Source organism: Psychrobacter sp. CX10, assembly GCF_057621575.2.
Genome location: NZ_CM177736.1, coordinates 1,730,146 through 1,787,816 on the forward strand (window position 1 = coordinate 1,730,146; position 57,671 = coordinate 1,787,816).

Sequence of the window (57,671 nt, forward strand, 5' to 3'; positions counted from 1 at the left end):
TCACTATTGGTATCATTGCCATTACGAGTAATAAAATCATCACTACACCCCACACCTGTGAGCCCTAGCAGTCCTATTAACATGGAAGATATGAATAATTGTCGCATAAGTAAATAGCTATGTCATTTTATGATAAGCGATTATCTGGCTAAATATGAGGTCATGTCTTCAACGCCATGAAGCGTCATTGGATACATATGCCCGTCCATAATTTTTTTAATTTCGCCTATAGTGTGCGTATAGGGCCAGTAAGCTTGATCTTCAGGATTAAGCCAAGCGACTTTGTCGAAATGAGCAAGTAGTCTTTTTAGCCATATTGCGCCCGGTTCAGCATTCATATATTCGACACTGCCCCCTACCGAATATAGCTCATAAGGCGACATGGAGGCATCACCAACAAAAATAACGCGATATTCTCTCCCATACTTTTGTAATAGCTCCATTGTCGAGGTACGTTCGGCATGACGACGCTGGTTATTTTTCCACACATAATCGTACAAACAATTATGGAAATAAAAAAATTCAAGCGTCTTAAATTCGTTTTTGGCGGCAGAGAAGAGTCTTTCTAAGGCTTCGATGTGCATATCCATACTCCCCCCAATATCAAACAGCATCAAAACCTTTGCACGATTACGACGTTCAGGCTGCATATAGATATCGAGAATGCCTTTTTTTGCCGTACGCTTGATGGTCTCATTGATATTGAGCTCATCTGCACTGCCTGTTCGTGCAAATTGTCGCAAATTGCGTAAGGCCAGTTGTAGCTGACGTGTGCCAAGCTGCTTATCATCATCCAAATCTTTGTATTTACGCTGCTCCCAAACTTTGACCGCACTACGTTTACGAGACTCGCCCCCTACTCTCACGCCTTCAGGATGGTCTCCATAGGCTCCAAATGGCGACGTGCCTCCGGTTCCAACCCACTTACTGCCACCTTGATGACGCTCTTTTTGTTCTTTTAGACGCTCATCTAACGCTTTCATAAGTTCTTCTAACGAACCGTATTTATTTAATAAGCGGCGCTGCTCTTCCGTTAAGTTTTTCGGATCAAGTTTAAGGTCAAGCCATTCTTGCGGAATGTCAGTTAGTTTTGACATCAATTCGTCTATATCAAGGCTATCAATACCTTCAAAGTAGTCAGCCATCGCTCGGTCAAACTTATCAAAATGTCGCTCGTCCTTGACCATGCATAATCTAATCAAACGGTACATGTCTTCACGGCTTGCAAAATACCAAAGATCTTTGTCTTCTGGATATTGCTTTGACAATTCAGGATGAGGCTGACGCATTAAACCTTTATCAAGCGCGGCATTAAGGTCTAATAACTCACGAGTACTCACCGGCACACCATAAGTACGTAAGGTATAAAAAAGTTTTACAAACATATTAACTTGACCTTTATTGCTTAAAACGTATGACAGGTTGCGTACATTTTAAGTCCTATTCATCATGTGAGGTAATAGATAAGTCAGATATGACTAAGCCACTACTAACACCCACAACTACTAACATCCACCATTACTTATATTAACTACTAGCACTTAATATTATTAAGTATCGTCTCAGCGACTAACGTACTTACCCAATGTACTTATCGGCTCATCATATTTGCAAAACGCTGCAACAGCGTTATATCCGCTTCATTTTTGAGCAGTGCCCCATATAATGGCGGAATAGACTTCTCGCCGCGAAGGTTCTCTTCCAATTCATCTTGAGCCATGTCATCAGCTAATAAAAGCGTTAACCAATCAACTAGTTCTGACGTTGAAGGTGGTTTTTTGAGACCTTGCAGACCGCGTAACTTATAAAAGACATCTAATGCATCATTGACCAGTTTTTCTTGTATGTTAGGAAAATGAACCTCAACAATTTGACGCATCGTGCTTTCATCTGGAAAGTCAATGTAATGGAAGAAGCAGCGGCGTAAAAAGGCGTCTGGCAGCTCTTTTTCATTATTAGAAGTAATAATCACCACAGGTCGCTTATCGGCGGTTATGGTCTCGCCTGTTTCATAAACATAAAAAGACATCTTATCAAGCTCGTGTAGCAGATCATTTGGAAACTCTATATCCGCTTTGTCGATTTCATCAATCAATAGGACACAGCGCTTATCAGCAGTAAAAGCTTCCCACAATTTACCGGGTTTAATATAATTGCCAATATCATATACTTTATCGTCACCCAATTGAGAATCACGTAATCGTGATACGGCATCATACTCGTACAAACCCTGTTCAGCCTTCGTGGTTGATTTAATGTGCCATGTAATCAATGGCATACCCAAGCTTTCGGCAACCTCTTCTGCTAATAGGGTTTTACCAGTCCCGGGCTCACCTTTAATCAATAATGGCTTTTGCAGAGTCATCGCGGCATTCACTGCCAATTGTAAATCTTCAGTAGCAATGTAGCTTTGCGTACCCGTAAATTGGTTTTGGTTCGCATTATTAGATGGCGTCATAATTGATTTCTCACTAAAGTGGATAAAACGGATGTTAAGTAATAGATAAATTGATTGGTGTGTATTATGGCGTTAATTTTTAAGTATTAAAAAAATTAGGAGTGTTGACCAAAAACTTATATCGATAATATTTATTAGTAGTTATTTATGTAGTAGTTATTTAGGGTTTATAACTTCGAGGATTTGGTTTAGTTTGAACTTATGGTTCTAAAAGTGACGATGGCATATATTCTGTTAGATGTAAGCACTTAAATTCAAATAAATCTAAAATGGTTACAAGGCAACCGAATGCAATTACTACTATAGTAAGCTTAAAGGTTAACACCGTAACCGTTTAGTATTTAGCTGACTATATAACCAAATTTTAATGAGCGCTTGTAAATAAACACTTAACTATGTTTTTAATCACTATCATTAGAGACCTTATTAACCCAACCCTTACTATCCCAACCCTTATATTCTAAACCTTGTTATCGTGACCCTTATTATCTTGGACTTTATTAGGGTGACCATTTGTGTCTGGGCTAGGCTTTACATGGTTATTTCGCGTAATCGAGCTATCTTGAACTATAGTAGAGGATGTATTAGGCACAATATCGATGACTTGAGTATCAGGCTTAGGGTCGGTTGAGGGTTTATTATTAACCTCAAGTTTTACAGCTTCTTTATTAACTGGCTCTTTATTATCAGGCTCTTTATTATCAGGCTCGTTATTATCAGGCTCTTTATTTAAATCTTCTTTTTTGATAGCTTTTTGATTGGCATCAGAATCGTAATCAATGTCATCCGCGTGAACCACGTTGGCGTAGTTTGCAGCAGCAAGTTGTACATGATTTTGTTCTTGAATTACGGCGCGTGCTTCTGACTTGTCAGAGCTTCTATCAATAATACTTCTTATCACTTGCCAAATAAACCCAAGTACTAAGCCTGACGCAAATACCACCATTATGGGCAATAGATTTTGAATGGCCACATCAGGTTTGCCCATTATTATCCCGTACACCACACCAATACTAGCCGGTGCAATTTCAGCAGAATCACCAACAGCCGTACTAGGCGTTAGCAAAATCGCAAATATTGCAAGCCAGCTCATACCCCCTAAAGGTGCAGGCAGGACTTTAACGACAAACAGCCATAAAATTAATACTGCAATAGAGAAGCCAACATAAGCATACAAAGGCAGCATATTTGGCGCTACATCTGCAACCATCTGACTCCACCAAAATATGACAGAAGCCAAAGCATCACTGATATTCTCAAGTGGTAATTTAGAAAGTAAACTTTTCAACCAGTCCATGCAGTGCTCAACCTACTTTTTAAAGATAATATTTTTGAATGAAATAATTTAAGGTGTTCAAGCTTTACAAACGACTTAAATCTTTGGGTTGATATTCTACCATGAGTCGTAGAATTTTAAAGCAAACGATATGAGCCTGAACCAAATAAATAGACGAATGAATTAAATATTATAACTTTCAGTGTTACTACCCGTTTCCTCTATTTACTTTTAGCCTTATCAACTACCAGCCATATCAACTACCAGCCATGTAACTACTAATCTTATCAGCTACCAGACGAATCATAAACGATAAGCCGTATCAGTTAATCATAACGTTTATCTTGACCTTCTTTAAGACGTGCGTTAGCTTGAGCCAACAACACATCCGACGGCGGAGTTTGTACAAAATATCCTTGCGATTTTAACTTTTCAATGACTTCATCTTTATCAACTCTGGCAAGCTTTTTAGTGTCTTCTAAATTAAGATGCATTAAGAACTTCCCCTCACCTAAACTTTGACGTAACTCTTTGGGTAATACACCCAACCAATCACGAATCTCATCGGTATCATCTGGATAGTCAGGTCGAGCAATATATACGTACATCTCTGTATGCTTAGGAAATTTATAAATATCACAATGCATTAATAATCACCTTCAATTATTATTTAATTAACTTTATTTAGCTAAATTTTAAGCTAACAAATTGGTTAGCTAATTATTCCTATGATAACTGATTAGTCTGTAAACTCAATGTAACCTTATGTATTGATAATAATGATAGTGGCAAATTATATTGGCTAAATTAATTAATCTATAAGTAAAGTCTGATGAATATAAACCGCTGATTAAGCTGACTAAATAAACACTTAAGTCATTTAAATATTCATCACTTGTAAAATTTGCCACTACCTTTCATAATAAGAGCGTTTCTCAGGAGAGCGCAGTAATATACATGTCGTTAGTTTTTGATAACTTCAACTATAGTAGACTGCCACCGAAGGCGTAAGCACCCTGCCAATCGCTCAGGTAAATGGACTGATTAACTCATTAAACGTTGTGTCGAATACTGGTAAAGATTATTTCTCAATAAGTAATAATTAGACTTTCGTATTCACTTTCGTTGATATTAAACACATATTAGATGGTTTTAACGCTTTAAATAGAAATAATTTAGATACTCGTTATAACCTGCTAATACCTATTAATATATATGACAAATCTGGAGAGTGGTACATAGTCTTAAATGATCCAACGTTATAGTTACGCGATTGTTTAGACATCTACCCACCGAAGGGGAAAAGGTGATTGTTAGCGCTAAACGATAGGAATTTTTCTATTTAGCGGTTCAACTTGGTGTTACATACACACTTCACCGAAAATCTCAGGTAACAGGACAGATGGGGCAAGTAAATTAAAGAGCACTTTTAATTCTATCAAAATGACCTATAGCATTTTGATAGTTTGGGTTAAATATGCTTATTAATTTACTTGCCCTTTTTTTATGAAAGTTTTAATACACAGTTTTTATTAAAAAAATTTCTTATAAAAACCTTTTTAACGACTTTAAGGTCTGTTAATTGCATGCACTAGATAAAAAACTGCTAAATAAACAATTGAAAAATAGACTATTTATAATTAAATAACTGATAAATAAATAAGTGCTGAATATAAAAATTATTGGATGGCTTAACAGACATATATCTGATATTCAATTTAACTATCTACTCCCTTTAACTTGCGTACATATCACAAGGATTTGTCATGACAACTTTAAAACGTACTCCCCTATATCAGTCTCATGTAGACAATAACGGCAAGATAGTTGATTTCTCAGGTTGGGAATTACCTATTCATTATGGTTCACAGATAGATGAACATGAAGCTGTACGTACTGACGCAGGTATGTTTGATGTGTCACATATGATTGTGACTGATATTAAAGGTAATGATGCAAAAGCTTGGTTACAAAAGCTACTAGCAAATGATGTAGCAAAACTTAAAAACGCTGGTAAAGCTTTGTATTCAGGCATGCTTAATGAAAATGGCGGTATTATTGATGACCTCATTGTCTATATGATGAATGAAGATGAAACTCAATACCGTATTGTTTCAAATGCGGCTACTCGAGATAAAGACTTGCAGCAGTTTAATAAACTCGCGCAAGATTTCAAAGTTACTTTGACCGAGCGTCCAGAATTGGCTATGTTAGCTATTCAAGGACCTAATGCTATTTCAAAATTAGCACAAGCTAAGCCACTGTGGGCAGAGACGCTTGAAGGCTTAAAGCCCTTTGTAGGTGCTGATCTATCCTCTATTGAAGGCGATGATTGGTTTGTAGCACGCACAGGCTACACAGGTGAAGATGGCGTCGAAGTCATTATGCCTGGTGACCAAGCACAAGACTTCTTTAGTCTATTGGTGCAAAATGGTGTGAAGCCAGCTGGACTTGGCGCTCGAGATACGCTGCGTATGGAAGCGGGTATGAACCTTTATGGACATGATATGGATGAGTCTATCAGCCCTTACGAATGCAACATGGGCTGGACGCTTGCATTAAAAGATGACCGTGATTTTGTAGGACGTGAAGCTTTAGTTTCAAAACGTAGAGAAGCCAAAGATACCGGTAAAGCGATGAAACAAGTTGGGCTACTGCTCGAAACTCGTGGCGTATTACGTGAAGGAATGACGGTTGTCATCAATCAAGGTACTGCTGATGAAGCCACAGGCGTGGTTACTAGCGGCACCTTCTCACCTACCCTAAAGCAGTCTATAGCCATTGCACGCGTCCCTACTAGTGTGAGTGCTGAAGACGATTTCAAGGTCGATTTGCGCGGTAAGGGTAAGTTTGTTGAGCTACGTCTGGTAAAACTGCCTTTTGTCCGTAATGGCAAAAAGCAATTCGACTAGGACGTGTTTTCAATTGGGTTAAGTGGCAAATATATTAGATAGATTTCCTCAAACAAAGATAATTTCGCAGATAATATAGATATATTAGCTTTAAATTAGACACAGTTTGGAATAATTTTAGCTATCAGCAGTCCTAATATTTGAATGTTCAACAGACCCTAGTAACCTTTATATACGCTAATGTTTACATGTCCAAATAATCCTTTTATACAGTACGATACTTTATATCGTTCAAGAGTTTATGTAGCATAATACATCGATATCGTTTAGATTTATTTGGTATCTGGCCCCTATTAGAAATACATGTTTAAAAATGACGGGTATGATATAAATTTTAGTGAGCCGGATAGATAACGTAGTTTTTAAACCAATTTGTTAAAAGCAGCTTATTTAAAAGCACTTTTTATAAATCAAATTCAGTACCATTACCATTACCATTAGTATCATCAAATGAACCAACCTGTTGTGTAGATTTATTAGTACACAACCTCAATAATAATATTTAAGTGGAGAAAATTATGAGTAACGTTCCATCAGAGTTAAAGTATGTCGCCAGTCATGAATGGCTACGTTTAGAGGACGACGGTTCTATTACCATCGGCATTACAGACCATGCTCAAGAAGCACTTGGTGATATCGTCTATGTTGAGTTGCCTGATATCGGTGATACCGTTGTCGTGGACGATGAAGTCGCTGTTGTCGAATCTGTAAAAGCTGCTTCAGATGTCTACGCTCCACTAACAGGCGAAGTCGTTGCTATTAATGAAGCGCTTGAAGACGATCCTGAAGTCATTAATACCGACCCTTACGGTGATGGATGGATGTACCGCGTTAAGCCAGATAGTATTGATGACTACGAAGCGTTATTGACTGCTGATGAGTATCAAGCAGAGCTATAACTCTTAATTATTGAAGCTTATCTCTACCGTTCAAACCTAGACATTACATAGCTAAGTCTTATAACTATTTTACCAAAGTGTTGTTCCAGCGTTGGGATGACACTTTACAATCAATAAAAAATAAAAGCTTTAAACCTTATTTACGCGCGAAATTATTAATTTTAGGGAAAAATAAATTATGTCAAATAAAGATCATGGAAGTGTCACTGAGGCTCAAGCTGATGTTCAAGACAATACACGAAGTTCGGCACAAAATGAAACACAAGATAATAATGATATTAATAAGGGTCAAACAGATAAAGATTCATTTAAATCTGATAAAAACTTAGCCGCTTTTACAGAAGTTGTAGAATCTCGTCGTTCGGTGCGAAAGTTCACCGACACCCCCATACCAGATGAAGTAATGCGCGACTGTTTGCGTCTGGCGATGTTGGCTCCAAACTCAAGCAATCTCCAGCCGTGGGAATTTTATATTATCGAAACGCCTGCCAAACGCCGTCAAGCGAATAAAATTTGTATGAATCAAAATGCTGCGCGAACTGCCAATAAATTGATTGCTATTGTTGCAAGATCAGATACGTGGCCGGAAATGGCCAAAAAGAATATTGAACAGTTCCCAGATGGTAAGGCACCCAAAAAAGTGCGTGACTACTATGGAAAAGTAGTGCCCCTAGATTTTATAAGAGGCCCTGGAAACGTTATATCTGCAGCCAAATGGGGTTTAACCAAAGCCGTTCGACAATTTAAAGGTCCGGTTAAAACGCCGTATTATACCTTTGATGATGTTAAAAATTGGGCTATGAATAATACCGCACTCGCTGCTGAAAATCTAATGTTAGCACTTCGTGCACATGGTTTTGATAGCTGCCCTATGGGCGGATTTGACGAGCCTGCCTTAAAGCGATTACTAAACTTAAGTGATCATCATCATGTCGTTATGATGATTGGTGCTGGAGAGAGATCAGAAAGAGGTATTTATCATAGTCAGTTTAGATTTGATTACGACCTATTTGTAAAGTCGGTTTAATACGGTAATACGTCTAAAAGAAGGACGTACAATAAACGGCTTTTGACAGCAATACTATTGACAACCAGCTTTTGACAACCAGTTTATAACAACTAGCTTTTGAAAAGAATTACATATCGGCTCTATCGATATTTGTTAGTTACTTTAATGTTTACTTCAAAGTCACCAAGTGTGTACAGCACTTGCGTGACAATAGCTTGAACCCATACTTATTTGATGCAAAGGAAAACCATGACTTCAAAAATTTCGACCAATACCAGTAATGGCTTATCTTTTGATGGGCTTTTTGATGAAGCTCGTTTTGTGGCGAGACACTTAGGTTCAGATGCTCAGCAACAAGCTGAAATGTTAGAAGCGGTTGGCTATAAGGATATGGATAGCTTTATGGCAGACACTGTCCCTGAAGCTGTGCGTATGAATCGTGAACTAGATTTGCCATTAGCCACCAGTGAACATAATGCCCTTGCTAAGCTTCGTACGATGGCAGATGACATTACCGTTAACAAAAGCTATATAGGTCAAGGCTATTCCCCTGTACGTATGCCCGCCGTTATACAGCGCAATGTGCTTGAAAACCCAGGCTGGTATACCGCTTACACCCCTTATCAAGCTGAAATCTCTCAAGGCCGTCTTGAAGCATTATTAAACTTTCAACAAGTTTGTATTGATTTGACTGGTCTTGAATTGGCAGGTGCGTCTTTACTTGATGAAGCCACTGCTGCTGCTGAAGGCATGGCAATGGCCAAGCGAGTCAGCAAAAGTAAATCAAACCAATTCTTTGTTGATGAGCGTGTCTATCCTCAGACATTAGATGTCATAAAAACCCGAGCTGAATATTTCGGATGGGAAGTGGTTGTTGGTGACTTTGAAACTGCTAAGTCTGGTGATTTTTTTGGCGCGTTGTTCCAATACGTTGGACGAGAAGGCGATGTTACCGATCTAACTGAGGTTATTGCTGCTGTAAAAGAGAATAAAACGTATGCGTTAGTTGTTAGCGATATCATGAGTTTAGTTCTACTAAAATCACCTTCTGATATGGGTGCAGATATCGCACTGGGTAGTACTCAGCGTTTTGGCATTCCTATGGGATTTGGCGGGCCGCATGCCGCTTACTTTGCTTTTACTGATAAAGCCAAACGTTCGGCTCCTGGACGTATCATTGGGGTATCTAGGGATGCTCAAGGTAATACAGTGTTACGTATGGCATTACAAACCCGTGAGCAGCACATCCGCCGTGAAAAAGCCAATTCAAATATTTGTACCTCCCAAGTTCTCTTAGCTAATTTGGCTGGCATGTACGCAGTTTATCATGGTCCAGAAGGTCTAAAACGTATTGCTACCCGTATTCATGCAATGGCGACTGCTTTTAGCCAAGTCATTATTGCGGCAAATAAAAATACAGAAAATCAAGACTTAAACATAGTCCACGATCAGTTTTTTGATACGGTTCTAGTAGAGTGTGGGTCTGAAAAGTTGGCCACTCAAATCTTTGAAAATGCAGAAAATGTGGGTTATAACTTATGGCGTGAGGGTGCGACCAAACTGTCTGTCTCATTCTCAGAGATCAGTGATGCGACTGATTTTGAGATTCTTACCCAGTTATTTGTTAATAAAGCTCAGTCTATCCCTAATGATGCCAACATTTCGCTTAATGATGACATATTGCGTAAAGATAAAATCTTAACGCATCCAGTATTTAACTCGCACCATACCGAACATGAAATGCTACGTTATCTTAAAAAGTTAGAAGATAAAGATCTGGCGATGAACCGTAGCATGATCTCGCTTGGCAGTTGTACGATGAAGTTAAACGCCACCAGCGAAATGCTGCCAATTACGTCGAATGAATTTGCAAATGTGCATCCTTTTGCCCCGCATGATCAAGTGACTGGCTATCTTGATATGATTGATAGCCTGCAAGATCAATTAAAAGCGATTACGGGCTTTGATGATATATCAATGCAACCAAATTCGGGGGCATCTGGTGAATACGCTGGTTTATTAGCCATACGCCGCTATCATGAGTCCATTGGTCAGCCTGATCGTCATGTTTGCTTGATACCAAAATCTGCTCACGGTACAAACCCTGCTACTGCTCAAATGATGGGCATGAAGGTTGTCGTCGTTGATACTGATGAAAGTGGTAACGTCGATATTGACGACCTTAAGTCTAAGTGTGAAGAGCATAGCGAAAACCTCGGTGCGTTAATGGTCACTTACCCATCTACTCATGGGGTATTCGAAGCTGGTATTCGTGATATTTGTGATCTTATTCATAAATATGGCGGTCAGGTCTATATGGATGGCGCCAATATGAATGCTCAAGTAGGCATCATGCAGCCTGCTGAAGTTGGCGCAGATGTACTGCATATGAACTTACATAAAACATTCTGTATCCCGCATGGCGGCGGGGGTCCTGGTATGGGCCCAATAGGTATGAAAGCTCATCTTGCGCCATTTAAATCAAGTCACAGTGTTGTACCTGTATTTAATGCCCCTAAAGAGACCTCAGCCGTTTCAGCTGCGCCTTATGGGTCAGCAAGCATTCTACCTATCTCTTGGATGTATATAACGATGATGGGGCGCGATGGTTTGCTAAAAGCGACCAAAGCCGCTTTATTGCATGCTAACTATATCGCAAGCCAGCTAAAAGATGACTATCCTGTTTTATATACTGGTAAAAATGGCCGAGTAGCTCACGAATGTATTATTGATATACGTCCACTTAAAGCTGAAACTGGTATTACCGAAGCTGATATTGCCAAACGCTTAATGGATTATGGATTCCATGCGCCTACCATGAGCTTCCCTGTAGCAGGCACGTTGATGATAGAACCTACTGAGTCTGAAGCTAAGCATGAACTAGACCGTTTTATCGCTGCTTTAAAATCCATCAAACAAGAAGCGATGAAGGTTAAAGATGGTACGGATGGATGGACACTTGAAGACAATCCAGTCGTAAACGCACCGCATACGGCATTTGTCATTACTAAACAAGATTGGTCACATCCTTATAGTCGGGATACTGCTGCATTCCCTCTCGATTATATTCGTGAGCATAAATTCTGGCCATCGGTTGGACGTGTAGATGATGTCTATGGGGATAAAAACCTAATGTGTAGCTGCCCTAGTATTGAAAACTATATGTAAGCTGTTTTAGGCTCGTATATGTTCTAGGTTTATATATGTTCTAGGCTTAAATAATAGTCTATATGACTTATAAGCGCTTTAGTAAACTTATAACTTCAATAGGCCTTTTAATCAAAATAAAGGGCCTATTATTTTAAATAACGGTTAGGGTCAAACAATTACGTCGTCGTTAAAGAATTTAAGCTTAAGTCAACCAATCTAAACTAACGATGTGATTGATTTAAAGGCGATAACAGTTAACGATAGCTTTGATGACTCAAAAAATATTTCACTCATTATAAGTGTCATAAAAGATAGAAGAATATGGATAAACACTCAGACAAACCCTTCGTTGTTCTTATACATGGCTTACATCAAAATGCATGGACGATGTATCCTTTGGCAAAATACTTTAGACAACAAGGTTTTATAACTCATCAACATAATTATCGTAGTTTAAAAGACGATATTGATAAACATAGTGACAGGTTAAATGAATGGTTGAAACGTAATCATCCACCTAAAAAACCCATACATCTTGTGGGTCATAGTTTGGGAGGTTTGGTAATTCGCAACTTTATACACCGCTATCCAAACTGGCAAATCGCTAATTGTGTAACTTTAGGAACGCCTCACTTAGGTAGTATAACGGCAGATTATGGCAAGCGATTAATCGCCCCATTAATTGGCGGTGCATACGACAAAGCGCTGGATGGACACGCCTTACCCCTACAAGAGAATATTAAGTTAGGCGTCATAGCAGGTAATGTGCCACGAGGACTGGGGCAACTAGTACTCAATTATCACAGTAAAAAATCTAAGCACTCTGAATATGAAAGATCACATGATGGTACTGTTTATATTGCTGAGACCAGATTACCTGAAGCGGCTGATCATATCACTATGGCAGTCTCTCATACTGGGTTGTTGGTCAACAAAGAAGTCGCTAAGCAGACACTATATTTTTTAAAGAACGGTAATTTTGATCACGACCAATAGCCATTTAAATCCTTTATTAGCGATTTTATTTGCTATTAGATTTATCCTTAAGTCATATAAAACAAGTTATATAAAATTTATGACGTAAATGTCGTTAATATTCAGCCCTTCTTTTCATCCCGTCTAAAAGGGTTTGCTTATACTTAGTTAATAAAGGTATTAAGGTTTTAATAACCCAGTGGTATCGCCACCCTTTTAAGCCCTCTGGCAAACTCTCAAGCGGTAAATCAAAGGCTACTATTTCATACAAACGTGTGAGCCATTTTTTACGCATGAGCACATTAGCCGGTACACCCGTATTTTCTTCATAGGATTGAATGACTTTTTGAACAGCTTTAGTCACTGTCTTATCTTTTGAACGATAAGGAGGAATTACAAGAGCAGGCTGTTCATCTGTAGTTGAGTTACTAGCGTTATCAATAACATTGAGTAGCTCTTCACCATAGAGGTTCGCAATACTGCGATTTATGGTCGTTTTTTGTGTTAATTGTTTCATGGTTGCAGGCTGTTCTAAAACGATGTCTCTTAAAGCCTGTTTTTTTAGAATAAAAGTTTTGGGTTGATTGGTTGCGCGCGCTAATGCTTCACGCCAGCTTGATACTGCTTGTAATATCGCAAGCTGCTTACCGCTATAGCGAAAATCGGCCATAGCCAAATAGGTAGCATCATCTTCGATGGAGGCGGCTTCATACAGCTCCTTTGCATAAAGTTGACAGTCTTCTATCACCTTATCCATAAGGTGTTGCTGATTGAGCTGATGCTCTAAAATATCATACAAATCTAGTAAATAGCGGACATCATCAATAGCGTAACTCTCTTGATTATCAGTAAGAGGACGCGCCAACCAATCAGACTGACTTTCGCCTTTTTCAACGTGAATATCAAGCTGTGTATTAAGCGCTTGCTGATACCCCATTTGCAGTTGTCCCGTCAGATATGACAATGCAATCTGCGTATCAAAAACATTGGTTAGCGCAGGACTTTCAGATAATAAGTAAAAAATACCTAAATCTTCACCGCACGCATGCCATATCATTAAAGGCAAATCCTCGAGGACTACCCACAACTGAGATAAGTCAAGTTTGGGTGCATCTATTAAATATATGGTGTTACCTGTGTTGATCTGCACTAATGATAATATGGGAAAATAGGTATTACGTTTAATAAACTCAGTGTCTAAAGCAACGCGCTGACAGGTTTCTAAATCATCAAGACAACTTTCAAGTTCATCGAAAGTTCTCACCCACACCACACGAAGCTGCTCAGATTTTTTTATTTTAGAATCAATATTGCTGCTCAAGGTATTGGGTTCAGAATTAGGAATACTAGTATTAGGCTGAGTCATTAAAGGCTTCTTAATATTTTAATTAATTGGTGCTACTTTATAATGATTCTTAAAATTAACATATCAACGAAAACAAGTGCAAGCGTTACAATTAGTTGGTTTAGCGTTTTAACAAAGATAGGTTGTTTTTAAGATATGGTACTGAGACTTTGATTGGTATCTACTTAGGTTATCTATGAGCGGTTACGCAGTGCTTGAGATAACGTCATACTGTCTAAGTACTCAAGCTCTCCACCCATGGGTATGCCTTGCGCAATTTGAGTGACTCTACCCACATGTCGTCGTATCGATTCACTTATAAAGTGAGCAGTCGTCTGACCTTCGACAGTCGTACTTGTCGCTAATATAAGCTCATCCACAGGGTCTTTTTTTAAACGATTAACAAGTTGATCAATATTAAGATCATCGGCATTAATACCATCAAGAGGCGACAGATGCCCGCCAAGTACAAAATATCGACCTCGATAACCTGCTGTTTGTTCTATTGCCATCACATCTGCTGCGGTTTCAACCACACACAATACAGAATCGTCTCGTCTAGGATCTATGCATATAGGACATACTTCATCATCACTATACGAATGACATACGCGGCATTCTATTATCTCGTGCATGGCGATATCAAGTGCTTGCGCCAATGCAACACCTTGGGGTCTTTTACCATTTAACAAATGCAGAGCCATACGCTGAGCAGTCTTTTGACCTACCCCGGGCAATACTCGCAATAGTTTTACTAAATTTTCAAACTTTTCAGTTAGCAATGAATCACCTATGTTTAATAAATAATAGCTAAGTTAAGGTCTATTTAATATTTGAACATTAAATCATTATATAAAGCTTTTTATATAAGATTCTAAATAAAAAACAATAAATATGTATGGTAAATATATGATACCAATTTGATGATTTTTAAATGTATATATAAGAAAAAAGGGGGTAACATTTATATTACCCCCTTTCATCTCAATAACCATAATCATCGTAAATTACTTTTCAAACCTATTAAACTTATCAAGTTAACAGTGGCTTGATAAGAATAAAGCGAACTTTTGGACCAGTAATACAATAGCCCATAGAAGTCACTACTTAACCGAATAAACCTTGCATACCTGGTGGTAACCCCATACCACTTGTTGCATTGGTTAAAGTTGCATCAGATAATTCATCTGCTTGACGTACCGCGTCATTGATAGCAGCAGCAATCAAATCTTCGATTAAATCAGGCTCGTCTTCAAGTAGGCTTGGATCAATTGTTAGACGCTTTACAACGTGACGTCCAGTCATAGTGACTTTAACCAAACCGTTACCCGCTTCAGCTTGAACTTCTTTATCAGCAAGCTCTTTCTTAGCTTTTTCGACATTTGCTTCTACTTGCTTTTGCATAGACTGTGCTTGCTGCATTAATGCTTGAATATTCATATCTACCTCTTATATGTTTATCAATTTATGTATGACTTAAAAATTTAATGTAATAGCTATTTAATACAATCTATTTAATAAAGTCGATTGGTTATTAAAAACATAACGGTTTTGTTTAACGTCACTATTTAACATCATTATTTAAAGTCGATATTTAACGTCATTATTTAAATTTAGAACTTATTGTTAATTATACTGATAACTTCACGTTTTATCTAATCTTACTATCGCAGATACCGTCTAAGTATGTTTTGTGGTTTGATTGCTAAAGACTTATATTTTAGTTAAAGACTTATAGTTTAGTTAAAGAATTTTAATTTACGCATAAGATTATTTGGTGCTTTAATAGAGGTCATAGAAGTTATATGAGCGTCTAACCTATTTACACCTAAATATCTTATATTAATTTAAATCTCTTATTGATTAAGTTATGTACTTTTAACTCAAAACATTGTATCCAGTAGATAGGTATGAGTTCTAAATTATAAGCATATATAATTAGTTTAAACTATCTAGCCCTCTTGCCAAGTCTTTGATGATGTCATCAACATCTTCTAATCCCACAGAAAGTCTAACCAAAGCATCCGTGACACCTGCCTCAGCTCGGGCTTCCTCTGAAATCCTAAAATGAGTGGTGGTTGCAGGATGGGTGACAGTCGTTTTAGCATCACCAAGATTATTAGTAATAGACACCATTCGGGTGCTATCTATAACGTGCCAAGCAGCAGATTGATCCGTATGATCGTCCATCGCTTTTACCTCAAAACCCATAATCGCGCCAAAGCAATTATTGCGATGGTGCTGTCTTGAGGCTAACTCATGCCGCGGATGACTTTTAAGTCCTGAAAAATGTACTTTCGCTACATTTGGATGATCATTTAAGAAGCTTGCCACTTTGTTGGCATTATCACAGTGTGCCTGCATACGTAAATTTAAGGTTTCAAGCCCTTTGGTGAAAACCCAAGCATTAAATGGACTCATACTAATTCCGCACGAGCGCACAACAACAAAAGCTTGCTGCATCAACGCGTCATTTCCAACAAGCGCTCCACCTAATACCCGTCCTTGCCCATCAAGATACTTGGTAGCAGAATGAATGATAATATCGGCACCAAAATCAAACGGACGTTGTATGGCTGGTGTGGCGAAGCAATTATCGACTACAAACAAAGCGCCGTGTTGATGCGCAATATCAGCGATGGCTTGCAAATCAGCTATTTCGCCCAGTGGATTACTCGGTGTCTCACAAAATAACAAGCGTGTATTTGATTGAATACTTGCTGCCCAAGCCTCGTTGTCAAAACAATCGACATAGCTAACTTCAACACCAAACTTACCCATAAAATTATTAAACAACCCAACCGATGAGCCAAATAATTGCTTGGCCGCCAAAATATGGTCGCCTTGTTTAAGATAAGCCATACACATGGTCAAAATAGCGCCCATACCTGAGGCTGTAGCTACCGCACGCTCACCACCTTCCAACGCCGCTAAGCGACGCTCAAAGGTGCGAACGCTAGGATTGGTATGTCTTGAATAGACGTTTCCTGTTTTGGAGCCATTAAAATGAGCAGCGGCATCAGCAGCAGATTGATAGACATATGAGCTTGTTGTGAAGATAGGCTCATTATGTTCGCCTTCATTAGTACGATATTGTCCGGCTCGCACTGCCATAGTTTGCATGCTATAGTCTTGAGTCAAATCAAGCGCATCATTACGCCAGTTACTATCGAGCCCACTCTCAGTGTTCAAACCTTGCTGTGTATTTTCACTACTAACTGTGGGGTTAGCATCAGTGGTAGAATCGGTATTATTTGCATTACTTGAAGCGCTAGCCTTAAGTTCATTTTTATTTGGTACGTTATCAGTCATAGTATTATCAGCACATTGAAAATTAATCTTAAAAAATCGACTTGTATTTTAACAAGTTATTGGGAGATTGTTTGCATTTTTAATGTCGCAAACTGCTATTAACTATAATTACCGTTTACACGTTTTCTTTATTACTAAAAACTTAAAATTTTTATCATACATTATCTAACGCACATAGTTATTGTATGATCAACATGACATGCATAAATAGTTTTAAAACACGGAGCTAAAAATGAGTACAGAACCTAAAACAGTCAGTTTTATTGGACTAGGCGCGATGGGATATCAAATGGCAAAGCATTTGGTCACAAGCTTTGATAATGTTCTAGTTTGGAATAGATCTTCAGACAAGGCTGATGCTCATGCAAAAGAATTTGGTACGCGATCTGTAAACTTATTAGAAGCCGTAAATGCAGACATTATATTTTCATGCTTACCCACGAGTGATGTGGTAGATGAGGTGATTGAAACAGCGTATGACCATATTAAATCCGGTAGTATTTGGGTAGATTGTACCAGCGGGGTTCCTGAACACGCTAAAGCCAGTCAAAAAAAATTAGAGCAAATAGGCTGTCAGTTTTTGGATGCGCCTGTTTCAGGTCAAACCACTGGTGCAGATGAGGGCATATTAACAGTGATGGTAGGGGGAAATTCAGAAGCATTATCTTCTGCTACCAAAGCTATAGACTGCTTTGCAGGGTTGATTGTTCATGTGGGTCCTAGTGGCGCAGGATTTGCAGTTAAAGCGGTCAACAATACGTTATTTGCTATTAATGCCTGGGCAGCAGCTGAAGGGCTATCTGTATTAAAAGCACACGGCGTTAACCCATCGGATGCATTGGCCTGTATCAATAAAGCGAGTGGTCAAAGCTTTGCTACCACCGCAACTTTTCCGCAGCGAATTGTCAATCGTGAATTCCCTAAAACCTTCACCATTGACTTAATGGCAAAGGACTGTGGTATCGCTATTGACTTACAATCTCAGGAGCAAGTACCTGCACCAGTTATGGCACAAGTTGCCAGCTTAATCCGTAGTGCCAGTAATCAGCATGAACCAGGGTCGGCAGACTTTTCAGAATTTGCTAAGTTTTATGAATCTTTGTCAACGATGACAATTGAGGATGAATAAATCAGTAATTTGGTATGTCGGTATGTTGGTATGTTGGTATGTCAGTAGTTTAGTAGGTTAGATAGGCATAAGCGTCTTACGCAATGTTAACATTTATCATCAAATTGATTTTTTAATTACAATTATACTTAAGAGTTAGATTGGTTTGATTCATTTGGATAGTATGATTTGCTGTTTTTGATTTGATTAAAATTTCTATTAAACGTTTTCTTAAAGTTAAGTTTTCATGATTTAAACTGTTTTTTTCATCTTAGCTAATTTTACGTTAAGTTTGCTTATAGCATTAGCATTTATTTAAATCATTTTATTTCCTAAACCTCAGTTCGAGCGCCCTATGCCCTTCTCTACTTTTAATGCCATTACTTTTGGTTATATCGTCAGACTTAGTCTAATATCAATCATGTGTTTTGGTATCTCTGCTTGTAATAGCTTACCGAAAAACCCTCATATTGAAAGTAGTCTACAGTTATCGAAAAGCTTAGAGGCGCGTTACAGTGACAGTACACCTTATACGGTTGAAGATGCCAAGTTTTCAGAAGCCATTACTGAACAAAATATCCTTCACCCTGAGCAGTCAGGTTACTTACCTATCATTACTGGCACTGAAGCATTTGCCACTCGAAGCATATTAAGTGATATGGCTAATAATAGTATTGATGTGCAGTATTATATTTGGCACAACGATCAAGCAGGTCAGCTATTACTAAAAAAGCTTTGGATGGCAGCTGAACGTGGCGTTATTGTTAGATTTCTACTAGATGATTTTAATAATAACGCTGAACTAGATAAGCAGCTGCGTCGTTTAGCCAGCCACCCTAATATCAGTGTCCGTCTTGTCAACCCAATGTCACATCGCCAATTACAAATACTTAATTACGTGACGGACTTAAAACGTATTAATCATCGTATGCACAATAAAAGTATGACATTTGACCGTCAGTTAAGCATTATTGGTGGGCGTAATGTCGGCGATGAATATTTAAGTAATAGTGAAAACAGTCAATTTGCTGATCTTGATGTCTTATTGGTAGGTGATGTGGTCAGCGATATCACTGAAAGCTTTGAAAGCTATTGGCACGCTACAATATCTTATGATATTGAAACATTAGTCGACAATAAATATGCGATTGATCCTACCAAATCTGAGCGTACAGAGATGTTCATTTCCTATTTAAATGAAATTAATCCCGATAAACTTGCGAAGAACGATACTGAGCTATCCGTTTATGATAAAGCCTTACAAAGTAATAATATTGGTATAGATTTACTAAATAAAGAAGTGCCTTTTATCTGGACAGATATGACTTTTTTGAGCGATGAGGTCGAAAAGCTAATTGCAAATGCCAACCCTGACAACCATCTGGTATACCAGTTAAGGCGTTTGCTAGGTAAGCCTACGCAGCAGCTTTCAATTGTATCTTCTTATTTTGTACCTACAAAACAGGGTGTGGATACATTAATCAAACTTTCTAAACAAGGCGTTCGGGTTAAGATACTCACCAATTCATTCAGTGCGACCGATGTTTCTGCTGTCCATTCTGGATACGCACAGTGGCGTTCTGCGCTTCTAAAGGCTGGCATTGCTATTTATGAGCTAAAACCTATCGCATCAGAAGAAGAGCGTGAGAATAAATTATGGCGCGCCCGATCGCAGTCCTCAACAAGTTTGCATGCTAAAACATTCGCGGTGGATGATGAAAATGTATTTATAGGCTCATACAATGTCGATCCACGCTCTGCAAATATCAATACAGAGATAGGTGTGGTGATACGAGATGACAAATTAGCAACACAGCTACATGATGCTATCGAAGATGATTTGTTGACCAGTGCCTATAAAGTTATTTTGACAAACGATGGACGCCTTCAATGGCAAACCATAGAAAACGATGCGCTTGTGACATATGACAAGGAACCAAATGTAGATCTAATAGATTCATTTTGGTTGAAAATAATGTCGTCGCTACCCATTGATTGGTTGCTATAAACAAAATCAAAGTAAAAATAATTGACTGGTTCATTTTCATTTATAAGCTTTAAGATTATAAATTTATAGCTTATGCATAAAATGCGCTCAATGCGCTAATGTTTGTTTATCCGTATTAAAATAATTAGTTTATTAGCAAACCCTATTTACCCTTTGTAATTTCCATCAATTAAAGTAAGAATTATGCCATTCACTCTAACTGACAATAAACACGGTTTTTCAACTAGACAATTGCTGGTTATTTGCTTTGGTAATGCGGTAGCTTACTTTGATTTTCTTATTTATTTATTTTTTGCGGACATCATCAGTTCAGCTTTTTTCCCAGCCTCTGATCCTCTACTCTCAAAACTGCAACTGCTAGGTATATTCGTCGCAGGATATTTGTCACGGCCAATTGGCGGCGTTATTCTTGGACGTTATGCAGATCTCTACGGCCGTAAACCTGCTTTATTAGTCAGCCTAATGGCAATCTCTATTACCACCCTGGTTATTGCTTGCCTGCCAACATATGCACAAATAGGTGTGTTCGCACCCATGTTGCTACTTTTATTAAGACTGATACAAGGTATGGCAATTGGCGCTCATACGCCTCTAGGATGGGTATTTGTCTCTGAGTATGTACCTAAAAGAAACTTGTCCACATATTTAGCCCTGGTCACAGCAAGCTATTTTGTGGGCATTATCGCTGTCAATATTCTTTATAGCTTACTAACGACCACTTACACACAAATTGAGTTGATAGATTCTGGATGGCGAATTCCGTATATTTGGGGCGCTGCCTTGAGTTTTGTTAGCCTAATGTTATGGCATATATTACAGGAAACCCCTGCTTTTTTGAAAGCAAAAAATCGACCTGAAGATGAACAAAATAAATATGAAAATGTTACCCCCTTCAACCGCTTTAATGCAATATTTATTGCCGTAGTGACGACCTTTATTATATCAAGCTTGACCATAACGATTCCTATACTGCTACCAGATTTAATCATATTAAAGTTTAGCATTGATGATTCTATACTAAACCTATCACATATCTTAAGCCTGATTTTTCTTATATTAGGCTGTATCTTTTTTGGATTACTTGCAGACAGAAGTAGTGTGGGAAGAGCATTGATGTTTGGTTCATTAGTTTTAATCGTTCAAGCATTGGCATTTTTCTACCACTTAAGCAATGCAGGCGGCATTCTTATACTATTTATGTATTCTATATTAGGATTTTGTGCTGGTATCATAAGTTTAGGTGCGGTGCTATTGGTACAAATATTCCCTACTGAATATCGAGTGACTGCTGTCTCAATCATTTACAATATAGTATACGCTGTTGTTGGGGTTACTATTCCGTTTGGCTTAAGCTATGCAACCAATATTGTAAGTTTCACGCCAGCGTTATATTTAACTTTTGTTGGTATTGTTGCGTTTATTATCGGGCTATATATGTACCGTTCTCCAAAACTCGATACCACCACTATTATTGATTAGTGTTAGCAATTAATTTGAATCGATAGATAGTACCCCCATAATTTTAGTCTAAAGTTTTTATAATATTTCAAATAAATATACTATAGTCAAAGAACTTTAAAGTAGTCACAAGGCAACCGAGTGCAAGTACTACTGCAGTAGGCTTAGCGAGGTTAACACCGTGACTCTTTATAAGTTCGCCGACTAAATTTAACGTTGTTTATCTTAACGTTGTTCATCGTTGTTAAATAGGAACGTTGTTTTTAAAACAACGTCATATCCAAATCCTTCTCACATCCACCTATACTCTCATTCTGGTACTAGATCTTTTAGAATTCGTATAAATTAAGGCATATACGTCATGCTATAATAGTCGGTTTTTTATACCCTGATAGTTTTGAATGAATATTCATCTATATATACGATACAACATCAAAAATAAACTTTTACTTAAACACCAAAATCTTCGATGAGTAAGTAAGAACAAATAACTCTATTATTACTGAATAAAATTATTTTAAACCTATGAGCTTATGAATTAACGTACTTTGTTATTAACGTACTTTCTTATTAAAGTACTTTGTTATTAACGTACTTTCTTATTACGAACTTATGAATCAATCTAATAATGTGAGTCACATGAATAACGCTGCTATGACCGAAACCACCTCCCAATATAACAATATAATGCATAATAAACGCTTATCTGTCGCCCCCATGATCGATTGGACCACAACAGACTATCGGTTTTTTGCTCGGTTATTTAACCCTTATGTTTATTTGTATACTGAAATGATCTCAACAAGCGCCATTATTCATGGCAATACGGATCGTTTGCTACGTTATGACGACAGTGAACATCCTCTTGTGCTTCAGCTAGGCGGTGCAGATATAAGTGAAATGACTCAATGTGCCATCGAGGCTCAAAACAGAGGGTATGACGAAGTCAACATTAACGTAGGTTGCCCATCTGATAGAGTTCAGCATAATAAAATTGGTGCTTGCTTAATGGCTGAGCCAAATACGGTCGCAGCCCTTGTGCATAATATGCAGGCAGCAGTGGACATTCCTATCACGGTTAAACATCGGATTGGTATCGACCTTTACGACAGTTATCAATTCATGAAAGACTTTGTGAGTGCCAGTGCTGAACAAGGCTGTCAGCGCTTTATTGTACACGCGCGTATTGCTTGGTTAAACGGTCTGAGTCCCAAAGAGAACCGAGAAGTCCCTCCGCTTAGATATGAAGATGTTTATCGTCTCAAACAGGACTTCCCTGAGCTTGATATCGAAATAAATGGTGGGATTACTAATATTGAGCAAATTATAGAACATCTTCAATATGTTGACGGTGTTATGTTAGGCAGAGCAGCCTATCAAAACCCTTATATCCTAGCTGAATCGATGCAGTTATGGGATGCCCCAGTACCGAGCCAAGCCGATATTTTACTCCGACTGTACCCCTATCTTGAAGAACAAGTGGCCAAAGGTGAACCTTTACCTTCAATAGCACGGCACTTTTTGGGATTATTTCAAGGACTACCTGGGGCTCGTAAATGGCGCCAAGCGTTAAGCGGTAAAAAGCAGTTAACAGTTGCTGAAATTCAAGAGGCAGCAAACCGTACTATTCAAATTATTTACGATAGTAAAGAAGCCATTAATAAACAAACTTAAGAACAAGTTCATATAAAATTGGATTTGGGCCTAATTAAGTATGAGAATAATTTAGTATCTGCTTAGGCTATTTTCTATTATATTAAAGTTACTAATTTAAAGTTACTGATTCATGGATTAAAGCTACTGATTACAGGAAAGCTACTGAGCAATTAAGTAAAAAAACATTGCCAGTCCATTATTTAAAATATGAATTATAATAGGCAACCAAAGCGATCCAGACTTCGCTCTGGCGTAACTAAGAATCAACGCTAAGGCAAACACAACACTCATTTCATAAAGCTCATACTGCAAATGAATAATAGCAAACAGTATACTTGTCACCATACCAGCTAAGATGTTGCCTGCCCTACCATTCATTTGCTCTCGTACTGCCTGCCATATAACACCCCTAAACATAAACTCCTCATAAATTGGTGCTATCAAAACCATGACAACTATGAGCAGCCACTTAGGGTCGGCCGTAAAATATAGCTCGTCAACAAACGCTGTCGGATTTTTGTCTAAGGTATAGGTTAAAGCTTCACTGCCTATGATAAATAGAATCCATAATAGTAAAACAATCAATCCAATTTTGATTGGAAACCGCTTTAGTCCAAGATAAGTTGAAGCAGTTACCTGATTGTCAATATTAGCACTCGAGGTGGGTGAGTCAGCAGTGCATACGTTCGCTAAATCAGAAGTGCTATGTTTGGCATTTTGTCTTAGTCGTAGACTGACTATGCAATATATAAACAGCAACATAACCACGAATGTGAATAACATGGCGTAACTGGTGACTGTACCATCATAACTGCCCATTACAAATCTTTGAGCCGTACTTAACTGTTGTTCAGCAAATACGATGGGTGCAAATATATAGACACCTAGCAACTGCGCAATTAAAAAAACCCCAATAGTGAAAATGGTCAACACGAATACACCAGGTTTACTAAATAATTTGGGCAAGGATTGCATTGTTGATTCTTTATCAGCAGTTTTAGTAGTTAATGCCATTACTTCATCTGTTCTGCTATCGTGGTTACTATGAGCGCTACCACTGACTCAGGATATTCAAGAGGAAACATATGACCACCCGTGTGTAGTTTAAAAGGTATTGATAACCTTTTTTTAATCTTATGAGGGAATTTGCGTTCATAAAACTTACTGTCTTTACCAATCAAAAGGGTGACAGGCTTTTTAGGAGGTCTATTAGGCTTTAACCAGTACCACGAAGGATTGGTTCTAAATACGGCTACCTCAACGCTCTTAGGTATTCTTAGCGCTACTTTATCATCACTGCCACTTTGTGCACGTAAGCCATATTTAATATAATCAGTAAAAGTACGCTCATCAAAATTTTTAAAAAAAGTTTTAGGTCGTAACAACTTTCTAGCCTGTTCTCGGCTATCCCAAACATCTCTACGGTATTTTGAAATGCCTGCCGGTGATAATTTATCCGCGATTCGCTGAGACAAAAGCTTACTCATATGCCATACAAAATTGTCTTTGCCATAAATTATTGGTGGATCCATCAGTACAGATTGAGCAAACAATGCAGGTTTTTTATACATAGCCTGTAACGTACACAATGCACCTAATGAATGACCTAAACCGATGATTTGGATACCATGTTTGGTCTGAGCTTTTCCAACACTGTCAATCACCTGTTCAGTTAGGCTATGCCAATGGTTATCGATGGGATATTTATTAGACTGCTTATTGCTAAAATCTGTGCTATCTATATCTGTACTTTTATGATTTTTATCAAAGGTCTCTACATGGTCAATACCGAGTACAGGTATATACTCAATAGTAAAACGCTGAGACAATATTTCAAATAGCGTCGTATAGACCTCACTAGGCATACCGTTTGCGTGTGCAAAATGTAATACTGGCTTGCCTGTAATCTTTGACACAGGCAAACCAGACAAATCTACAGTTAATATATCGAACTTATCTATTGGTGCATTAACATAAGTATTACCATTGACATCGGCCATTTATCTCATCTCACCAGAAGCTGAATCGTTAGGTAATAACTTCATATCAATAGTAGTACCAATGCCTGCACCAAGTTTGACTGCAAAGCTTTCAAAGAACTGCTGTACAGGATCCATAGGCGTGTAATCAATAATATCGTCGATTTCTATGTCTTTTTCGGCTTCGACATCTTTTTCAATAGTCATTAAACCGCCAACTTTATCAGCAAGACCCAGCTCAATTGATTGCTCGCCAGTCCAGAACAAGCCCGAGAATAGATTATTCTCTTCAGGGTTTTTAAGCTTTTTGGCTCTACCTTCTTTGACCGCGTTAATAAAGTGTTTGTGCGTATTATCTAAGACATCCTTAACATGCTGTTCTTCAAAAGGTGTCAATGAGCGGCTCATACTTAATATGTCTTTATACTCGCCAGCTGTTAAGGTATTGTCTTTGATACCTGCTTTATCTAACAGTCCCTCTATATTATATCCAGGCATAATCACGCCGATAGAACCTACCAAACTTGAACGGTTTACATATATCTCATCGGCAGCTGAAGCAATATAATAGGCTCCAGAAGCCCCAATATCTCCAATAGCTGCATACAATTTCTTTTCAGGATATTCTTCCCGTAAGTCCATCATTGTCTGCCAAATTTCATCTGACTGAACCGGTGAGCCCCCAGGTGAATTAATATTTAAAACGACGGCTTGAGACCCTTCTGCTTCAAAAGCTTCTGTTAAAGCCTGACTAATATCTAACGAATTGGCGATATCTGTTGGGCTGATGACGCCCTGAACGTCTACAACTGCAATATGCGGTTTATTAATATCGACTGCATTGATACTTTCTGTTGGCGTACAGCCACGACTCATCAAAAAGAACAATAGTAAAAAAAAGCCTAGCGTCAATAATTTAGAAATAATACTCCAGCGACGAGCACGCCGTTGTTCTTCTATACTCGCCAATAACGTCTTTTCTAATAAGTGCCACTCTCGGCCTCCTGAATAAGACGGTGTCGTATGTGGCGGTATATTCGATGGGTTTGGACTTTGGTTATTGTTAGGTACTTTATCGGGATTGGGTGGCCAATTTGACATAAAAAATGTGAATCCTACTGTTCTTAAATAATAACGTGATATCGTATCGTTAAATATAAACAATTCATAGTATAAATTAATATTAATTTATCAATAAGCTGGCTATGACTTGCCTTAAATTCATGATATTAAATTGTAAACTAGCTTATAAGCAGTTTATAAATAACACAATCATAATATGATTATTTCAACAAACTATATGATTCTACTTAATATGTCAGTGTCATTCTGTAAAACTTCATCACTATCGCGTTACTTACACTTGTAAATTGACATAAAGTTCTAATTCTCCAAAGATTTAGAGCGTTGCCAATTCATGAAATTCTCTGATAGTTGTTGGCTGGCTGTCATACCTTTACTTTTAAGTATATACCAGGATTTAGGCGTCATATTATCGATAAGTTTTTGGTCTACAGTCGCTTTAGACGTTGTTAACCAGTGTTTATTCTTAGGACTTAAGATAGAAGCATTCCTGTCAGAATTAGGCGAACACATTAATTGCCATAACGATGCCATCCTAGGCTGCGCGCTGGTATATACAACAATAGAATTTAAATCAATAGATTCATTTCCTAATCGGTTTGTTTTTGAGTGATCTAGATATATTTGATCTGAATCTAAATACTGTAAATGCTGAATACTGCCATCTTGTTGAGTAAGGATGACAGGGGCATTCGTATTTATTTGAATGGTACAGTCTGAAACATCTTGACTCATCGTCCATCCTGTTATTGCTTTTATACTGACTTTATTATTGATAAGGACTGAATCATGATTTAAATGAGTGTTGATCGAGTCTACTTTCCCTGAATCGTTATTATTTGATGATCCACCCTCAGACCATACCTTACCTACTAAACAGTTTTGAGCAGTTAGTCTGCTCGTTCCCATATTTTGTTTAACTTGCTTATCAATATGAGTTAGTCCGGTTTGCCAGTAGTAATAAATAGGCATCCTCTGACGTAATCCAGCAACAGTTTGCGCCATATTAGGGCTAGCAGTTTGAACGACAATCCCAGTTAAAACATCTATATTTAGAGTATCAAGCTGTTTATACAGACTGTCTGTAAGTGACTGCATTTTATCGTTAATTTGTTTTATAGATTGTTGGTTATATGGACTTGGATATTCAGACAGTAACAACCAGCTGCTGTCTTTATTGGTTAATAAGACTGCAGAAAAATGTGCACTAGACGTATGTAAAGATTTGATGTGTAATGCTGATTGCTTATTAAGCGAGCTGACTTTAGATTGATCTGCAAAACCCTCATTCGTCATATCGTTATTTGTAACTATTAGTATAATAAACAGCATTGTAGCGGGTAGAGATAGCAAGCGGCTTAATGTGCCTTTGGGGAGTATCCAAGGTAATACGATTAACAATAGGATAAACATGACGGATACTGTCATATGACTACGTAACCATCCCGTGTATTTGGCCTGCATATGTAGCCATAATAGAAACTGATGAAAGTAGGTTAAGACGTCAATTAAAAACAACCAAATATGATCAGCTAACTTAGGTGCTACGGTATTTAATACTCCTGCAAGTAAGTTCATAGGTACAATAACCCATCCAAATAGTCCTATGGCAAAGATATTGACGATAAATCCCCATAAAGATACCTCTCCAAATAACCACAGACTTAATGGAAGTAAAGCTAGTGTCACCCAAAGTTGTAGCTTGATAAGCTCCAAAACTAGGGATTTTAAATCAATAATAAAGCCTGTGAGCTTATCAAATAATGAAGATTTGCCTATAGACGCTGTTGGCGAATTAGTAACTTGGCCAAATCGTTGACTGTAAACATACAATATGGCTACCGCAATGAAAGACAACCAGAAACCTGCTTGCCATAACACATAGATATCTATCCAAGCCATAATTAAGGCAAGCCCCAATAGGACTTTATAGATAGATGGTCTGATTAGAAAATATCGTAAAAGCCCCACAACCATTAACATCATGGCCGTACGCGCTGCTGGCACATCAAAGCCTGCAAATAATGCATATAAAAAAGCCACGCTCACAGCAATACTAAATGCCAATTGCCACCTTGGTACACGCCTATAAACACTAGGTGCCAAACGCGTAATTAATCTCGTTGCCAGTGCAGCACTTAACATAGCCAAAAATAAAACATGTGTGCCCGATATGGCAAGCAAATGTGATATGCCTGCAAACCGATATAGCGCTGTTAGATCTTGGCTTATTAAGCTTCTATCACCAGTTAACAAACTTAGTGTTACTGCGGCGCTATCTTTATAAGACGCGTGATTTGAAGTTTCATTTAAAACGCCATTATGCGCGCTATTGTTTATTAAGACGTTATCATTTAATGCGTCGGCAGTGTTTAGATTGATTTTAGTATGATTGACATACTGATTCTGGATAAGTGTTAAAAAATGCTGACGTAGAGTGAATCGATAAAGATTTATTGTTTGTATCAAGCTTAAATCTTCACTTTCCATTATTTCACTTGTATTGAGCTGTTCAGACTTTGGATTAATAATTGATGCAGTAGCTACTACGTGGCGACTTCTTAGCCAGCGGTATTCATTAAATTCATTTGATTTTGTAGCATGTACGTACTCTAAAGGTTGTAGCTTTAATTGTAGAGATACGCTTTTGTTGGGTGACAAGTCATTTAGCCATACTAAATCTTGTTCATGAACACTCATTAGTACCGTCATATCTTTAGGCAGTGGTTTACCATGCTGTCCGCCCAGGGTAGGTTTAGGCTGTGTATCTTGAGCGTTATAAAAAGGATTGGTAACGTCTTCATAATGATATGAATCATCTTGTGAGATAGATCTAGAATTAACCTTACGTGGTTCGTTTTGGGATTGTACATTTTCATAATAACTAATCTGGGTCAACCTAACCAGCTGCCGATAGCTTTGATCTGCAACCGTGCGTGAAGGCTTTGAATTTTTAGTAACGTCAGTATAATTTTTAAGATCGGTACCTTTTGATATAGAGTCCAATTCTAAACGTCTGTCGCTTAAACCTATCGGTGTGACCATCGCGGTTATATTCAGTGAATAATTTGGCGAGTTTTCAATCATCTTAATACGTTGGTACAGGCTTTGACTGGCCACAGCTAAGATGAGAAAACAAGCGCCTATCAGGGTGATAACAAACTTAAAATAAAAGAATGATCTAAGGGGATTTATAAGGCGTTTTAAGGTTGATAAATGATGTTTTAAATCATTGCGTAGGCTTGTAGAATTTTCTTTTATACCAGATAGTGTTTCATTAATATTTTGTGAATTTTTACGTGAGGTAGGACAAGAAGCATGAACTGAGTTATAAAATACAGGACAAACTTGGAAATCGTTTGATCGTTTTGGATTAGGCAAAAAATACCGTATAAGATTTAAAACAACGGCTATCAATAGCGATATAACAGCTAACTGCTGCCATGTTTCAGAAGTAACCGCTTGATTAATTTGTTGAAGCTTCGCCGGATCAATCGATAAAATTGCGACCATCAAGCATAGGGAAACTACGCCAGTTAACCACTGCACGATGACAACTCAGCAATTTTAAAATTGAATAATCGTTTGATCAGATACTGTATTAGATCGATATATTCAAAGAAATTTAAAATGGTTTTCAGGCAACCGAGTGCAAGTATTTCTATAGTAGTGCGAGCGGGGTTAGCTCCATAACCATTTAGTATTTCGCTGACTATAGGTAAAATATGAGGTTTGATAACTGATAATCTTATAGCTGTATATACGACGTCATAAATAACGCTATATAATATGATTGAATTGAAGGGACTACTATTTCTCTTAACTATTTATGGTCAAAGTTTTTAATTCTCAAAGTCAGCCCAAGTACCGTTTTTGAGTCGCATTTGTCTATCAGCCATTGCAGCAAGATTTCTATCATGCGTTACCATCAGCAGAGCCGTCTGCATTGTATCTTGTAATTCAGCCAATAATCCAAACACACTCTGGGCATTATCATAATCTAAATTACCTGTCGGTTCATCTGCCAATACAAGAGCAGGCTTTGTAACTAAAGCACGGGCTATGGCCACACGCTGACGCTCACCTCCGGATAGCTCGCCGGGACGATGATCGAGACGATGCCCCAGACCCACACGATCCAATAACTCTATCGCTTGATGACGCGCATCTTTAATGGGCACCTCTTTACGAAGTAATAAAGGCATCGCTACATTTTCAACGGCTGTAAATTCTGGTAGCAAATGATGAAACTGGTATATAAATCCTAAATGCTCATTACGCATATGACCGCGCTGAGTTTCATTCATCTTATTCAAACATTTATCTTTGAGCCACACCTCACCAGATGTAGGTATGTCTAACCCGCCTAGCAGATGCAACAACGTGCTTTTACCTGACCCACTCGTTCCTACAATGGCTATTCTCTCGCCAGCCCTAACCGTCAAATCAAGTCCTGTTAAGACTTGCGTACGGATACTACCTTCGTCGTAAATCTTGCTAATATTTTTGGCGACTAAAATCTCAGACATATACATTACTCTTTATCTATATCACTCTTGCTAAATATCACATGTTAACAATTACATTTTTTTCAATATCACTGAACTTAATTCAACGACTAGTCATTTCTAAAAACTTAACACTTTATTTAAGACTCAGCGCATTCAATATCTTTAAATCTATAAATAGTTCGGTCATAAAGACGCTCAGTCATCATTCGTATCTTAAAGTTTGGGCAGGTTGAATACTTGCTGCACGGCGAGCGGGATATATTGTCATTAAGAAACTTAGTAAGAATGACGTTGATGAAATGATCAATACATCGGTAAACTTAACGTACGACGGCAAGAAATTGACTGGATAAACGTCAGGTAGATTGATGTTGAATACCTGAATCATATATCCAACTATATCGCTAATAGAGAAGGCCAAAGCCAGTCCGATGACGGTTCCTAGTACCGTTCCTATAATACCTATAAACATACCTTGTACCATAAACACTTGCATAATAAGCTTCGGTGTGGCGCCGAATGTCTTAAGAATGGCTATATCAGATTTTTTGTCCGTGACGACCATAATCAAACTTGATACGATGTTAAATGCAGCGACAATGACTATTAGAAATAATAGCAGCCCAATCATGGCTTTTTCCATTTGAATGGCATTAAATAGATTACCATGCGTTTGCGTCCAATCACTTGGATATAGATATTCTGGATCAATTGCAGCTGCACGTCGGGCCACTTCTGGTGCAGCAAAAATATCATCAAGACGCATACGAATCCCTTGGGCACCGCTAGGTAGCCTCAATAGTTTGGCAGCGTCATCCATGGGCACATAGGCAATTATATTATTAATCTCTCGACTGATATCATATGTTCCGACCAGCGTAAAGCGCTTAAATCTAGGTATGATACCTGCAGGAGAGGGAGAGGCTTCGGGTAATACCAATGTAACCTTATCACCTACCATAACGCCTAGCGATTGCGCTAAATCTATGCCCATGACAATATTAAATTCGCCAGCAGCCAAACTATCAATTGACCCCTCCTCCATATGCTCGCCAATGATAGAGACTTGCTTTTCATATTCAGGTACTACCCCATTTATCATCACGCCTGCAACTTGACCATTAGCAGTAAGCATGCCCTGTAGCGTTATAAAAGGTGCGGCCTCTGTAACTTTAGGATCTTGTTTGACTTCTTCTAACAAAGGTTCCCAATCTGTAATTATTTGACCCGAAGAGATCGTCGCTTGAGGTACCATGCCTAAAATACGACCTTTAATTTCTCTATCAAAACCATTCATCACCGACAATACAGTAATCAATACCGCAACGCCTAATGTAAGACCAACGATAGATATAAGAGAAATAAATGATATGAAGCGATTACTGCGTTCGGCACGGGTATAACGCAATCCTAGAAATAAGGCTAACGGACGAAACATAAATAAGGCTCTTAACCAGTTAGGTAATGGTAAATAAATTAGTTGTAAAAAGTTAGTTTGCTGCTAGATATTAGTTATTTAAATAGATGTTAGTTAATTAATAGATAGTAATTCGTTAATATTAAGTCATTAGCTCATAAAAGGCTGTATAGAATTCAATTTTAAATAATGAAATGTGCATAGTTTGACACAACGCTCAAGATTTGGCTATCTATGATTAATGAATTAGTTTTTTAACCTAGTGAGGTATTTTAATATGAGCTTGCATACAATTTAAGGTTGCATTCGTATAACTTGCCCCTATTTATATAACTAACAAAGCTTACTTTAACCTCTTTTATTATTTCTTAAACCTCTCTAATTATAAGTAACTTAAATATGACTACGCACACTTATAAATACACGCAAAACCCCGACCAACAACCGACCACCCTCTCTTTAACTGAAGAACAAACTGCTGGCCATGGTGATCATTGGCAAATATTAACGAATGACATATCAAACGTAGTTCCAGATTGGCTTCAGCAGTCTATTGATACGGCTACGATTGCTACAGGCTTGGATGCCTCATTAACTAAAGATAATGCTAAACAACTGCTGATATCTTCAAATGAGATGTGTCATATCAATCAAGTTTTAGCCATGGATAATGGCAAACCTCAGAACTTTATTAATGCTTATCCTTGTGTAAACAGCCCATATGGATTAACTTGCAAAGTCGATAGAATCATTGCTAATAATAATACGAATGATGCGGTTTTGCGTTTGGTCAGCGAAGATGGGAGCATCATCTACGCATTTGATCAGTTTTATGCTGCCAATCATGATATGTACCGTAAATCGGACGAATATTTTGTAAACTTTAGTGGTTGGGCATACTCTATCGAACCCAGTGATAAAGATGAGATAATCGTGGTAGAAGATCCTGAAGCAATTCGTTATCACAGAGCTTACAATGATATTGTAGCTAATAATAATGGGGTTGTACCAGATAATTTAGAGGCGCTTATTGATGAGTGGCAACCTGATACGGATGAACCTTTAGCCCCTATTGAAATCAATCTTGGCAATATGTGTGCATACTTATTCGGTGAGACGTTGGGCCAAGAAGATGAGGCATGGTGTCAAGGTCAGGTATTAGGCATTCAGCATCAACGCTTTTTTGATATAGACCTGACTTTATTTGATGTCGCTATATTACGCGAACCTGAAGCGTCGCCTTTTGTAGTTAGAATTGCTGCCAAAACGACCGATGATACTTCAACGATACAAGTCAATGACTATATTCAAGCTAATATTTGGCTACAAGCAGCTATTTATCATGAGAATCAATCAAACTAAATAGTAACTATAACAACGTTGTCTTGATTAAATTACAAAAGCCAATCTTAATGATTGGCTTTTGTAATTTTTTATTTAAACTAATTAATACTCTTAAATTGATTGACTTTTGGTAAATTAGTTATTTACAACTTGTATATATTAAGGTTAAGATGTTACAAACCCCTGTAAATATAGAATTTATGATATTTTCTTAAGTTTTTATAAAGCAATTTATAGGTATTTGGTAACTACTGTTTAATATATTTTTAATTTTAAACATAATTCATATATTGTGTTGAAGTGTTATGACTACAAAATCGCAGATTTCTCACTTAACTTATCATACCTATGATGGTACCCGTAACGCTGCAAATAATGTTTCGGTAAATAAGATTTTGCTTAATAAGGTTTATGCCAATAAGAGTGCTGATAATAAATACTTATTTACATCTGCTCATTTACATCTTCATAAGCTCAATAACATCTTAGATGGTCATAAATCAAACTTAATACGAGTCGGTAGTGACTCAAGTAGTCCATCATTGCTGATGAAAAATATAAATAACAATCTATTATATGACACCTCTTCAATCAAAGAGTCGAATGACATGCCTATAAAGACTCATCCTATAAATAATAATAAATCAGCGAACAAATTAAAACCGATGTTAGATGATACTAAATTAACATTTACTTCAAATACTCATAGCACGCTACCCTCTACTCGTACTGCTTTGACTCTATTGATTGATGAAACTTCTGAACTAGTTCGAGTCTATACTCATTATATTTTATCACTTTGCTTTTTTCTTTCTGGTAGTTTGTTCATGTTCTATCTATTGAATATGAATTAGAATTGAATCATTAGATTTATATCTTAACTCCTCGCTATTGATATTTTACCCATCTCCTTGAACTGATATCTTTTGACTAATGAGCTAAAGCAAGAAGAGCGCCACTTTTGGCGCTCTTCTTTTTAAAATAAGCTTAAGCAAAAACACGTTACTGAGTGCTTTATAAAAAAATTATAAATTAAGCTTTATCAGTTGCAGCATAAATTTTCTTAAATAACTCTTTTTGCTCTGCGCTCGGTTTTGCGCTTTGTAGTGTCATGACCTGACTCATGTCACCTTCGATACGTAACTTACCTGACATAAAGGCTTGCATAGCCTGATTGGCATCGCCACCCATTATAATCTCTTTGATTGTGGCCTCATCAGTTTTAATAGTAGTCGGCGCATCCGTCTCACCTTTTTTTAATACGCCATCTGCTAAATGTGCTTGGATATCACCATTTGCAGTATCACTGACATCAAGGTTCACTTTAACGTCAGAAAATGCTGGGGGCAAATTTAAATCACCCGCTTCTTGAGTTAAACGATCTACTTCTGAAAACCATTCATCTGATAAAAAAACAGCCATAAGACATTCCTTGTTGAATTATAAATAGAGTTAAATTGAAAATAGAGTTAAAATACTACCTGTATAAGTTTGTGATGTCTATAGCTTATCATTGCAAAATGAATCGCGAATTAAAAAAAGACATTAAATCGGTAGATTCAAAGCTTACTATATATCAATGTATAAAGAATTTATTTCTTTGCACCCGTAAGCGACAAATTAACATGAACTTATTGATTTAGCATTGATTGTACAAATAATTTTAAGGTTTCGCGAATATTTGACTCTACAAGTCATTTTTATTTTATTTAGGAGTTATTATCGCTAGCCCTATAAGACGTTATGCTAGGCTATACAAAAAATTCTTATCCACAAAATTTTTACGGATATTTTATTATTTGACTGTTTCGTCAGATGATATTTTGTAGGCTATGCGTTACAATAGTTACATATTTAGATAACATCAGGTTTAACAGCCAAACGAAAGTGGTTTTATATTATAAGTAATTATGTTTAACCAGTTCAGTTAGCCATTTTATTGACTAAAGAATGTGTTTTTAATTACACTTAAATTAAGAACATAATCTCTTAATACTCAGATTTAGGGCTACTTTTGTTTGGTAAACACCTTTGCTACTTAAGGCTGTATAGGAAGTATTCCAATGAGTATAAATAACACAGCAGTCTCTCCTGTTGATCGTGATTATGAAATAACCATTGTTAGGTTTTTCACCATCATGGCTATCGTTTGGGGAGTTATAGGCATGGCAGTGGGAGTATTTATCGCCTCTCAATTAGCTTGGCCTGCTTTAAATTTTGACATTCCCTGGCTAACATTTAGTCGTTTAAGACCGCTTCATACTAACGCGGTTATTTTTGCGTTTGGTGGTTGTGCCCTGTTTGCAACCTCTTATTACATTGTACAACGTACTTGTAAAACCAGACTGTTCGCTCCTTACTTAGCTTGGTTTACCTTTTGGGGGTGGCAAGCAGTTATTGTTTCAGCTGTCATTACTTTACCGCTAGGTATTACTAGCGCTAAAGAATATGCGGAACTTGAATGGCCAATTGATATTTTAATTGCCGTTGTTTGGGTTTCTTATGCAATAGTATTCTTTGGCACGCTAATCAAGCGTAAAACATCTCATATTTATGTGGCTAACTGGTTCTTCGCCGCTTTCATCATTACGATTGCTTTACTTCATATCGTTAATAGTATGGCCATTCCAGTAGGATTATTTAAGTCTTACTCATTATTTGGTGGCGCTACTGATGCAATGGTTCAGTGGTGGTACGGTCATAACGCGGTTGGTTTTTATCTGACAGCAGCTTTCTTAGGTATGATGTATTACTTTGTACCCGTTCAAATTGGTCGTCCTATTTATTCGTACCGTTTATCTATTGTGCATTTCTGGGCTTTAATAGCATCTTATATGTGGGCTGGTGGACACCATCTTCACTATTCTGCACTTCCTGACTGGACTCAGTCTTTGGCCATGGTTTTCTCAATCATCTTATTCGCGCCTTCTTGGGGTGGTATGATTAACGGGGTATTAACCCTATCAGGTAGTTGGGACAAACTTCGTACCGATCCCATTATTCGCTTCTTGATCGTTTCATTGTCATTTTATGCAATGTCAACGTTTGAAGGTCCTATGATGTCTATTAAAACAGTCAATGCTTTATCGCATAATACTGACTGGACGGTAGGTCACGTACACTCTGGTGCATTGGGCTGGGTTGGTTTGATTACTATGGGTTCGTTATATGTATTGATCCCACGTATTTACAACAAACCGAAAATGTATTCAATTAGCTTGATTAATACGCATTTCTGGTTGGCGACTGCTGGTACAATTTTTTATATCGTATCTATGTGGATTTCAGGTATTGGCCAAGGTATGATGTGGCGTCAAACGAATCCAGATGGAACGCTTGCTTACAACTTTATTGAGACCGTAACGTTCTCGCATTATCCATATATTGGTCGTGCATTTGGTGGTTTTCTATATGTAGGTGGTATGGTAGTTATGGCATATAATGCATATAAAACGATTAAGATGCCAAGCGCTCGTCCTGTTGACGAAGCTGATCCAACCAATCACTCACCTATCATCGATGATGATAAAGACACTCAGTCTGTTAATGTATAAACCAGCAATCGCTTAAGGAGATATCATGGCGGGTACACCTCATGAAATAATTGAAAAGAATACGGGCTTGCTGGTCATCTTTATTGTTATTGCAATTAGCTTTGCAACATTAGTAGAGATTGTTCCATTAATTTTTGACTATAAGTCGCCCGAAGAAGGTGGTGTGAACAAACCACTGCCTACTATGCAACCTTGGACACCTTTAGAGTTTGAAGGTCGAGATATTTATATTCGCGAAGGATGCCACGTTTGTCACACTCAGATGGTTCGTCCACTACGTGCTGAAGTTGAGCGTTATGGACCCTACTCGCGCGCTGCAGAATCTGTATGGGACCACCCATTCTTATGGGGTTCGAAACGTACAGGTCCTGATTTAGCACGCGTAGGTGGTCGTTATTCTGATGATTGGCAAAAGAAGCATCTAATCAATCCTCAATCTTTAGTACCTGAATCTGTTATGCCAGGTTTCCCATGGTTAGCCGAACGTGAAGTAGACGGTACTAAAGTTCAAGAAAAAATGCGTTTGTTCCGCGATCGTTTCGGTGTTCCTTATACTGAATCAGATATTGCGAAAGCACCCGACGAGGTTTTAGGTGCTACAGAGCTTGATGCTTTAGTCGCTTATCTTCAGCAATTAGGTATTGCGATGGAGGGTCAGAGATAATGAGCATGAGCGACTTACAAATATTTGCGACTGTCGGGGCTTTTATAGCTTTTATAGGCATCGCATGGTGGGCGTATTCCCCTAAAAATAAGAAGCGCTTTGAACAAGATGCACAACTAGCATTAGACGATGACTTAAATGCGTCCTCTGCTACCTCACGCAATAAGGATAAAAGATGAGTATATTTTGGAGTTCATGGATCACCATCTTAACTCTAGCCTGTTGGCTAGGTATTCTTGGCGTGTTACTTTTTGTATTGCGTAACAAACCAGATTTAGCAGAAGATGGTACAACTGGTCATACTTATGATGACGTTATTCAAGAGTATGATAAACCTCTACCTAAATGGTGGTTAGTTATCTTCTTTGGCTCAATTGTTTGGGCACTACTTTACTTCTTATTATTCCCAGCTATTTTTCCAAGTCACTTCAAAGGTATTACTACGGTTGAAGTAAATGGCGAAACGGTCCCTTGGACTCAAGAAAACGAGTTATATAGTAATCTTGAGAAGAATGATAAAATTTTCAAAACGTCGTTTTATAATTCGTTTCTTCAAAATCCGAATGCTGAAGAACAATTAGCAAAGCTTGCCACTCTTCAAGCTCAAGAACCGATCAAGTCTGAGCGTAGTAAAGAGTTAGAAGATGAGATCAACGCAGAATTAGATACGTTGGCACCCTTTGTATTGGAACTCACTGAAAATCAGCGCGCTTTAATGGCTGGTGAACGTTTATTTTTGCAAAACTGTTCAGTATGTCATGGATCAACTGCACAAGGTGCGCCTGGTTATCCTAATCTAACGGATGATGCTTGGTTACACGGTGGTGAGCCTGAAAATATCTTATTTACGCTTCATAATGGTTGGCATTTAAATTTAGATCCAGATGCTCTACCTATGCCTGCACAACGAGATGATATCGGAGAACAAGGGGTTCGTGCAGCCGCAGAATATGTCTTATCTATCTCAGATAATCAAGAGCCTACGGAACTAGATCCTTCATTGATAGCTGAAGGTAAAGAGATATATGACACTAAATGTTTCATATGCCATGGTGAAGATGCTACTGGTGATATTAATATCGGTGCACCTAACTTAACTGATGGTGCCTGGGTATTCGGTGGGGATCGTGAGACCATTCGTGATACACTTCGTTATGGCCGTGCTGGTGTTATGCCAGAATGGGAAACTAAGTTAGGTAATGAGCGTATTATGCTTCTTGCTGCTTATGTTTATTCATTATCTAATAACGCCGTGATTACTTCTGAGTCATCACAAGAAGTCGCTGCTGAATAATTTTTTAGATGATGATATAAAGCTTTAAAATTATGTAATATTTAATTAAATTGTAGAAGAGGGACTGTTAAACAGTCCCTCTTTTATTTTTGCTCATTCGTCTCCATTATGTAATATATAATTGTGTATCTTGAAACTTCTTTTTGTATTAGATTATAGATATTTTTTAGAGTATAGATGTTTTTGAAATTATATATTATTGAATTACATGTAGATTTTATATAGGTATAGCAGCATTCCTCTTTACGCACACCCCCATTTTTAGACGGTTAAGTGTTAAAATATGACAATCAGATATTTATACGGTTAAGACTATAGATATCTAATAGCCAGCATAATAGATTTAATCCTTAGAGGTAACTTTATGTCAGCCCCCTCCCCCCAAATGATTCCAGTACATGTTGTTGATGCCACAAAAAAACGTATTCATCCGAAGTTCACAGATGGCTTTTATCAGCGCATACGTTTATTTAGTATGTACTTTTTACTGGCACTATTTTTAATCTTACCTTGGATTAAATATGAGGGTCGCCAAGCAATTTGGTTTGACGTACCTAGTCAACATTACTATATATTTGGTCTCACCTTATTCCCTCAAGATTTCTTTTTTGTTGCAGCATTTTTTATTATTGCCGCTTTTACACTATTTATGGTTACTGTATATGCTGGACGTGTGTGGTGTGGGTACGCGTGCCCTCAAACAATTTGGGTTCATTTGTTTCAGCATGTTGAAAAATGGGTGATTGGCGATCGTAACAAACGCATTAAATTTGATAAACAGCCAAATTCTGCCAGTAAAATATCGAAAAAATTATTGATCTATTTTATTTGGTTTGTTATGGCGCTCATTACCGCAGCAACCTTTGTCAGTTATGTAGCGGGTACAGATTTTTTATATGGTAGCTGGCAATTTATAGGGGGTATACCATTTCCAGATTGGCCCACATGGGTTTGGGTCTCTATGTTTATCTTCACGTTCGCAACGTATGCCAATGCGGCATACATGCGCGAATTTATGTGCATACACATTTGCCCATATGGACGCTTCCAGAGTGTGATGTTTGATAAAGACACGCTTATTGTCTCCTACGATTATAATCGAGGTGAGCCTAGAGGACCTCGTAAAAAAGGCACCCATCCCGAAGATCTAGGAGATTGTATTTCTTGTACCATGTGTGTTCAAGTATGTCCTACGGGTATTGATATTCGTGATGGACTTCAAGTTGAATGTATACAGTGTGCTGCCTGTATCGACGCTTGTAATGATATAATGGACAAGGTTGGATATCCACGTGGCTTGATACGTTACACCACGGAAAGGCAATTGGTAGAGAATGAGCAAAGTCGTTACCTAAGACCAAGACTGTTTGCTTATCTATTATTATTGTTAGTATTTATAGGCGTTATGACCTATGCCTTAGTAGATAGAGTACCGTTGCAAATTGATGTCCGTGGTGACCGTAATTCTTTATCTTCAGTCACATCAGAGGGTAAAGTTTCTAATAGTTATATTATTAAAATTACCAACAAAACTCAAAAGCCGCATGACTATGTACTATCAATATCTGCACCAGAAGGATTTAGTTTAATTACGCGTTTTGAAAGTGTATTTTTGAATGCCGGTGAAAGTTATGACATGCCAGTTAGCGTGACCGCAGATCCAAATACTATTGAACACACTGAAATACCAATAACATTCAATGTAGATAGTAAAGATGGGGCATATCATGCTGAAAGAACAAATGTATTTACATCTCAAAAATAGTTATTTTATAGGTTTTACATGAATAAAATGAATCAAACAAACAGCTTTGGCCATCGTGATACTCAGCCTTGGTATAAAAATTACATGGTATTAATTTTCGTCATCGGTCTGCCTTTGTTTGTGGTTGTGGCTTGCATTTGGTTTGTTTTTTATTCGGTACAAATTAAAGATACTGTTGTTCGAGACGATTGGTATATGGATGGAAAAACTCTATACCAAGATGTGTCACGCGATAAGCTGGCGCATGATTTAGGTTTAAATGGTGACATGACTTTCTCGCAAAACGGTGACATTGTTTTTATCCTTAATTATCCAGAAATAAGCTTGCAATCTGGTAATCTTAAAGACGGGACGCCAATTTATTACCCTGATGAATTGAAATTATCCATTTCACACGCGACTGATATTAATAAAGATAGAGACACGGTGCTGACTCATCAAAATAAAAACATTTATTCTGCTAATGTTGAACTTGACGAATTGGCATCTAAGTACTATGTTCAGGTCAGTAGCGAAGACGATTTAAACTGGCGCCTAACCAGTGTGGGTCAGTTACCTCAGGATAGAATTGAATTCAAACCTCTAAAGTCGTTTGATAAATAACGTTAAGAGAGACTATAGCCCTTTATTTAATCAGCAAACTATAGTCAGCGAACTACTAAACAGTTACGGCATTAACTTCGCTGAGCCTACATGTGTAGTACTTGCACTCGGTGCCTTATAACCATTTTAGATTTATTTGATTATGGTTATTGATTATGGTTAAAACTAAAAACCTATAAAAAAGAAGAACCATTATGGTTCTTCTTTTTTTTGTTTAATATTTTAAGTTATATTTTATAGTATAGGATTAATAGTGGGTATCTTGCTTCGACGTTTGTCTTGATGACTATCACTATGGGCTTTAAAATCACTACTGGTACCAAAAGGCTTAACATCTGGCTGCGTTGGCAGACCTATGTCAGAAAGTTCAGACTCAACCCCCACTTGAATATTTATGCCTTCAAATGGACGTTCGTTATCATCTCTATCTAATTCTAAACTTTCAAAATCAAATAGATCTCTATCAGCTAGTTGTGATGGTGCAACATTTTGCATCGCTTTAAATATGGAAGCCAAACGTTGAGGGTGAGCATCGTCCCATTCGCGCAGCATGTCATTAATCATAGCGCGTTGTAGGTTTTCCTGTGTTCCACATAGGTTGCATGGAATGATAGGAAATTCTTTGTAGCGCGCATATTTAATAATGTCTTTTTCTTCGACATAAGCTAATGGGCGAATTAAAATGTTTTGTTTATCATCGCTTAACAGCTTTGGCGGCATGGCTTTTAAACTACCACCATGAAACAAGTTTAAGAAAAATGTTGCTAATATATCATCGCGATGATGACCTAATGCAACTTTGGTAGCGCCAATTTGTTTCGCAAATCCATATAGTGAACCACGGCGTAGGCGCGAACACGCTGAACAGTAGGTCTTACCTTCTGGTACCACACTTTTGACCACACTATAGGTATCTTTTTCTAAAATGTAGTGCGGTATACCCTGTTCTTTTAAATAATTTGGCAATATATCTTCAGGATAATCTGGCTGTTTTTGATCTAAGTTTACTGCCACGACTTCAAAATTAATAGGCGCAATTCGTTTTAGAAACAATAGAATGTCTAGTAGCGTATAACTGTCTTTACCGCCAGATACGCATACCATAATCACATCGCCCTCTTCGATCATATTAAAATCACGAATGGCATGCGATACTTGCTTACGCAGCTTTTTTTGGAGCTTTTTAAAGCGAGCTGATTTGGTACCTTTATGCTCAATTAGGTGTTCGCTTGAATGCTTGATTTGAGATTTGACTAAATGATCGCCTTTATTTGCATCTATAATATCTATTTGGTTAGCATTAAAAGTTGTAAACTCTATATCAGTACTCGTATGATTATGAGCTTCATCACTATTAGGTTGTTGATAATCACCATCATATTGATTGGTTCGAATATGATTATTCAAGGGATTAAAGGTTTGAGGATTTGAGATTTTGTACGGCATAATACAATACTAATTTGTTAAATTATATAAGAGTGGATTATATCAAATTGCTTTTTTAATTTCTTGTACATTATGATAAATAATAAAACCCCCTCGTTGCGAGAGTATAGTCCTTGGTGAATATTTATTAAACACCTGTAAAACATTAATACGTAACTGAATATTAAAGAGTGAACAATATTAGGGGCTGTATAGAATTGAAATTTTTGAAATAAATCTGATTAAATCAAAAAATTTAAAAAAATCTTAAATCTTAATCCATCTAATTTTAGAAACAACTTGCCAACATTAATAAGCCTAAAAACTAAGCTGATTTTTCTATTAAATCAGGAATTTATGTATTTTGAACATTAAAATGAAGTTTTAGGACTTTGCTAAGATATGTTCAAAATTAAGCCGATGAAAATATTTCAAAATTTTTATATTTGAAAAGAGAATTACTATTTAGGATTAATACTAAGCTTAAATGCATTACTAGAATAGAGTTTTATATAAAGAAAGGATTTGCAATAAGTTATGGGTATACTATTAAAAAGACATATAAACAGCTAACAATCGCAAATGTTGATAAGTATTCAACAAAGATAACTACTGAATCGAAAATGTGTATTAAAACCAAGTGAATTAACTTATGTTAAAAAAATGGCTTCCAGCAATCATATTCGCAATAACTTTGCATATAGTTTTAATTGTAGGCTTTGTCCTCAATCAAAATAAAGAAACCGGATCGAGCGCTGACATATCAAATAACTTCGAAACAGGAGTGAATACTGAGCAGCCCATTAAAACTGGTAGCGAAGTAGAAATAGATCAGAATGGTGTATCTACCTCTACTAAAATAAACCATCAAGAGGTTACAGAATTATTAAATGATCAAGTGCCTAATTCTGAAGCTACTCAGTCATCTGTAAATAGTGAAAATGCAGAAACTGTTATAAAAACAGATAACTTATCTAAAAAAGGGATTGCACCTAAAACACCTGCTATTAATTCCAATGATTTAAATGTTAGAGCCAATACCTCTCAACAAGAAAAAGCATCTCAATTAAACAATGCATCTGTTTCAAATCAGCAACCTAATACTGCACAAAGTTTGATTGTGAATAGACGTCAAAACACTAATCCAAACGAAAGATTACTACTTGATAGAGACTTACCCAGTCGGGATTCAACTGACATCACTATAGATGAGGAATATGAGAAAACAGCAAAAGAGGTAGAAGATATAAATAATAAAATTAGTGAGGGTATCGCTCAAGTAAAAGATGAGAAGATGAATAAAATAAAAGCTGAAAGAGAAACGGCACGATTGCAATATTTAAGACAAAAAAGATTAGAAAGTAGTGGCTCAACAAACAATTCAATCGACAGCTCTATCCATGATTCTATCAACAATTCTTACAATACTGAATTAAACAAAGGTGAATTAAATGATGACCAATCTCCTACAAATCAATCATCAGTATCTAAGTCGAAATCAGTTAATAATACCGTTGATAAGTCAAGCGAAGTAGTTAAGCCTAGCGAATCAGCTAAGCCAAGCGAAGTAGCTGCTAAATAAAACGAATCACATAATTCGAACTCAATAACGAATACGAAAATAACAATCGATGGTGAAAACGATTTGCAAGGGGCAAATTAATTAAAGGTCAATTAACTAAACACCATATAAGTGAAAGGCCGCATAATCACAAACATATAAGTAAGAGATAGAATAAATGAATGGCTATACGACTAGGGTTCAAATAGTCTATGGACGCCCAGCATGTAATGCTGCACTACCTGAATCAATCAATTGATTGACAGACTCCAGACGTTCCTCAGTACCTACATCTATCCAATTCGCGTCCAAGAGCTGGGCTGTCACTTGCATTTTCAACATTGATTTTTTAAGCAAAGGTGCTAATGGTGCTGCTTGACCCTCAGCAATACCCTCGACTAAATCTGGTGATATCACGCTGATACCAGCAAACGTATATTTAGGACTATTGGCAACCGCTATTTCACTGGCCAATCCATTATTGATCGCAAAATCACCCTTCTTGTTGTGAGGGGGATTAATAGTCATTATTAGATGAGCCTTTTGATCTGCATTCATTTTATAAGACGTTAATACAGAAAAGTCAAAATCAGTCCAAACATCACCGTTAATGAGTATAAATGGCTCAAGACTTAATTTGTGAGTGCGTAGCGCTTTTGCAATACCTCCCGCTGTTTCTAAAGGTTCATCATCTTCAATAGACCAACTTATCTCAACACCGTACTTGCTTCCATCACCTATCGCTTTCATTAATTTTTCCGAAAGCCAAGAGGTATTAATCACAATTTTGGTAATGCCTATAGCTTTTAAAGCTTTAATATGCCAAACAATTAGCGGCTGGCCACCTACTTGTATCAAAGGTTTTGGCGTATCTAACGTCAACGGTCTAAGTCTCGTTCCTTTACCTGCAGCCAATATCATCGCTTGATTGATACGCTGTGAAGCTTTAGGTGTTGAAGCTGATGAATTTTTAGAAGTCATATTTAACCTTAATTAGGGTGTGTTCCTAGTTTTATTAAAAATATTGTTATTACAAACCTATCAAATATCATTGGATAAGGGTTTTTAGATCTTTTACTTAAGCTTAGAAAACTTGTTATCAAAATTAGTCTCAACTTGTTCATTTAACCACGTATAAATTGGATTGATATATGACTTGATATCTTCATTCGCACGTTCATTCAACCATCTTAATTCAAGCATAAGATCGCGCCAAACCTTAGGTATGTCTGCTAAATATCGAGACTTGCCATCACGTTCAGATAATCTTATAAAGATCCCTAATACTTTTAAATGACGCTGAATACCAACGAGATTTAAATCCGTCATTAAAGTTTCTAAAGTTATGTTATCCATGAAATCAAGGTGAGTTGATTCATTTTGATTAGTAGCGGTTTGATTATGAGCGGTTTGATTAAGAGCGGTTTGATTAGGATCAGGTTGATCAGAATTTAACTGCTTAGCTTGTCGCCAATAATACTCAACCCAGCTATCAATTTGCATCTCAGGCCAATCAACATAGGCATCACGAACTAAGGATACTAAATCGTATACATAACTACCGATAAGTGCATCCTGAAAATCAATAACGCCCAACGCCTCGTGGTGATACTGATCAAGCATAAGATTACGACTGTGATAATCCCGATGTACAACGACAGTAGGCTGCTTCAAAATATCTTCAATCAAATGCGTATTAAATAATGCTAATTTTGAGTTAATATCATCAGTTAGTTCAATACCAATATAGGGTAAAAACCATTCAGTAAATAAGTCTATCTCTCGTTGTAAAGTTGACTTATCATAATCTTGTACTCCAAATTTCTTTTTAGCATACTGAGTATCAATACCTTGCAAATCAATTAAACAATCAATCGCCCAGCGATACAATTCATCAATTTTTGTATGCTCCTGCTTCACCTTAGCATCCGCGACAAGATGAGCAAATTCAGTATTACCAAAATCTTGTAATATCAAAAACCCATTTTCTAAGTCATTTTTTAGCAATGTGGGTACATTAATCTTATCATTCATTAGCTTTGCAATTCTTACAAAACTTTCAATTGATTCTAATTGAGGCGGCGCATCCATAACGATATAGCTTGGGTCTAAAAGGCTACTTGATTCGGTACTAGAATCAACATTTAAACTAATTCGATCAGAAATAGTACGATTAGACTGATTAGTAGTGGTTGGATTGGTATCATTTTTAGCTAAACTATCGCTAAATTCATCTTCATTTAAATAAACACGATGATACCGACGAAAGCTTGCATCACCAGGCAGACTTTTAATTTTGATATGAAGATTAGAAAAAGCAGCTTGCACAAACCTTTCTAATTTTTCAAACCGTTCTTGAGTATGATAAGTGCTAATATTGTTTTGAGTATTTGATGTCATGTTATCCGGCGTTTTAGTAGTTGTAGTCATAACCTAAGGCTTTTGAGAATATTAACCTTCATAAATTTTTAAGATTTAAATTATAATAAAAGCTATAAATTTTGTTTCTTTATTTAAACCTCTCATGCAAATCAATCTAATTAACAATTTGGCAAAGAAGGCGTAAAATGAAACGATTATAGTGTAGCTGATATATTTTTTTTTGACTATGATACGATATTGCTCAAAACTTTTATATGAGCGTTTCATAGTATTAATATAATAAAATTGCCAATAATGCATTTAATTGGGATTTGATGATAAAAATTGGTTATATAATATAAGCGTATCTTTTTAAAACATGGATGTAGCATGTACAGATGTATTCCACCCAAATATATTGCATAAATAATCAGCAAAATTTAAAAAGATGATATACATATACATTTTTTATACTCATAATCTACAATAATTATAGACTACATATTTAGATGACTCTTTAGATTTATTGAGTCTGTTTTTATTTTAATTGAAGATTCAATAAGGTAACTCTTTGTTTTACTCATTGCTTTATCAAAGTATACGGCGTATTTGCTACGATACTGTTTTTCATTCGTATTCTAAAACTTCGCTCGTATTAAGCTTACCTATACTTATTAGTGTGCCTAGTGCGTACGGCGCCATTATAAGTCCTGTAAATGGTTTGGAAAAAAATCAACATACTCATCCAACTTCAATTAATAGACCTATAGAGACTCAATCCTTAGCTGATAGACAGTTATATGAGCCAAATACAGATGAAAGTAGTCTGTCTCAACAAACTGGTTTAGATTCAGATAATCCAAATGACTCAGATTACCTAAATGACTCGGATACTAAATCATTTAGTAATAAACTCGATAATGCCAAACAACTCTCAACAACTTTAAATCAAGATAAAGTTCAGAAGAGTCTTGAACGCTTATCACAATTTTATCAGCAGCAGGCGGATGAATTAAGAGAACGTACTCCTAACACTACTCATGGTTACAGGATTAATGATGTCGAGGCTGACACCATTATTGATGCCAATGAAGTTTCACCTGTAGCGGATATCAATGTTTTTGATTTCATAGATCAAGGTACATCGTCCTATCGCTGTGAGGGCGTATGGATTAGCCCTGCGGACGCAAACTACAAGTCAAATGGCAATGCATCTAATAATAATACATCACGTGGCGAAGCATCAATTAACTCTGATTATTATGCAGCCATTAAGCGCGCCAAACGTAATGATGGCCTATCTACAGACGAAGGATTGCCTTTATATGCTCAAGCCGATTACGCATACTATGACAATGAATCCTATGTAGAACTGGCTGGTAATGTTGAAGTCATACAAGAGGGTCAACTGATAGTTGCAGATGCGCTCAACCTCGATCTTAACAGTGGTGTTGCAGGTGCTAAAGGTCAAGTACTACTTGCCGGTGTGGGTTCTAATTCCGATAAAGCTGATGATTTAAATAACTTAAATGGTGAGCATAATGGAAATGATAGTGAGCGCGTTGGGTCACATACTAAGACAAATAATTCAGGTCTTATAACTGTCGCTGATGAACTAGCGTTTAGTACTAAAGACAATCGAGCAACTGCTTATGATGTCGCTTTTGCTAGTATTGGCATGCAGGCTCATGGTTATGCACAGCAATTAAACAAACCTAACGATAGTTTGTACGAGCTTGATAAAGTCATGTTTTCAACTTGCCCGCCTAATGATAGGAAGTGGCAGTTAGAAGCTCAGCAAATTGATTTAAATACCGATACCGGCCGCGGTGAAGCCTATGATACAACCTTTAGATTAGGTTCTGTTCCTGTATTGTATTTACCTTATTTCAACTTCCCTATTGATGACAGACGCAGTAGCGGTATATTAACCCCAAGCCTTAGGATTGATAGTGATACAGGGGTTAGGCTTGGCGTACCATACTACCTGAATCTAGCGCCAAATTATGATGCGACATTAACGACTGACATCTATACCAGTCGTAATCCCATGTTAACTGGAGAGATGCGTTATCTGACGGAGCATTATGGTCAAGGGACATTGACAGCCGCCTATCTACCGAATGATAAGGAATATGAGGATAAAGACCGTAAAGGCGTATTTTATACTCATGACTGGGCATCTGATAGTATTCCAAGACTAACTGCTAATGCAGTCTATAGTTATGTATCAGACCCTGATTACTTAAATGATTTTGATGATTTTGGCGTGGTCGATAATCAGTTAAACTTACCGAGACGCGCTCAGGTTAACTATATCAATGAATATATTGACACTCAGTTAAAAGTCGAAACTTTCCAGACTTTGGATGCAAAAGATGCGCAAGGCAATGTCATTGAAGATAAAGATAAGCCTTATTCACGTTTACCACAGTTCACTGTAGATTACCGTATTCCTACTTTTGAAGGGCCATTTAATAATGTAGTCATTGAAGGCACGAATGACTCTGCTTACTTTAAAAAATCTATTAACGATGGATCAGAGAGTGAGAAAAGCGGCTTTAGGCTATACAATGACATTAGTTTTAGTTACCCCTTTGATAAAAGCTGGGGCTATGTTATCCCTAAAGTAAGTTTGCGAAGTTTATATACCGCTTATGATGAAGAGAGCCGCATCGATCAAAATATTGCTAAAGAAGATAGGGATCAAGCCGTTTTTGTTCCTCAAGTTAGTTTGGACTCGGGGTTGGATTTTTATAAGGCCGGCTCACCTTTTGGTTGGTTTGACCGAACACTGGGTGGGTACCGCTTACTTAGCCCGCGTCTTAAGTATACCTATGCACCCTACAAAGACCAATCAACTCTTCCAAACTTTGATACTAGGGTGGCATCATATGGTTATGATCAACTATTTTCTGACAGTTGGTTTTTGGGTCATGATCGGTTGAATGATAGTAACTCTCTTGCAGTTGGCTTCAATTATCGTTATGTTGATGCCGTAGGTGTGACTCGATTTGATGGTAGTATTGGTGATCAGTTTTTTATAAAATCGCCTAAAGTTAAACTAGAACCAAACGACGATACCTTCGATGCAGACTCAACTGGTGTTGCTTGGCGCAGTAGTGTTCAGCCATATCGCAATATATGGTTTGATTTTAATGGTGCGCTAAACTCTGATAATGATCTCAACTACATCACCAGTCAGCTAAGATATCGGCCTACCCCTAATAGTTTGTTTAATGTTGGTATTATTGAACGTAAAGAAGACAAAGTAACTGATCAAGATGAATTATCAGCGTTAACTGCATCTGCGGTAATACCTATTAATAGTAATTGGCGAGTAATGGGTCAAACCCAGTTCGATAGTAGAAATGATAAGTTTATCGACAGCACGCTTGGTATTGATTATGAAGATTGCTGTTATGGGTTCTCAGTCTATGGTCGCAGCTACTATAATGACTTAAACCTTAAAGACGAACCGACGCGAGCCATTATGGGCGAATTTAGAATTAATGGATTGGGGAGTAGAAATAGTCGTTTGAGCAGGCACTTAGATGATAAGATACTAGGATTTGAACCTGTTGATAGCCTTTGGGTTAAATAAACCTTTGGGTTAAATAGCCCTTTATCTTAATTAACTCTTCATAGTTTTTGAACTTAAAACTGACTGCAAATACCCCTACTAAATATTAAACTTAACGAATAAAATACAGGCAAATTATGACAATGCTAAATCAGACGACATATGGTGCAAAGCACCCTCAAAAATATAAAATTAAGACTGCCTCAAAATATTTTAAAACCTCTATTTTAGCAAGTGCTTTATTAGGTTTACTAATAGCGCCTACGCATGCCGTAACCTCCAACGCACAAACATCAAATGTACAGCAAGACGGTTCAAATATAAGTAGTTCAACGGAGCAGCAGCGCTCTAACGCGTTATCAGTTCGACGCAGTAAAGATGGTATAGTCGCTTTAGTCAACGACACCCCAATTCTGAAAAGCGATTTAAAAGACGCGTTAGAATTAACTAAAGCTAGGCTCAATGCTGCAGGTCAGCCCATGCCGAGTACAGCTCAAATTCAAAATGATGTCTTAAACTCGTTAATTATACGAACCTTACAGCTAGATTTGGTACAGCGTGCTGGTATAAGACCTGATTCTGAAACAGTTAATCAAGCGCTAGCTAGAATTGCTCAATCACAAGGGTTTAACTCTTTATCTGGATTTCAGCAAAATTTAGATTCTAGCAAGCCTGGTAGTTATGCCCAGTTGCGTGCCGAAATTATTGAAGAAGAATCACTAAGAACATTGCAACAGAGTCAAATTGCTAATCGTGTGCGTATTAGTGAACAAGATGTCGATGCTTTACTTGCATCTCCAGAAGGACAACGTTTACAAAACACCGAATACCGTACGGTTCATATCAGAGTTCCTTTTAGCGATGATTATAGCCGCATTAGTGATGATGAAAAAGCACAAGCGATGAAAATCGCTCAAAACATCCAACAACAACTAAAATCTACTGATAATGTACAAAGTGTCCTCGATGCTGTGTCTGCAGGTATTGCCAAAAATTACGCCGCTTTAATCCAAGGTGGCGATATGGGTTATCATCCTGCCGCTGGACTACCAGAAGATATGGCGACGCGTATCACCAATTTATCAGAAGGCGAGGTAACACAGCCTCAAATCACGCCACAAGGTATCGATATAATCAAACTGGTAGACAAGCGTGGTAATGACAGTATGCTCGTGCCGCAGTGGAAAGTACGTCATATTCTAATAAAGCCTGATGATATTACTGGCGGTACGATTGCTGAACAAAAAATAAATGATTTATATGAACAACTCCGCCGTGATGCAGACTTTGCATCATTGGCTGCGACATACTCAGATGATCCAGGATCGGCTGGTCGTGGTGGTGATTTAGATTGGGTAAGCGAGGGTCATATGGTACCTGCATTTGAAGCTATGATGCTACGTACCCCAAAAGGTGACTACTCTACCCCCTTTAAATCGCAGTTTGGCTGGCACATATTAAAAGTTGAAGATACACGTCAAAAGGACATGACCAATGAATTGACGCGTCAAATGGCTAGAGATACGCTTTATAAACGTCTAGCAGTACAAGCACAAGAAGACTGGTTGCAAGAACTTCGTGCTAACGCATTTATCCGTATTTATAACTAGGGTCTGTTATTTTAATTTTTTGCGTTTAGTGCGTTAAAAAAGAAGGCTTCGCAAATTGCGAAGCCTTCTTTTTAGTATTTATGCATCGTAGTAACTGTACTTCTAGAAATTTAAGACGGCTTTAGGGTCAATTGGTTTGCCGTTTTCTCTAATCTGAAATTGCAATGCCACTTGATTGGTTTGTCCAGAACTGCCCATCGTAGCAATACGTTGCCCTTTTTGGACACGATCCCCTTCTTTAACTAACATTTGATTGTTATGTGCATATACTGTAACGTAGCGATCGTCATGACGTATCATAATGAGATTGCCATATTCTGGAAGTCCATTACCAGCATACATAACCGTACCTGCGTTACTCGCAACAATAGGATCTCCAACACGCCCACCAAACCACATGCCCATGTCGCCAGCATTGGCATTATAGTTTTTGATGACCGAATTGGTACTAGGATAAATATAGCCTTGATTCAATGGCTGCGAAGGTGTTGGCTGAGGTACAGGCGCGGGTGTTACAGGTCTAGTCTGAGGTGGTGTATAGGTGGGGCGACGCGTAGGTGGATTGTTCTGAGCGGTGCGATTACCATCATCCCACAAACTTAACCATTGTCCAGTATAAATGGTGTAGCGACTATCTAAACGATTTAATGCACCGATCTGTCTATAGTTTAAACCATATCTGGCGGCAATATCACTAACCGTATCCCCTCGTTTCACTTTATACATATTAGGAATGCCTTGAGCATTCACTTGAACCTTGGGTCCAGTACTATTATATGTAGGCTTAGTCGCACAGCCGGCTAGCAGTATCGTTGACCCGAGCAATGATGCTGCTAAAGCTTTAAATATAAATGAAGGGGTGTTGTCTAAATTAATTAGCTTAGACATGGAGATCTCCTATAGGAACAATATTTTTAATGGCCTATCATACCATTGTCACTCATAGTATTATAATTAATATGGATAAAATTTCTATCTACCCTAGTAAATTAAGCGTAACATTACTAAAATTTTATATTCTAGACATATGATTTACGCATTTAAAAAAGATAAGTCACAGTTGCTAAACATCCCGTACACAAAACGATGTCATAATAATTGAAAACCTATTTATGAAAATTAAATAATCGTTAAAAGTAATCAAATTAAAACCATGTTCAATTAATATAAAATACAATTATATTAAATTGTATTAATATTGAGGACGACCTAATATCAATCACTAAATAAAGAATAATAACGATAGACTGGCTAACTTTTAAATTTCTTTTTTTAAATTCTTCAAAACATCATGACATACTGACGTATTTTAATCATATAAATATTATAATCTTTCATAACCGATTATAATTTTTCATAACCAGTAACTTTATGAATAGATTAGAATATAAGTATGGTTCAAACTTAAGCGAAAACAGTGGATACTATGAAAAATTCTATAACTCATTCATTCAAAAATATGACACATAAAATGGTTTCTAAAGTCAAATTTGGTGCCGCTTTTGGCGCTATAGCTCTTTGTGCTTCCATGTCTGCTCAAGCTGCCAATCAGACTACTATTCCTCTAGATCTTGCTGGAGCCAATGCGACCAAACACGAAATTGCTGTTTTGCAAGTATTATCAGAAGTATGCCCTTCGATGTTAACGCCTGCTCAGAGTGTTAACTTTCGCCGTACCTATAATGCAGAGTTAAAAAAAATGTTGCCTGCGTCCATTAATAATCCAGCCGCTGCAATAAATTATTTGTCTACTCAGCAAGACTATAAAATGGTATTAAGCAGTATGCGAGATTGGACAATGGGCTTTTCACATGAAGAAAATTTGGCCTTATGTACAGATCTTGCTAATGCTAAACTACAATAGAGTTCTCAACAGCGTTTTATTTAACATGTCTTTGATGAACAAAACATTGACGAGCCTAATGTAATAAATCAAGCATCAGGATCAGTTATAGAGTAGCTGATCCTTTTTTATTAGATATTCATAACCAGTCTCCATTTGATAACCAGTCTCTATGTTTAATCAGTCTCTAAATAGGCTGGCTAAAAAGACAACATTTTATAAAGCACTCTTAATATTATCAATACTATCAAAACTTTTTAAATTTCTGTTTTACCCACTAAGGCAATTTGTTAATATATTGTCTCGTTCAGGCAGCATTATTTGATCAAATCTTAAAGAAAATAACTGTGCTCTAAATTATATATCCCTAACTATGGTGTCTTAGATATGACCATGCTTTCACAAAAGCCAATTTCTCCCAATACCCTCCTTAAAAGAACCCTCTTAACTGTAAAAACCTCATTAATCGGTTCAGTCGTTGGTTTAGCTTCTATCACCTCTATGGCTGCAATAGACCCACCTGAGATGGACAATACCGCCTATGTATTAATGGATTACGATACTGGGGTTATCTTAGCTGAAAAGAATGCAGACCAACCTCTACCGCCAGCTTCATTAACTAAAATGATGACCAGCCATATTATTGAAAAAAAGCTGCAATCTGGCGATTTAAAAGAAGATGATATGGTGCTAATGAGCGAAAATGCATGGTGCCGTGGTAGTAGCAATCAATCTTGTATGTATGTTCCAGTTAATACAAAGGCCTCGGTTATAGATATGCTGCGTGGCATTATTATTCAATCGGGTAATGATGCATCAAAAGCAATGGCGGAACACATTGCTGGTAGTGAACAAGCATTTTCACAACTAATGAACGAAGAAGCTAAGCGTATCGGTATGACGAATACCACGTTTAAAAACGCGACTGGCATGCCTGCAGAAGGACATGAAGCTTCCGCGCGTGATTTAGCGTTATTAGCACGCGCTATCATTAAAGAAGGCGGTGAATACTACGATATTTATGCTGAAAAAGAATTCACCTTCAATGATATCACCCAAGGTAATCGAAACGCCCTACTTCGTACAGACTCTACTGTAGATGGTTTGAAAACCGGACACACCAATGCAGCAGGTTACTGCTTGGTGGCTTCTAGCAAACGTGGTGATATGCGCCTGATATCAGTCATTATGGGTGCAGACAGTATGCAAGATCGTGCTGACCAGTCGCGTGAACTACTAGGTTGGGGATATGGTCACTTTGATACCGTGATTGTTGCCCCTGAAAATCAATTTGTAGACAACATGCCTGTATATTTTGGTGAAAAAAACTCAGTAAAAGCAGCTACTGGTGAGGCGCTCAAAGTCTTAACTACCAAAACTCAAAAAGACAAACTTACTACCGTTATTAATATGTCAGATGAAATAAAAGCACCATTGACACAAGGTCAAGAAATTGGTCGTATGATGGCGGTTCTTGATGGCAAAACAGTCGCTTCTGTGCCTGTTGTAGCTACTGAAGATGTTGCTGAATCAGGTATCTTCAAACGCGCTTGGCAACACATTGCTAAATGGTTTGGTGATCTTTTCTAATTAATTGATTAATATTAAACACAGTCGTTACTGTAAATAAAAAAGAGGCGCTGAAATATCAGCGCCTCTTTTTATACTTTATTTTTAGTCTTTTCATTCAACAGATTTAGAATGTTATGTTTAGAATGTATGGGTATTTTAGTTTAAGACTATTTTTTATGTGAACCTTTTTTATACTTCATTTTACGGCGTTTCTTACGGGCTTCTGACACCCCTTTTCTCTCACTAGTAGCGCTGGTAGTCTTCTTGCCTGCATAGGGATTGGTATTGAGTTTGAATTCTACTTTAAGAGGCGTGCCTTCTAATTTAAATACTTTACGAAATTCATTCTCAAGATACCGCTGATAGCTTTTTGGTAGCGAGCCAGTTTGATTACCATGAATCACAATAATAGGAGGATTGTGTCCTCCTAAATGGGCATATCTAAGTTTAATACGGCGACCACCAGACATAGGTGGGGGATTAGCAGCAACAGCATCTTCTAAAATTTGGGTTAGACGACTTGTTGAAACTTTAAACATTGAAGAGGCATAAGCTTTGTGAATCGAGGGGTATAAATTCCCCACATTTGTCCCATGTAGGGCGGATATAAAATGAACTTTGACGTACGGTATAAAACTAAACCGGCGCTCAAGCTCAGAATGAATCATGTCTTTTTTATCCTCTGACAGGCCATCCCATTTGTTGATAGCCACTACAATGGCACGCCCTGCATCAAGCGCATAACCGAGCATATGCAAATCTTGATCTACAATGCCTTCTTGAGCATCGATAACAGCTATCACCACATTTGAATCTTTGATGGCTTGTAGGGTCTTGATGACCGAGAACTTCTCAACTTTTTCACCAATACGGCCTCGGCGCCTTACACCTGCTGTATCGATTAATACGTAACTTTTGCCATTGCGCTCAAAGGGAATATAAACACTATCACGAGTCGTGCCTGGCATGTCATATACGACGACCCTATCTTCCCCTAACATACGATTAACTAGCGTCGATTTACCAACATTTGGGCGGCCAATAATGGCAAGTTTAAGCCCTTGTTCTGGATCTTCTTCGACATCTTCTGGCATGTCTTTTGTTAAGTCATCTAATAAATTTGATATCCCACGGCCGTGACTTGCTGTGGTTGGATAAGGCTCACCAAGTCCTAACGCATAAAACTCAGCTGGCGCAGCATCATGTACGCCATCTATTTTGTTAGCGACTAAAAATACAGGCTTGCCGAGGGTATGAAGCATTTTACCTATGTCAGCATCAGCGCCTACCATGCCCGCGCGCGCATCAACCACAAATACAATCATATCTGCTTCGTGTATTGCCGTGTGTGATTGAGCCGACATATAATCATCAATACTACCTTGTCCATCGTCAGCTTCGCCGATACCACCAGTGTCAATGACAATAAATGACTTATTGTCGTAAGTGGCGTCGCCATATTGTCTATCACGTGTTAAACCAGATAGATCAGCGACTAGGGCTTGACGGGATTTTGTTAATTGGTTAAATATTGTCGATTTACCCACATTAGGGCGGCCAATTAAGGCGACGACAGGTTTCATGGACATTTTTTATCTCTCTTGGTTTTACATTGTTTCTAAACTTAAATGCTTAACGACGTTTATAAATATTCGTAACGTTTTTTTAATAGCTGTTATCCATAAGACTTTACTGTAAGGCTTATACAGAGCGTAGGTTCAGAGTTTGTTAACATAGCTTATATAAGGGTATGCTCAGCCTATGAATAAAAGATGGAGTTTTGATTAAGGAGTAGTAAGGTATACGTACAAATTGCCCGATTGTCTAACTCATAATCTGTTAAAATATTATCAATCTAAACATGGTCAGACAAAAAATAAAAAGCTAAAAATGATAGCAAATTTAAGTATATACAACCCCTATTAAAATTTAATAG

Annotated in this window: 43 protein-coding genes and 2 riboswitches (1 of these 45 running past the window's edge); of the genes, 22 read left to right on the forward strand and 21 right to left on the reverse strand. The window is 37.5% G+C overall.

From position 1 onward, the window contains the following. The 5 genes from AC21OH_RS07035 to AC21OH_RS07055 all read right to left on the reverse strand — a co-directional run. Positions 1 to 107, reverse strand: partial view of a septum formation family protein gene (locus tag AC21OH_RS07035; RefSeq protein WP_487370216.1) — the 5' portion only. Its footprint begins 424 nt before the window's first position; 107 of the gene's 531 nt are visible here — the first part of the coding sequence; the start codon lies at positions 105 to 107; the stop codon falls past the left edge of the window. A gap of 33 nt (positions 108 to 140) precedes the next feature. Continuing rightward, complete coding sequence (locus tag AC21OH_RS07040; RefSeq protein ID WP_487370215.1) at positions 141 to 1,385, reverse strand: vWA domain-containing protein; 1,245 nt, start codon at positions 1,383 to 1,385, stop codon at positions 141 to 143. A gap of 206 nt (positions 1,386 to 1,591) precedes the next feature. Beyond that, positions 1,592 to 2,458: an AAA family ATPase gene (locus tag AC21OH_RS07045; protein WP_487370214.1), complete on the reverse strand. Its 867-nt coding sequence runs from the start codon at positions 2,456 to 2,458 to the stop codon at positions 1,592 to 1,594. Positions 2,459 to 2,918: 460 nt separating this feature from the next. Beyond that, positions 2,919 to 3,755, reverse strand: coding sequence for a DMT family transporter (locus AC21OH_RS07050; protein ID WP_487370213.1), 837 nt, complete (start codon positions 3,753 to 3,755; stop codon positions 2,919 to 2,921). A 305-nt stretch (positions 3,756 to 4,060) separates the two neighbouring features. Beyond that, the gene (locus AC21OH_RS07055) at positions 4,061 to 4,381 is read right to left on the reverse strand and encodes a YcgL domain-containing protein (RefSeq protein WP_487370212.1); all 321 of its coding nucleotides are present in this window, start codon (positions 4,379 to 4,381) and stop codon (positions 4,061 to 4,063) included. A 279-nt stretch (positions 4,382 to 4,660) separates the two neighbouring features. Further along, a riboswitch (glycine riboswitch) is annotated at positions 4,661 to 4,787 on the forward strand. Positions 4,788 to 4,948: 161 nt separating this feature from the next. After that, positions 4,949 to 5,146: riboswitch (glycine riboswitch) on the forward strand. A gap of 354 nt (positions 5,147 to 5,500) precedes the next feature. On the opposite strand from AC21OH_RS07055, the gene gcvT reads away from it, so the two are divergent. From gcvT to AC21OH_RS07080, 5 genes are all read left to right on the forward strand, one after another. Further along, positions 5,501 to 6,646, forward strand: a complete 1,146-nt coding sequence (gene gcvT / locus AC21OH_RS07060) for a glycine cleavage system aminomethyltransferase GcvT (RefSeq protein WP_487370211.1) — start codon at positions 5,501 to 5,503, stop codon at positions 6,644 to 6,646. A 518-nt stretch (positions 6,647 to 7,164) separates the two neighbouring features. Beyond that, positions 7,165 to 7,545 carry a glycine cleavage system protein GcvH gene (gcvH, locus tag AC21OH_RS07065; protein WP_486534851.1) on the forward strand — a complete coding sequence of 127 codons (381 nt, stop codon included), beginning with the start codon at positions 7,165 to 7,167 and terminating at the stop codon, positions 7,543 to 7,545. 178 nt (positions 7,546 to 7,723) lie between these two features. Further along, a complete protein-coding gene (locus AC21OH_RS07070; protein ID WP_487370210.1) occupies positions 7,724 to 8,572 on the forward strand; it encodes a nitroreductase family protein in 849 nt (282 codons plus the stop codon). 231 nt (positions 8,573 to 8,803) lie between these two features. Further along, positions 8,804 to 11,722, forward strand: a complete 2,919-nt coding sequence (gcvP, locus tag AC21OH_RS07075) for an aminomethyl-transferring glycine dehydrogenase (RefSeq protein ID WP_487370209.1) — start codon at positions 8,804 to 8,806, stop codon at positions 11,720 to 11,722. A 303-nt stretch (positions 11,723 to 12,025) separates the two neighbouring features. Beyond that, on the forward strand, positions 12,026 to 12,700 hold the full coding sequence (locus AC21OH_RS07080) for an alpha/beta fold hydrolase (RefSeq protein ID WP_487370208.1): 675 nt from the start codon (positions 12,026 to 12,028) through the stop codon (positions 12,698 to 12,700). A 94-nt stretch (positions 12,701 to 12,794) separates the two neighbouring features. Here the strand turns inward: AC21OH_RS07080 and AC21OH_RS07085 are convergent, their stop codons facing one another. From AC21OH_RS07085 to AC21OH_RS07100, 4 genes are all read right to left on the reverse strand, one after another. Then, positions 12,795 to 14,045, reverse strand: coding sequence for a ribonuclease D (locus tag AC21OH_RS07085; protein ID WP_487370207.1), 1,251 nt, complete (start codon positions 14,043 to 14,045; stop codon positions 12,795 to 12,797). A 173-nt stretch (positions 14,046 to 14,218) separates the two neighbouring features. Beyond that, a complete protein-coding gene (gene recR / locus AC21OH_RS07090) occupies positions 14,219 to 14,806 on the reverse strand; it encodes a recombination mediator RecR (RefSeq protein WP_487370206.1) in 588 nt (195 codons plus the stop codon). A 325-nt stretch (positions 14,807 to 15,131) separates the two neighbouring features. After that, the gene (locus tag AC21OH_RS07095; RefSeq protein WP_486534845.1) at positions 15,132 to 15,464 is read right to left on the reverse strand and encodes a YbaB/EbfC family nucleoid-associated protein; all 333 of its coding nucleotides are present in this window, start codon (positions 15,462 to 15,464) and stop codon (positions 15,132 to 15,134) included. Positions 15,465 to 15,962: 498 nt separating this feature from the next. After that, complete coding sequence (locus AC21OH_RS07100; RefSeq protein ID WP_491140416.1) at positions 15,963 to 17,147, reverse strand: O-succinylhomoserine sulfhydrylase; 1,185 nt, start codon at positions 17,145 to 17,147, stop codon at positions 15,963 to 15,965. 421 nt (positions 17,148 to 17,568) lie between these two features. Here AC21OH_RS07100 and AC21OH_RS07105 point away from each other — a divergent pair, with 421 nt between their 5' ends. The 4 genes from AC21OH_RS07105 to dusA all read left to right on the forward strand — a co-directional run bounded on the left by AC21OH_RS07105 (position 17,569) and on the right by dusA (position 23,584). After that, positions 17,569 to 18,465 (forward strand): NAD(P)-dependent oxidoreductase, encoded by an 897-nt coding sequence (locus AC21OH_RS07105; protein ID WP_487370204.1) that lies wholly within the window; start codon positions 17,569 to 17,571, stop codon positions 18,463 to 18,465. Between the two features lie 334 nt (positions 18,466 to 18,799). Beyond that, positions 18,800 to 20,452, forward strand: coding sequence for a phospholipase D family protein (locus AC21OH_RS07110; RefSeq protein ID WP_487370203.1), 1,653 nt, complete (start codon positions 18,800 to 18,802; stop codon positions 20,450 to 20,452). Positions 20,453 to 20,635: 183 nt separating this feature from the next. Further along, positions 20,636 to 21,931: an MFS transporter gene (locus AC21OH_RS07115; protein ID WP_487370202.1), complete on the forward strand. Its 1,296-nt coding sequence runs from the start codon at positions 20,636 to 20,638 to the stop codon at positions 21,929 to 21,931. A 618-nt stretch (positions 21,932 to 22,549) separates the two neighbouring features. Continuing rightward, positions 22,550 to 23,584, forward strand: coding sequence for a tRNA dihydrouridine(20/20a) synthase DusA (gene dusA, locus AC21OH_RS07120; RefSeq protein ID WP_487370201.1), 1,035 nt, complete (start codon positions 22,550 to 22,552; stop codon positions 23,582 to 23,584). Positions 23,585 to 23,725: 141 nt separating this feature from the next. On the opposite strand, the gene AC21OH_RS07125 is transcribed toward dusA, so the two are convergent. From AC21OH_RS07125 to AC21OH_RS07150, 6 genes are all read right to left on the reverse strand, one after another. Then, positions 23,726 to 24,580, reverse strand: a complete 855-nt coding sequence (locus tag AC21OH_RS07125) for a CPBP family intramembrane glutamic endopeptidase (protein ID WP_487370200.1) — start codon at positions 24,578 to 24,580, stop codon at positions 23,726 to 23,728. Next, entirely contained in the window at positions 24,580 to 25,566 is a 987-nt protein-coding gene (locus AC21OH_RS07130) for an alpha/beta fold hydrolase (RefSeq protein WP_487370199.1), read from the reverse strand. Before AC21OH_RS07130 ends, AC21OH_RS07125 begins: the two co-directional genes overlap by 1 nt. Continuing rightward, on the reverse strand, positions 25,567 to 26,646 hold the full coding sequence (sppA, locus tag AC21OH_RS07135) for a signal peptide peptidase SppA (protein WP_487370198.1): 1,080 nt from the start codon (positions 26,644 to 26,646) through the stop codon (positions 25,567 to 25,569). A 282-nt stretch (positions 26,647 to 26,928) separates the two neighbouring features. After that, positions 26,929 to 30,177: a ComEC/Rec2 family competence protein gene (locus AC21OH_RS07140; RefSeq protein ID WP_487370197.1), complete on the reverse strand. Its 3,249-nt coding sequence runs from the start codon at positions 30,175 to 30,177 to the stop codon at positions 26,929 to 26,931. A gap of 293 nt (positions 30,178 to 30,470) precedes the next feature. After that, on the reverse strand, positions 30,471 to 31,157 hold the full coding sequence (gene lolD, locus AC21OH_RS07145) for a lipoprotein-releasing ABC transporter ATP-binding protein LolD (protein WP_487370196.1): 687 nt from the start codon (positions 31,155 to 31,157) through the stop codon (positions 30,471 to 30,473). 184 nt (positions 31,158 to 31,341) lie between these two features. After that, positions 31,342 to 32,577 (reverse strand): lipoprotein-releasing ABC transporter permease subunit, encoded by a 1,236-nt coding sequence (locus tag AC21OH_RS07150; protein WP_486534834.1) that lies wholly within the window; start codon positions 32,575 to 32,577, stop codon positions 31,342 to 31,344. Between the two features lie 378 nt (positions 32,578 to 32,955). Here AC21OH_RS07150 and AC21OH_RS07155 point away from each other — a divergent pair, with 378 nt between their 5' ends. Both AC21OH_RS07155 and AC21OH_RS07160 read left to right on the forward strand, forming a co-directional pair. Continuing rightward, positions 32,956 to 33,918 (forward strand): hypothetical protein, encoded by a 963-nt coding sequence (locus AC21OH_RS07155; protein ID WP_487370195.1) that lies wholly within the window; start codon positions 32,956 to 32,958, stop codon positions 33,916 to 33,918. A gap of 287 nt (positions 33,919 to 34,205) precedes the next feature. Beyond that, complete coding sequence (locus AC21OH_RS07160; RefSeq protein WP_487370194.1) at positions 34,206 to 34,754, forward strand: hypothetical protein; 549 nt, start codon at positions 34,206 to 34,208, stop codon at positions 34,752 to 34,754. Positions 34,755 to 34,932: 178 nt separating this feature from the next. Here AC21OH_RS07160 and AC21OH_RS07165 read toward each other — a convergent pair whose 3' ends face one another. Next, a complete protein-coding gene (locus AC21OH_RS07165; protein ID WP_487370193.1) occupies positions 34,933 to 35,322 on the reverse strand; it encodes an SCP2 sterol-binding domain-containing protein in 390 nt (129 codons plus the stop codon). A 641-nt stretch (positions 35,323 to 35,963) separates the two neighbouring features. Here AC21OH_RS07165 and ccoN point away from each other — a divergent pair. The 6 genes from ccoN (at position 35,964) to AC21OH_RS07195 (ending at position 41,780) form a co-directional block, all read left to right on the forward strand. Next, positions 35,964 to 37,454 (forward strand): cytochrome-c oxidase, cbb3-type subunit I, encoded by a 1,491-nt coding sequence (ccoN, locus tag AC21OH_RS07170; RefSeq protein WP_487370192.1) that lies wholly within the window; start codon positions 35,964 to 35,966, stop codon positions 37,452 to 37,454. A gap of 25 nt (positions 37,455 to 37,479) precedes the next feature. Continuing rightward, positions 37,480 to 38,118 carry a cytochrome-c oxidase, cbb3-type subunit II gene (ccoO, locus tag AC21OH_RS07175; RefSeq protein WP_487370191.1) on the forward strand — a complete coding sequence of 213 codons (639 nt, stop codon included), beginning with the start codon at positions 37,480 to 37,482 and terminating at the stop codon, positions 38,116 to 38,118. Next, a complete protein-coding gene (locus AC21OH_RS07180) occupies positions 38,118 to 38,297 on the forward strand; it encodes a cbb3-type cytochrome oxidase subunit 3 (protein ID WP_486534828.1) in 180 nt (59 codons plus the stop codon). Before ccoO ends, AC21OH_RS07180 begins: the two co-directional genes overlap by 1 nt. Further along, positions 38,294 to 39,412 (forward strand): c-type cytochrome, encoded by a 1,119-nt coding sequence (locus AC21OH_RS07185; protein WP_487370190.1) that lies wholly within the window; start codon positions 38,294 to 38,296, stop codon positions 39,410 to 39,412. Before AC21OH_RS07180 ends, AC21OH_RS07185 begins: the two co-directional genes overlap by 4 nt. A gap of 364 nt (positions 39,413 to 39,776) precedes the next feature. Continuing rightward, on the forward strand, positions 39,777 to 41,177 hold the full coding sequence (ccoG, locus tag AC21OH_RS07190) for a cytochrome c oxidase accessory protein CcoG (RefSeq protein WP_487370189.1): 1,401 nt from the start codon (positions 39,777 to 39,779) through the stop codon (positions 41,175 to 41,177). Between the two features lie 18 nt (positions 41,178 to 41,195). Further along, positions 41,196 to 41,780, forward strand: coding sequence for a FixH family protein (locus tag AC21OH_RS07195; RefSeq protein WP_487370188.1), 585 nt, complete (start codon positions 41,196 to 41,198; stop codon positions 41,778 to 41,780). A gap of 234 nt (positions 41,781 to 42,014) precedes the next feature. Here the strand turns inward: AC21OH_RS07195 and ttcA are convergent, their stop codons facing one another. Further along, entirely contained in the window at positions 42,015 to 43,226 is a 1,212-nt protein-coding gene (gene ttcA, locus AC21OH_RS07200) for a tRNA 2-thiocytidine(32) synthetase TtcA (protein ID WP_487370187.1), read from the reverse strand. A gap of 631 nt (positions 43,227 to 43,857) precedes the next feature. Between ttcA and AC21OH_RS07205 the strand changes: the two genes are divergently transcribed. Beyond that, the gene (locus AC21OH_RS07205; RefSeq protein ID WP_491139450.1) at positions 43,858 to 44,787 is read left to right on the forward strand and encodes a hypothetical protein; all 930 of its coding nucleotides are present in this window, start codon (positions 43,858 to 43,860) and stop codon (positions 44,785 to 44,787) included. A 189-nt stretch (positions 44,788 to 44,976) separates the two neighbouring features. Here the strand turns inward: AC21OH_RS07205 and murU are convergent, their stop codons facing one another. Next, positions 44,977 to 45,747, reverse strand: coding sequence for an N-acetylmuramate alpha-1-phosphate uridylyltransferase MurU (gene murU, locus AC21OH_RS07210; RefSeq protein WP_487370185.1), 771 nt, complete (start codon positions 45,745 to 45,747; stop codon positions 44,977 to 44,979). A gap of 93 nt (positions 45,748 to 45,840) precedes the next feature. Continuing rightward, entirely contained in the window at positions 45,841 to 47,196 is a 1,356-nt protein-coding gene (locus AC21OH_RS07215) for an aminoglycoside phosphotransferase family protein (protein ID WP_487370184.1), read from the reverse strand. Between the two features lie 502 nt (positions 47,197 to 47,698). Between AC21OH_RS07215 and AC21OH_RS07220 the strand changes: the two genes are divergently transcribed. Together AC21OH_RS07220 and AC21OH_RS07225 are read left to right on the forward strand one after the other, a co-directional pair. Beyond that, the gene (locus AC21OH_RS07220; protein ID WP_487370183.1) at positions 47,699 to 50,731 is read left to right on the forward strand and encodes an LPS-assembly protein LptD; all 3,033 of its coding nucleotides are present in this window, start codon (positions 47,699 to 47,701) and stop codon (positions 50,729 to 50,731) included. A gap of 116 nt (positions 50,732 to 50,847) precedes the next feature. Continuing rightward, positions 50,848 to 52,320: a peptidylprolyl isomerase gene (locus AC21OH_RS07225; RefSeq protein ID WP_487370182.1), complete on the forward strand. Its 1,473-nt coding sequence runs from the start codon at positions 50,848 to 50,850 to the stop codon at positions 52,318 to 52,320. Positions 52,321 to 52,422: 102 nt separating this feature from the next. Here AC21OH_RS07225 and AC21OH_RS07230 read toward each other — a convergent pair whose 3' ends face one another. Beyond that, on the reverse strand, positions 52,423 to 53,208 hold the full coding sequence (locus AC21OH_RS07230; protein ID WP_487370181.1) for a peptidoglycan DD-metalloendopeptidase family protein: 786 nt from the start codon (positions 53,206 to 53,208) through the stop codon (positions 52,423 to 52,425). 538 nt (positions 53,209 to 53,746) lie between these two features. Between AC21OH_RS07230 and AC21OH_RS07235 the strand changes: the two genes are divergently transcribed. Together AC21OH_RS07235 and AC21OH_RS07240 are read left to right on the forward strand one after the other, a co-directional pair. Further along, complete coding sequence (locus AC21OH_RS07235; RefSeq protein WP_487370180.1) at positions 53,747 to 54,184, forward strand: MCR_0457 family protein; 438 nt, start codon at positions 53,747 to 53,749, stop codon at positions 54,182 to 54,184. A gap of 372 nt (positions 54,185 to 54,556) precedes the next feature. Next, on the forward strand, positions 54,557 to 55,753 hold the full coding sequence (locus tag AC21OH_RS07240) for a D-alanyl-D-alanine carboxypeptidase family protein (RefSeq protein WP_487370231.1): 1,197 nt from the start codon (positions 54,557 to 54,559) through the stop codon (positions 55,751 to 55,753). A gap of 149 nt (positions 55,754 to 55,902) precedes the next feature. Here AC21OH_RS07240 and der read toward each other — a convergent pair whose 3' ends face one another. After that, a complete protein-coding gene (gene der, locus AC21OH_RS07245; RefSeq protein WP_487370179.1) occupies positions 55,903 to 57,324 on the reverse strand; it encodes a ribosome biogenesis GTPase Der in 1,422 nt (473 codons plus the stop codon). Positions 57,325 to 57,671: the final 347 nt, after the last annotated feature.

Bases quoted from the DNA above. Each gene is read 5' to 3' on its own strand.
- AC21OH_RS07040 (WP_487370215.1), bottom strand. From the start codon at position 1,385: ATGTTTGTAAAACTTTTTTATACCTTACGTACTTATGGTGTGCCGGTG.
- AC21OH_RS07045 (WP_487370214.1), bottom strand. From the start codon at position 2,458: ATGACGCCATCTAATAATGCGAACCAAAACCAATTTACGGGTACGCAA.
- AC21OH_RS07050 (WP_487370213.1), bottom strand. From the start codon at position 3,755: ATGGACTGGTTGAAAAGTTTACTTTCTAAATTACCACTTGAGAATATC.
- AC21OH_RS07055 (WP_487370212.1), bottom strand. From the start codon at position 4,381: ATGCATTGTGATATTTATAAATTTCCTAAGCATACAGAGATGTACGTA.
- gcvT (WP_487370211.1), top strand. From the start codon at position 5,501: ATGACAACTTTAAAACGTACTCCCCTATATCAGTCTCATGTAGACAAT.
- gcvH (WP_486534851.1), top strand. From the start codon at position 7,165: ATGAGTAACGTTCCATCAGAGTTAAAGTATGTCGCCAGTCATGAATGG.
- AC21OH_RS07070 (WP_487370210.1), top strand. From the start codon at position 7,724: ATGTCAAATAAAGATCATGGAAGTGTCACTGAGGCTCAAGCTGATGTT.
- gcvP (WP_487370209.1), top strand. From the start codon at position 8,804: ATGACTTCAAAAATTTCGACCAATACCAGTAATGGCTTATCTTTTGAT.
- AC21OH_RS07080 (WP_487370208.1), top strand. From the start codon at position 12,026: ATGGATAAACACTCAGACAAACCCTTCGTTGTTCTTATACATGGCTTA.
- AC21OH_RS07085 (WP_487370207.1), bottom strand. From the start codon at position 14,045: ATGACTCAGCCTAATACTAGTATTCCTAATTCTGAACCCAATACCTTG.
- AC21OH_RS07095 (WP_486534845.1), bottom strand. From the start codon at position 15,464: ATGAATATTCAAGCATTAATGCAGCAAGCACAGTCTATGCAAAAGCAA.
- AC21OH_RS07100 (WP_491140416.1), bottom strand. From the start codon at position 17,147: ATGCAAACTATGGCAGTGCGAGCCGGACAATATCGTACTAATGAAGGC.
- AC21OH_RS07105 (WP_487370204.1), top strand. From the start codon at position 17,569: ATGAGTACAGAACCTAAAACAGTCAGTTTTATTGGACTAGGCGCGATG.
- AC21OH_RS07110 (WP_487370203.1), top strand. From the start codon at position 18,800: ATGCCCTTCTCTACTTTTAATGCCATTACTTTTGGTTATATCGTCAGA.
- AC21OH_RS07115 (WP_487370202.1), top strand. From the start codon at position 20,636: ATGCCATTCACTCTAACTGACAATAAACACGGTTTTTCAACTAGACAA.
- dusA (WP_487370201.1), top strand. From the start codon at position 22,550: ATGAATAACGCTGCTATGACCGAAACCACCTCCCAATATAACAATATA.
- AC21OH_RS07125 (WP_487370200.1), bottom strand. From the start codon at position 24,580: ATGGCATTAACTACTAAAACTGCTGATAAAGAATCAACAATGCAATCC.
- AC21OH_RS07130 (WP_487370199.1), bottom strand. From the start codon at position 25,566: ATGGCCGATGTCAATGGTAATACTTATGTTAATGCACCAATAGATAAG.
- sppA (WP_487370198.1), bottom strand. From the start codon at position 26,646: ATGTCAAATTGGCCACCCAATCCCGATAAAGTACCTAACAATAACCAA.
- lolD (WP_487370196.1), bottom strand. From the start codon at position 31,157: ATGTCTGAGATTTTAGTCGCCAAAAATATTAGCAAGATTTACGACGAA.
- AC21OH_RS07150 (WP_486534834.1), bottom strand. From the start codon at position 32,577: ATGTTTCGTCCGTTAGCCTTATTTCTAGGATTGCGTTATACCCGTGCC.
- AC21OH_RS07155 (WP_487370195.1), top strand. From the start codon at position 32,956: ATGACTACGCACACTTATAAATACACGCAAAACCCCGACCAACAACCG.
- AC21OH_RS07160 (WP_487370194.1), top strand. From the start codon at position 34,206: ATGACTACAAAATCGCAGATTTCTCACTTAACTTATCATACCTATGAT.
- AC21OH_RS07165 (WP_487370193.1), bottom strand. From the start codon at position 35,322: ATGGCTGTTTTTTTATCAGATGAATGGTTTTCAGAAGTAGATCGTTTA.
- ccoN (WP_487370192.1), top strand. From the start codon at position 35,964: ATGAGTATAAATAACACAGCAGTCTCTCCTGTTGATCGTGATTATGAA.
- ccoO (WP_487370191.1), top strand. From the start codon at position 37,480: ATGGCGGGTACACCTCATGAAATAATTGAAAAGAATACGGGCTTGCTG.
- AC21OH_RS07180 (WP_486534828.1), top strand. From the start codon at position 38,118: ATGAGCATGAGCGACTTACAAATATTTGCGACTGTCGGGGCTTTTATA.
- AC21OH_RS07185 (WP_487370190.1), top strand. From the start codon at position 38,294: ATGAGTATATTTTGGAGTTCATGGATCACCATCTTAACTCTAGCCTGT.
- ccoG (WP_487370189.1), top strand. From the start codon at position 39,777: ATGTCAGCCCCCTCCCCCCAAATGATTCCAGTACATGTTGTTGATGCC.
- AC21OH_RS07195 (WP_487370188.1), top strand. From the start codon at position 41,196: ATGAATAAAATGAATCAAACAAACAGCTTTGGCCATCGTGATACTCAG.
- ttcA (WP_487370187.1), bottom strand. From the start codon at position 43,226: ATGCCGTACAAAATCTCAAATCCTCAAACCTTTAATCCCTTGAATAAT.
- AC21OH_RS07205 (WP_491139450.1), top strand. From the start codon at position 43,858: ATGTTAAAAAAATGGCTTCCAGCAATCATATTCGCAATAACTTTGCAT.
- murU (WP_487370185.1), bottom strand. From the start codon at position 45,747: ATGACTTCTAAAAATTCATCAGCTTCAACACCTAAAGCTTCACAGCGT.
- AC21OH_RS07215 (WP_487370184.1), bottom strand. From the start codon at position 47,196: ATGACTACAACTACTAAAACGCCGGATAACATGACATCAAATACTCAA.
- AC21OH_RS07225 (WP_487370182.1), top strand. From the start codon at position 50,848: ATGACAATGCTAAATCAGACGACATATGGTGCAAAGCACCCTCAAAAA.
- AC21OH_RS07230 (WP_487370181.1), bottom strand. From the start codon at position 53,208: ATGTCTAAGCTAATTAATTTAGACAACACCCCTTCATTTATATTTAAA.
- AC21OH_RS07235 (WP_487370180.1), top strand. From the start codon at position 53,747: ATGAAAAATTCTATAACTCATTCATTCAAAAATATGACACATAAAATG.
- AC21OH_RS07240 (WP_487370231.1), top strand. From the start codon at position 54,557: ATGCTTTCACAAAAGCCAATTTCTCCCAATACCCTCCTTAAAAGAACC.
- der (WP_487370179.1), bottom strand. From the start codon at position 57,324: ATGTCCATGAAACCTGTCGTCGCCTTAATTGGCCGCCCTAATGTGGGT.